Source organism: Cryobacterium sp. PAMC25264 (genome assembly GCF_019443325.1).
Lineage (GTDB): Bacteria > Actinomycetota > Actinomycetes > Actinomycetales > Microbacteriaceae > Cryobacterium.
In genome coordinates, this window is sequence record NZ_CP080383.1 from 515,953 (window position 1) to 572,569 (window position 56,617).

Annotated in this window: 56 protein-coding genes, 1 tRNA gene and 3 pseudogenes (2 of these 60 running past the window's edge); 32 read left to right on the top strand and 28 right to left on the bottom strand. The window is 66.6% G+C overall.

Translation table 11 applies throughout. The features are described from left to right. The 9 genes and pseudogenes from KY500_RS19700 to KY500_RS02360 form a co-directional block, all read right to left on the bottom strand. Positions 1–236 carry the beginning of a hypothetical protein gene (locus KY500_RS19700; protein WP_370626922.1) on the bottom strand. 259 nt of this gene lie to the left of the window's left edge, so only the first 236 of its 495 coding nucleotides appear in the window; it begins with the start codon at positions 234–236; its stop codon lies beyond the left edge, outside the window. A gap of 72 nt (positions 237–308) precedes the next feature. Continuing rightward, positions 309–1,390, bottom strand: a pseudogene (locus KY500_RS02325) (L-aspartate oxidase); the annotation flags it as partial. Between the two features lie 2 nt (positions 1,391–1,392). Next, positions 1,393–2,733 (bottom strand): quinolinate synthase NadA, encoded by a 1,341-nt coding sequence (nadA, locus tag KY500_RS02330; protein ID WP_219902180.1) that lies wholly within the window; start codon positions 2,731–2,733, stop codon positions 1,393–1,395. Positions 2,734–2,777: 44 nt separating this feature from the next. Beyond that, complete coding sequence (locus KY500_RS02335; protein WP_219902181.1) at positions 2,778–3,470, bottom strand: NUDIX domain-containing protein; 693 nt, start codon at positions 3,468–3,470, stop codon at positions 2,778–2,780. 142 nt (positions 3,471–3,612) lie between these two features. Further along, on the bottom strand, positions 3,613–4,371 hold the full coding sequence (locus KY500_RS02340; RefSeq protein ID WP_219902182.1) for a polyprenol monophosphomannose synthase: 759 nt from the start codon (positions 4,369–4,371) through the stop codon (positions 3,613–3,615). Positions 4,372–4,375: 4 nt separating this feature from the next. After that, a complete protein-coding gene (locus tag KY500_RS02345) occupies positions 4,376–4,645 on the bottom strand; it encodes a hypothetical protein (RefSeq protein ID WP_219902183.1) in 270 nt (89 codons plus the stop codon). After that, positions 4,612–5,901 carry a glycosyltransferase family 39 protein gene (locus tag KY500_RS02350; protein ID WP_219902184.1) on the bottom strand — a complete coding sequence of 430 codons (1,290 nt, stop codon included), beginning with the start codon at positions 5,899–5,901 and terminating at the stop codon, positions 4,612–4,614. Before KY500_RS02350 ends, KY500_RS02345 begins: the two co-directional genes overlap by 34 nt. A gap of 103 nt (positions 5,902–6,004) precedes the next feature. Beyond that, the gene (locus KY500_RS02355; RefSeq protein WP_219902185.1) at positions 6,005–7,384 is read right to left on the bottom strand and encodes a HAMP domain-containing sensor histidine kinase; all 1,380 of its coding nucleotides are present in this window, start codon (positions 7,382–7,384) and stop codon (positions 6,005–6,007) included. 13 nt (positions 7,385–7,397) lie between these two features. Further along, positions 7,398–8,072: a response regulator transcription factor gene (locus KY500_RS02360; RefSeq protein ID WP_219902186.1), complete on the bottom strand. Its 675-nt coding sequence runs from the start codon at positions 8,070–8,072 to the stop codon at positions 7,398–7,400. 192 nt (positions 8,073–8,264) lie between these two features. Here KY500_RS02360 and KY500_RS02365 point away from each other — a divergent pair. Continuing rightward, positions 8,265–8,998: pseudogene (locus KY500_RS02365) on the top strand (carbon-nitrogen hydrolase family protein). 287 nt (positions 8,999–9,285) lie between these two features. Here KY500_RS02365 and KY500_RS02370 read toward each other — a convergent pair. From KY500_RS02370 to KY500_RS02380, 3 genes are all read right to left on the bottom strand, one after another. Continuing rightward, positions 9,286–11,373, bottom strand: a complete 2,088-nt coding sequence (locus KY500_RS02370; protein WP_219902187.1) for a DUF222 domain-containing protein — start codon at positions 11,371–11,373, stop codon at positions 9,286–9,288. 116 nt (positions 11,374–11,489) lie between these two features. After that, complete coding sequence (locus KY500_RS02375; RefSeq protein ID WP_255579732.1) at positions 11,490–11,876, bottom strand: ATP-dependent DNA ligase; 387 nt, start codon at positions 11,874–11,876, stop codon at positions 11,490–11,492. 149 nt (positions 11,877–12,025) lie between these two features. Beyond that, positions 12,026–12,712, bottom strand: coding sequence for a TetR/AcrR family transcriptional regulator (locus KY500_RS02380; RefSeq protein ID WP_219902188.1), 687 nt, complete (start codon positions 12,710–12,712; stop codon positions 12,026–12,028). 145 nt (positions 12,713–12,857) lie between these two features. Between KY500_RS02380 and KY500_RS02385 the strand changes: the two genes are divergently transcribed. Continuing rightward, complete coding sequence (locus KY500_RS02385; RefSeq protein ID WP_219902189.1) at positions 12,858–13,601, top strand: SDR family oxidoreductase; 744 nt, start codon at positions 12,858–12,860, stop codon at positions 13,599–13,601. Here the strand turns inward: KY500_RS02385 and KY500_RS02390 are convergent. After that, the gene (locus tag KY500_RS02390) at positions 13,536–14,582 is read right to left on the bottom strand and encodes an alpha/beta fold hydrolase (protein WP_219902190.1); all 1,047 of its coding nucleotides are present in this window, start codon (positions 14,580–14,582) and stop codon (positions 13,536–13,538) included. The genes KY500_RS02385 and KY500_RS02390 overlap by 66 nt on opposite strands. A gap of 185 nt (positions 14,583–14,767) precedes the next feature. Here KY500_RS02390 and KY500_RS02395 point away from each other — a divergent pair, with 185 nt between their 5' ends. Continuing rightward, on the top strand, positions 14,768–15,841 hold the full coding sequence (locus KY500_RS02395) for an alkene reductase (protein ID WP_219902191.1): 1,074 nt from the start codon (positions 14,768–14,770) through the stop codon (positions 15,839–15,841). An 8-nt stretch (positions 15,842–15,849) separates the two neighbouring features. Here the strand turns inward: KY500_RS02395 and KY500_RS02400 are convergent, their stop codons facing one another. Then, on the bottom strand, positions 15,850–16,986 hold the full coding sequence (locus KY500_RS02400; RefSeq protein WP_219902192.1) for an aminotransferase class I/II-fold pyridoxal phosphate-dependent enzyme: 1,137 nt from the start codon (positions 16,984–16,986) through the stop codon (positions 15,850–15,852). A gap of 115 nt (positions 16,987–17,101) precedes the next feature. Here KY500_RS02400 and KY500_RS02405 point away from each other — a divergent pair, with 115 nt between their 5' ends. From KY500_RS02405 to KY500_RS02435, 7 genes are all read left to right on the top strand, one after another. Then, positions 17,102–17,707, top strand: a complete 606-nt coding sequence (locus KY500_RS02405) for a hypothetical protein (RefSeq protein WP_219902193.1) — start codon at positions 17,102–17,104, stop codon at positions 17,705–17,707. Between the two features lie 194 nt (positions 17,708–17,901). After that, positions 17,902–18,615 carry a hypothetical protein gene (locus KY500_RS02410; protein WP_219902194.1) on the top strand — a complete coding sequence of 238 codons (714 nt, stop codon included), beginning with the start codon at positions 17,902–17,904 and terminating at the stop codon, positions 18,613–18,615. A gap of 142 nt (positions 18,616–18,757) precedes the next feature. Further along, on the top strand, positions 18,758–20,455 hold the full coding sequence (locus KY500_RS02415; protein ID WP_219902195.1) for a S1C family serine protease: 1,698 nt from the start codon (positions 18,758–18,760) through the stop codon (positions 20,453–20,455). A gap of 141 nt (positions 20,456–20,596) precedes the next feature. Further along, a complete protein-coding gene (locus KY500_RS02420; RefSeq protein ID WP_255579734.1) occupies positions 20,597–21,658 on the top strand; it encodes a glycosyltransferase family 2 protein in 1,062 nt (353 codons plus the stop codon). Further along, the gene (locus KY500_RS02425; protein WP_219902196.1) at positions 21,655–22,467 is read left to right on the top strand and encodes a CDP-alcohol phosphatidyltransferase family protein; all 813 of its coding nucleotides are present in this window, start codon (positions 21,655–21,657) and stop codon (positions 22,465–22,467) included. Before KY500_RS02420 ends, KY500_RS02425 begins: the two co-directional genes overlap by 4 nt. A gap of 14 nt (positions 22,468–22,481) precedes the next feature. Further along, positions 22,482–23,369 carry a glycosyltransferase family 2 protein gene (locus KY500_RS02430; protein WP_219902197.1) on the top strand — a complete coding sequence of 296 codons (888 nt, stop codon included), beginning with the start codon at positions 22,482–22,484 and terminating at the stop codon, positions 23,367–23,369. An 81-nt stretch (positions 23,370–23,450) separates the two neighbouring features. Next, a complete protein-coding gene (locus KY500_RS02435; protein ID WP_219902198.1) occupies positions 23,451–24,731 on the top strand; it encodes a CDP-glycerol glycerophosphotransferase family protein in 1,281 nt (426 codons plus the stop codon). A 129-nt stretch (positions 24,732–24,860) separates the two neighbouring features. Here the strand turns inward: KY500_RS02435 and KY500_RS02440 are convergent, their stop codons facing one another. The 4 genes from KY500_RS02440 to KY500_RS02455 all read right to left on the bottom strand — a co-directional run bounded on the left by KY500_RS02440 (position 24,861) and on the right by KY500_RS02455 (position 28,191). Next, on the bottom strand, positions 24,861–25,757 hold the full coding sequence (locus tag KY500_RS02440; protein WP_370626865.1) for a hypothetical protein: 897 nt from the start codon (positions 25,755–25,757) through the stop codon (positions 24,861–24,863). A gap of 124 nt (positions 25,758–25,881) precedes the next feature. Beyond that, a complete protein-coding gene (locus tag KY500_RS02445) occupies positions 25,882–26,628 on the bottom strand; it encodes an ABC transporter ATP-binding protein (RefSeq protein WP_066593940.1) in 747 nt (248 codons plus the stop codon). Next, the gene (locus KY500_RS02450) at positions 26,628–27,428 is read right to left on the bottom strand and encodes an ABC transporter permease (protein WP_236900838.1); all 801 of its coding nucleotides are present in this window, start codon (positions 27,426–27,428) and stop codon (positions 26,628–26,630) included. The genes KY500_RS02445 and KY500_RS02450 overlap by 1 nt, the downstream gene beginning before the upstream one ends. 70 nt (positions 27,429–27,498) lie before the next feature. After that, entirely contained in the window at positions 27,499–28,191 is a 693-nt protein-coding gene (locus KY500_RS02455; RefSeq protein WP_066593948.1) for an NTP transferase domain-containing protein, read from the bottom strand. Positions 28,192–28,684: 493 nt separating this feature from the next. Between KY500_RS02455 and KY500_RS19705 the strand changes: the two genes are divergently transcribed. From KY500_RS19705 to KY500_RS02470, 3 genes are read left to right on the top strand one after another with little or no spacing between them, the layout of a single operon-like run. After that, complete coding sequence (locus KY500_RS19705; protein ID WP_370626867.1) at positions 28,685–30,928, top strand: ATP-binding cassette domain-containing protein; 2,244 nt, start codon at positions 28,685–28,687, stop codon at positions 30,926–30,928. After that, a complete protein-coding gene (locus tag KY500_RS02465) occupies positions 30,904–32,478 on the top strand; it encodes a hypothetical protein (RefSeq protein ID WP_255579737.1) in 1,575 nt (524 codons plus the stop codon). Before KY500_RS19705 ends, KY500_RS02465 begins: the two co-directional genes overlap by 25 nt. Positions 32,479–32,496: 18 nt before the next feature. After that, entirely contained in the window at positions 32,497–32,793 is a 297-nt protein-coding gene (locus tag KY500_RS02470; RefSeq protein WP_120337710.1) for a DUF3039 domain-containing protein, read from the top strand. Positions 32,794–32,815: 22 nt separating this feature from the next. Here KY500_RS02470 and KY500_RS02475 read toward each other — a convergent pair whose 3' ends face one another. Together KY500_RS02475 and KY500_RS02480 are read right to left on the bottom strand one after the other, a co-directional pair. Then, positions 32,816–34,153: a nicotinate phosphoribosyltransferase gene (locus KY500_RS02475; protein WP_219902199.1), complete on the bottom strand. Its 1,338-nt coding sequence runs from the start codon at positions 34,151–34,153 to the stop codon at positions 32,816–32,818. Positions 34,154–34,490: 337 nt separating this feature from the next. Beyond that, the gene (locus tag KY500_RS02480) at positions 34,491–35,723 is read right to left on the bottom strand and encodes a beta-ketoacyl synthase (RefSeq protein WP_219902200.1); all 1,233 of its coding nucleotides are present in this window, start codon (positions 35,721–35,723) and stop codon (positions 34,491–34,493) included. Between the two features lie 178 nt (positions 35,724–35,901). Here KY500_RS02480 and murI point away from each other — a divergent pair, with 178 nt between their 5' ends. The 4 genes from murI (at position 35,902) to KY500_RS02500 (ending at position 39,128) form a co-directional block, all read left to right on the top strand. After that, positions 35,902–36,774, top strand: coding sequence for a glutamate racemase (gene murI, locus KY500_RS02485; protein ID WP_219902201.1), 873 nt, complete (start codon positions 35,902–35,904; stop codon positions 36,772–36,774). Further along, positions 36,771–37,505 carry a ribonuclease PH gene (gene rph / locus KY500_RS02490; RefSeq protein ID WP_304505690.1) on the top strand — a complete coding sequence of 245 codons (735 nt, stop codon included), beginning with the start codon at positions 36,771–36,773 and terminating at the stop codon, positions 37,503–37,505. The genes murI and rph overlap by 4 nt, the downstream gene beginning before the upstream one ends. Further along, entirely contained in the window at positions 37,502–38,092 is a 591-nt protein-coding gene (rdgB, locus tag KY500_RS02495; RefSeq protein WP_219903248.1) for an RdgB/HAM1 family non-canonical purine NTP pyrophosphatase, read from the top strand. Before rph ends, rdgB begins: the two co-directional genes overlap by 4 nt. A 115-nt stretch (positions 38,093–38,207) precedes the next feature. Further along, positions 38,208–39,128, top strand: a complete 921-nt coding sequence (locus tag KY500_RS02500) for a cation diffusion facilitator family transporter (protein WP_219902202.1) — start codon at positions 38,208–38,210, stop codon at positions 39,126–39,128. A gap of 15 nt (positions 39,129–39,143) precedes the next feature. Here the strand turns inward: KY500_RS02500 and KY500_RS02505 are convergent, their stop codons facing one another. From KY500_RS02505 to KY500_RS02520, 4 genes are all read right to left on the bottom strand, one after another. After that, positions 39,144–39,872 carry a DedA family protein gene (locus KY500_RS02505; RefSeq protein ID WP_370626923.1) on the bottom strand — a complete coding sequence of 243 codons (729 nt, stop codon included), beginning with the start codon at positions 39,870–39,872 and terminating at the stop codon, positions 39,144–39,146. A gap of 111 nt (positions 39,873–39,983) precedes the next feature. After that, entirely contained in the window at positions 39,984–40,661 is a 678-nt protein-coding gene (locus KY500_RS02510) for a DedA family protein (RefSeq protein WP_219902204.1), read from the bottom strand. 3 nt (positions 40,662–40,664) lie between these two features. Next, a complete protein-coding gene (locus KY500_RS02515) occupies positions 40,665–41,327 on the bottom strand; it encodes a heme oxygenase (biliverdin-producing) (protein ID WP_219902205.1) in 663 nt (220 codons plus the stop codon). A 130-nt stretch (positions 41,328–41,457) separates the two neighbouring features. Then, positions 41,458–41,539, bottom strand: a tRNA-Leu gene (locus KY500_RS02520). A gap of 100 nt (positions 41,540–41,639) precedes the next feature. Here KY500_RS02520 and KY500_RS02525 point away from each other — a divergent pair. The 6 genes and pseudogenes from KY500_RS02525 to KY500_RS02550 form a co-directional block, all read left to right on the top strand. Next, positions 41,640–42,524: pseudogene (locus KY500_RS02525) on the top strand (CpaF family protein); the annotation flags it as partial. 604 nt (positions 42,525–43,128) lie between these two features. Next, positions 43,129–43,866 carry a hypothetical protein gene (locus tag KY500_RS02530; RefSeq protein ID WP_219902207.1) on the top strand — a complete coding sequence of 246 codons (738 nt, stop codon included), beginning with the start codon at positions 43,129–43,131 and terminating at the stop codon, positions 43,864–43,866. Between the two features lie 146 nt (positions 43,867–44,012). Continuing rightward, a complete protein-coding gene (locus KY500_RS02535) occupies positions 44,013–44,564 on the top strand; it encodes a hypothetical protein (protein ID WP_219902208.1) in 552 nt (183 codons plus the stop codon). Beyond that, positions 44,561–44,989 carry a hypothetical protein gene (locus KY500_RS02540; protein ID WP_219902209.1) on the top strand — a complete coding sequence of 143 codons (429 nt, stop codon included), beginning with the start codon at positions 44,561–44,563 and terminating at the stop codon, positions 44,987–44,989. Before KY500_RS02535 ends, KY500_RS02540 begins: the two co-directional genes overlap by 4 nt. A gap of 3 nt (positions 44,990–44,992) precedes the next feature. Next, complete coding sequence (locus tag KY500_RS02545; RefSeq protein WP_219902210.1) at positions 44,993–45,364, top strand: hypothetical protein; 372 nt, start codon at positions 44,993–44,995, stop codon at positions 45,362–45,364. Between the two features lie 640 nt (positions 45,365–46,004). After that, positions 46,005–46,688, top strand: coding sequence for a recombinase family protein (locus KY500_RS02550; RefSeq protein ID WP_219902211.1), 684 nt, complete (start codon positions 46,005–46,007; stop codon positions 46,686–46,688). Between the two features lie 609 nt (positions 46,689–47,297). On the opposite strand, the gene KY500_RS02555 is transcribed toward KY500_RS02550, so the two are convergent. Together KY500_RS02555 and KY500_RS02560 are read right to left on the bottom strand one after the other, a co-directional pair. Continuing rightward, positions 47,298–47,996, bottom strand: a complete 699-nt coding sequence (locus KY500_RS02555; RefSeq protein WP_219902212.1) for a DUF4145 domain-containing protein — start codon at positions 47,994–47,996, stop codon at positions 47,298–47,300. 16 nt (positions 47,997–48,012) lie between these two features. Then, the gene (locus tag KY500_RS02560; protein WP_219902213.1) at positions 48,013–48,567 is read right to left on the bottom strand and encodes a hypothetical protein; all 555 of its coding nucleotides are present in this window, start codon (positions 48,565–48,567) and stop codon (positions 48,013–48,015) included. A 66-nt stretch (positions 48,568–48,633) separates the two neighbouring features. On the opposite strand from KY500_RS02560, the gene KY500_RS19710 reads away from it, so the two are divergent. Further along, positions 48,634–48,756 (top strand): zf-TFIIB domain-containing protein, encoded by a 123-nt coding sequence (locus KY500_RS19710; protein WP_219902214.1) that lies wholly within the window; start codon positions 48,634–48,636, stop codon positions 48,754–48,756. Positions 48,757–48,766: 10 nt separating this feature from the next. On the opposite strand, the gene KY500_RS02570 is transcribed toward KY500_RS19710, so the two are convergent. Together KY500_RS02570 and KY500_RS02575 are read right to left on the bottom strand one after the other, a co-directional pair. Continuing rightward, positions 48,767–50,437, bottom strand: coding sequence for a serine/threonine-protein kinase (locus KY500_RS02570; RefSeq protein WP_219902215.1), 1,671 nt, complete (start codon positions 50,435–50,437; stop codon positions 48,767–48,769). Positions 50,438–50,549: 112 nt separating this feature from the next. After that, on the bottom strand, positions 50,550–52,097 hold the full coding sequence (locus KY500_RS02575) for a recombinase family protein (protein WP_219902216.1): 1,548 nt from the start codon (positions 52,095–52,097) through the stop codon (positions 50,550–50,552). A 30-nt stretch (positions 52,098–52,127) separates the two neighbouring features. Between KY500_RS02575 and KY500_RS02580 the strand changes: the two genes are divergently transcribed. The 8 genes from KY500_RS02580 to phoA all read left to right on the top strand — a co-directional run. Further along, positions 52,128–52,469, top strand: coding sequence for a CpaF/VirB11 family protein (locus tag KY500_RS02580; RefSeq protein WP_219902217.1), 342 nt, complete (start codon positions 52,128–52,130; stop codon positions 52,467–52,469). Further along, positions 52,466–53,326, top strand: coding sequence for a type II secretion system F family protein (locus tag KY500_RS02585; protein WP_219902218.1), 861 nt, complete (start codon positions 52,466–52,468; stop codon positions 53,324–53,326). The genes KY500_RS02580 and KY500_RS02585 overlap by 4 nt, the downstream gene beginning before the upstream one ends. After that, positions 53,314–54,258: a type II secretion system F family protein gene (locus KY500_RS02590; RefSeq protein WP_255579740.1), complete on the top strand. Its 945-nt coding sequence runs from the start codon at positions 53,314–53,316 to the stop codon at positions 54,256–54,258. Before KY500_RS02585 ends, KY500_RS02590 begins: the two co-directional genes overlap by 13 nt. A gap of 58 nt (positions 54,259–54,316) precedes the next feature. Next, positions 54,317–54,502 carry a hypothetical protein gene (locus tag KY500_RS02595; RefSeq protein WP_066593976.1) on the top strand — a complete coding sequence of 62 codons (186 nt, stop codon included), beginning with the start codon at positions 54,317–54,319 and terminating at the stop codon, positions 54,500–54,502. Between the two features lie 8 nt (positions 54,503–54,510). Next, positions 54,511–54,942 (top strand): TadE/TadG family type IV pilus assembly protein, encoded by a 432-nt coding sequence (locus KY500_RS02600; RefSeq protein WP_219902219.1) that lies wholly within the window; start codon positions 54,511–54,513, stop codon positions 54,940–54,942. A 10-nt stretch (positions 54,943–54,952) separates the two neighbouring features. Beyond that, complete coding sequence (locus tag KY500_RS02605; protein WP_219902220.1) at positions 54,953–55,387, top strand: hypothetical protein; 435 nt, start codon at positions 54,953–54,955, stop codon at positions 55,385–55,387. A gap of 5 nt (positions 55,388–55,392) precedes the next feature. After that, positions 55,393–55,851, top strand: a complete 459-nt coding sequence (locus tag KY500_RS02610; protein ID WP_219902221.1) for a pilus assembly protein TadG-related protein — start codon at positions 55,393–55,395, stop codon at positions 55,849–55,851. A 154-nt stretch (positions 55,852–56,005) separates the two neighbouring features. Continuing rightward, positions 56,006–56,617 carry the 5' portion of an alkaline phosphatase gene (gene phoA / locus KY500_RS02615; RefSeq protein ID WP_255579742.1) on the top strand. 1,323 nt of this gene lie beyond the right edge of the window, so the window shows 612 of its 1,935 coding nt (coding positions 1–612); it begins with the start codon at positions 56,006–56,008; its stop codon lies beyond the right edge, outside the window.

Consider the following 56,617-nt stretch of genomic DNA (forward strand, 5'->3'; position numbering starts at 1 on the left):
GCGCCGGCGAGGTCGGCGCCGGAGCGGTGCACACCGGCAGCCTCCCAGAGCAGGTTCTGCAGCGTGACGCGGTCGACGAAGCCAGGGCTGAGAGCAGTGGCGGATACGTCGGCCGCGTCCGTTGTGCCGTCGAGCCCGGCGCCCGGGACGTCCGAGTCGGCGTCGGTCTCGGTCGCGAAGTACGGCGCGGGCTGCTCGGCCTCGCTCAGCGACCGCACGGCGCGGTCGGCGAACACGGCGGCTTCCAGTAGCGAGTTCGACGCCAACCGGTTGGCGCCGTGCGCTCCGGTGCGGGCGGCCTCGCCCACGGCGTAGAGGCCGGGCAGCGAGGTGCGCCCCAGCCGTCGGTGGCGACTCCGCCCATCCAGTAGTGCGCTGCAGGGGCCACGGGAATCGGTTCAACGGCCCAGTCCAGCCCGTTCGCGCGGCAGGCCGCCGTGATGGTGGGAAACCGGCTCTCGAGAAGGTCCCGGCCGAGACCTGTGGCGTCGAGCAGCACCGGAGCACCGCCCTGCGCCTTCATTTGGGCGGCGATGCTGCGGGCCACGATGTCGCGGGGCGCCAGCTCGGCATCCGGGTGGATGGCGGTCATGAAGCGCTCACCTGTGCTGCTGAGCAGCACGGCGCCCTCGCCGCGCACGGCCTCGGAGATCAGCGGCGTGCCGGGCACCGCGAGGGCGGTGGGGTGGAACTGGTAGAACTCCACGTCGGCGATGGCCGCACCGGCACGCCAGGCGGCGGCGACGCCGTCACCGGTGGCGATGACGGGGTTGGTGGTGTGCCGGTACAGGGCGCCGGCGCCGCCGGTGGCCAGGATCACGGTGTCGGCGGTCACGGTGTGCCGGGTGTCGTCGGGGCCGAGCAGCACAGCGCCGGTGACCCGGCCGTCGTCGACCGTGAGGTCCACGAGCATGGTGTGCTCGTGGATGGTGATCTGGTCGCCGCCCAGCGCATGGGCTCGGTTGGCGCGCTCCTGCACGGTGGCCACCAGGGCGGCCTCGATGGCGAAGCCCGTGGCGTCGCCGCCGGCGTGCAGCACGCGGGACCTGGAGTGTGCGGCCTCGAGGCCGCGGGTGATGCCGGACTCGTCGCGGTCGAAGTCGACCCCGAACCGGATCAGGTCGCGCACCCGGGCCGGGCCTTCTTGGCAGAGCACCCGAACCGCGGAGGGGTCGCACAGGCCGGCACCGGCACGCAGGGTGTCGAGGATGTGCGCGTCCACCGAGTCGTCGGGGAACAGCGCGGCGGCGATGCCGCCCTGCGCGTAGCGGGTGTTGCTGTCCGAGAGGGCGGCCTTGGTGACCAGGGTCACCCGGTGGCCGGCGTCGGTGGCCCGTACCGCGGCGAGGAGGCCGGCCAGCCCGCTGCCGACGACGAGCACGCGGGTCATGGTCAGGCTCCGGTGCCGATGGGCGCCACCGGTGCAACGGGACCGGCAGCCGGCGGCTTGGCCGCGAGCATCCGTTCGAGTGCCACCCTGGCGCGATCGGCCACGTCGTCGGCCACCGTGATGCGGTTGAGCACCTCGGCGGGCACACCGTCGCCGCCCACGAGCGCCTCGAGCACCCAGGCGAGGTAGCCCGAGTGGATGCGGTACATGGTAGAGCAGGGGCAGACCACGGGGTCGAGGCAGAAGATGGTGTGCTGCGGGTACTGGGCGGCGAGGCGCTGCACCAGGTTGATCTCGGTGCCGATCGCGAAGGTCGAGCCGGCGGGAGCCGCGGCGATGGCCTTGGCAATGTAGTCGGTGGAGCCGTATTCGTCCGCGGCGTCGACGACCGCCATCGGGCACTCGGGGTGCACGATCACGCGCACGCCGGGGTGTTCGGCGCGGGCCGCGTCGATCTGTTCCACGGTGAAGCGGCGGTGCACGCTGCAGAAGCCGTGCCAGAGAATGACCCGGGAGTCCTCGAGCTCGGCCTCGGTGTTGCCGCCGAGGGGCTTGCGCGGGTTCCACATCGGCATCTGCTCGAGGGGCACGCCCATGGCCTTCGCGGTGTTGCGGCCCAGGTGCTGATCGGGGAAGAACAGCACCCGCTGGCCGCGTTCGAAGGCCCACTCGAGCACGGTCTCGGCGTTCGAGGAGGTGCAGACGATGCCGCCGTGCTCACCGCAGAAACCCTTGAGCGCAGCGGAGGAGTTCATGTAGGTGACCGGGATCACGGGGACCCGTCCCGAGGCATCCGGTTCGGTGCCGTACAGCTCCTCGAGCTGCTCCCAGCACTCGGTGACGGAGTCGATGTCGGCCATATCGGCCATCGAACAGCCCGCGGCGAGGTTGGGCAGGATCACGGCCTGCTCCGGCGTCGACAGCAGGTCGGCGGTCTCGGCCATGAAGTGCACGCCGCAGAAGACGATGGCCTCGGCGTCGGGCCGGCTCTGGGTGGCCACGGCGAGCTGGAAGGAGTCGCCCACGAAGTCGGCGTGCTGCAGCACCTCCTCGCGCTGGTAGAAGTGGCCGAGCACCACGACGCGCTCGCCGAGGGTGGCCTTCGCGGCGCGGATCCAGTCGCCGAGTTCACCGTTGGACGCGGTGCGGTAGCGCGCGGGCAGCTCGCCCTGGCGCGGGGACCCGGTGGGGATGACGTCGCCCATCGAGGAGCCCGGTCCGTAGCCGGGTGTGCCGGCGTCGAAGTACCAGGGGTCCACGGCGAGGTCGGGGGTGCAGGTGCTTCCCTCTGCCTTGCCGGTGCTGATCAGGCGGATGGTGCGGTCGACCGATGCGATGGTCATGTCGTGCTCCTCGGGGAGTGCGGGATAGGTCGGAGGTACAAGGTTCAGCCCACCAGCGGGCCGAGCGGGCCCTGTTCGGCGAGCGTCTGTGAGTCGTTGTAACGGTAGAGTCGCGGCGGGCGGTGCGGCACCCCGGCCAGGCGCAGTCCCGTGTCGACGACGGTGCCCGACGACTCGATCATGCGACGGAAGTTGGCCGGGTCGAGCGCGCGGCGGAGCACCGCTTCGTGGACATCGCGAAGCTGGGCCAGGGTGAAGGTCTCGCCGAGGAAGGCGTGCGCGATGCGGGAGTACTCCACCTTGGTGCGCAGGCGCCACAGGGCGTACTCGACGATGTGATTGTGGTCGAAGGCCAGGTCTGGCAGTCGGTCGGCGGGGAACCACTGCACGTTGTCATCGACGGCAGCCGCGTCGGCCTCGCCGGACTGCACGAGCGCCCAGTAAACCACCGAGACCACCCGGTTGCCGGGGGAACGGCCGAGGTCGCCGAAGGTGTACAGCTGCTCCAGGTACTTGGGGGTGAGCCCGGTGGTCTCCCGCAGGGTGCGGGCGGCGGCAGCGGCGAGTTCCTCGTCGGTGGGCAGCCAGCCGCCGGGCAGCGCCCAGAGGTTGAGGTGCGGCTCACGGGTGCGGCGCACCAGGGGGAGCCAGAGGGTCATGAAGCCGGATTCGGCGTCCGGCCGGAGGGCGAAGATGACCGTCGACACCGCAAGCACGGGCGGGTGGGGCTCGGTCATCTGGACATCCATCGACTAAAGGTTAGTGTGACTCTAACTGACGTCCATCATATAGTCACGATGACCGGAAGTGAAATTCCACGCACCCCCACCCGCGAACTGTGAGAAAAGCCCCAAAAACACGCCCGAAGACGTGCTTACCTCACAGTTCGCGAGTGGTGGTGGCCGGGGCGGGGGCCGGGTTCGCGTGCCGGGCACCGCGGCCGGTCAGTCCCCAGATCGTGACCCGGCCCATGGCCTCGATCACAATGCTGCCGCTCATCTTGGAGTTGCCGAGGGTGCGTTCGATGAACGTGATGGGCACCTCCACCACCGTGAGCCGGGCACGCACGGCGTGCAGGAGCATGTCGATCTGGAAGCAATAGCCGAGGCTGTCGACGCTTTCCAGCTGCATCCGTTCGAGCGCATCGGCGCTGTAGACGCGGTAGCCGCCGGTGACGTCGTGCTGGGGCAGGCGCAGCATGAAACGGGAGTAGAGCGAACCGCCGCGGGAGAGCATCCGGCGGTGCCACGGCCAGTTCTTGACCTCGCCGCCGGGAATCCAGCGGGAGCCCATCACGACATCCGCCGTGCGCGCTGCGGCCAGTAGGGCAGGCAGCTGCTCGGGCTGGTGCGAGCCATCGGCATCCAGCTGCACGAGATAGTCGAAGCCGCGAGCGCGAGCCCAGTCGAAGGCCTCGAGGTAGGCCGCGCCCAAGCCGTTCTTCTTGCTGCGGTGCAGCACGTGCAGCCGGTCGTCGGCGGCCGCGAGCTCGTCGGCCAGGGCGCCGGTGCCGTCCGGGGAGGCGTCGTCCACGATCAGCACATCGGCGTCGGGCACGCTGCTGCGCACCCGGCCGACGATACTGCCGAGGTTGTCGCGTTCGTTGTACGTGGGAATGATGACCACAGTGGATGGCATGTAACTACCTTGTCAGTTCGGTAACGATGGTGCGGTTGACGGTGAGGGAGGAATGCACGGTGAAGCCCAGTTGCTGCAGCACGCCGATGTCGGTGCCGGCGACGGTTTCCCGGCTGCCGACGTTGTGCAGCACCCAGACCCGGTCGGTGCCGGCGAGCCTGGAAGTGGCTTCGGCGAGGGGGATCGTGGTGTCCCAGAGCCAGTCGACGTCCTGATAGGAACGGTTGAGCATCACGTCGCTCAACCCGACGAAGCCGGCGGGGTAGAGGTGCATGGCCAGCCGTGGCCGCTGGGACGGCTTGGTGCTTTCGTCGAACACCACGGCGTCACCGGGTCGGGCTTCGGTGCGCAGGATGTCGGACACGTGCCGCCAATCGCTGCCCCGTCTTTCGCGAAGTCGGTGCGCTGCGCGAGGTAGCCGGGCGTGGCGAGGGCGCCGACCAGGAGCACAGCGATCACCTGGGTCCACCGTGGCCGCAGCGCCGCGACACCGACGGCCACGGCCAGGGCCGCCGCCGGAGCGCAGATCGACAGGTAGCGCAGCGAGTACATCGGAGTGATCAGCTGGGTGCCGGCGAGCAGCACCGCGCTCGGCACGAGCACCCAGGCCAACACCACGAGGAGCTCGGCCCGCGGTGCCCGGCCCCGGGTGCGGAATCGCGGCACGAAGGTGGCCACGACGCCGATCGCGATAAGCCCCCAGGCGAGCCCGGCCAGGGCCGGGGTTCCGAACCACTGGTGCACGGCAGCGTCGAGCACGCTGACGGCCGGACGCCGGGCGAGGAAAGAGATCTGTTCGCGCTCGCCGACTCCCCAGTAGAAGACGGGCGAGGCCAGCAGCAGCCCGGCCACGGCCGCGCCGGCCCAGGCCAGTAGTGCGCCGCGCCGGCGCCGGGAGAACAGGGCCACGACGAGCGCGTGCACCGGGATCAGAAGGGCCGTGTAGAGGAACATGTAGGCGCTCAGGGTGACCATCAGCGCATAGGCCGCCCAGAGTGCCAAGCGCAGCAGCGGGGTGGTCGGACGCGCGCGCACGATAGGCACAAGGAGTACGACGGTCCACACCGCCAGCATCGTCGCTATAGCAGTGGAGCGTGCCTCCGCACCCATGTACGTCACCCGGGGGAGCACCGCGAAGACCAGACCGGCGATCACGGCCACCCGCGTGTTGACAAGCATCCGTGCCAGCAACGCGGTGCCGGCCGTTGCGAGACCGATGGCGAGGGCGCTGGGCAGCCGGGTGGCGAGCTCCGAGGCGCCGAAGACATCGATCCAGCCGTGCAGGAAGAGGTAGTAGCTGCCGTGTACGGCGTCGATGTTGCCCAGCATGCGAAAAAACGAGGGGAGGGGACGTTCGGCCGACATGACGCTGGCCGCCTCGTCACCCCAATACGACGGAACCCAGGACCCCGCCACCGACACGAGCAAACCGAACAGCCCCAGCAGCACGGCTGCGGGTGCGAAGCCGCGTGACGACGTCAACGCGGGCCGGGTCGGCTCGACGAGCGGGGAAGCGAGAACTGTCGTCACATTCAGACCGTAGAACCCGAGGGTTAACGTTTACTCTCAGCAGGTGGAGGGGTGGCCTGCGAAGTCTCACAGACTTGACCTGGGCGGGCGGGTTGGCAGCTGATCAGCGGATGTGCCGCGGCAGCCGGATTTCGACGGCCAGCCCGGCGCCGGTGTTGCGGAGTTGCACGGTGCCGTTGGCGCGTTCCACAATCGCGTGCACGATCGCCAGGCCCAACCCCGAGCCGCCCGAATGGCTGGATCGGGAGCTGTCGGGCCGGGAGAACCTGTCGAAGGCGAGTGGGATGAACTCGTCGGGCAGCCCTGGCCCCGTGTCGACAACCGTGATGAGGGCGCCGACGCCCGACCGGCTGAGCGAGACGGTGACGCTGCCGTGGCCGGACATGGCGGTGACCGCATTGGAGATCAAATTGTCGAGGAGTTGGCCCATATTGGTGCTCGAGATGCCGTAGTACCCGACGGGGTCGTCACCGTCGATGCGGTAGACGACCTCGAGTTCGTGGCCCTCCCTTACGATCCGGGCGCGGTCGACCGACGCCGTGACCTCGCCGACAAGGCCGGGCCAGTCCGTTTCCGGCGGTGTCTGCTCGCTCTCGAGCTTGCTCAACTCGAGCAGATTGGTCGCCAGGCGGCTGAGCCGGCCAGCGGTGGCCGACGCATCCCGGATGTCGCGCTCGAGAGCCGGGGCGTCACCGGAATCCAGATGGGCCAGTTCGAGTTGCGCCTGGAGCACCGCGAGCGGGGTGCGCAGCTCGTGGCTCGCATCCGACACGATCTGTTTCTCACGGTCCACACCCCGCCGGAGCCGTTCGATGAAGTCGTTGAGGGTGCGCGCCAGCCTGCTCACCTCGTCCTTGCCGGCCGGAACGCGCAACCGGGCCGACGATCCCGTGGCGCTCAAGCTCTCCGCCTCTTCGCGCAGCCGGGTCACCGGGCGCAGTGCCGCGCCGGTGAGCAGCCAGGAGGCCAACCCGAATCCGATGGTGAGAATCAGGGTGCCCAGGGTCAGCACCCCGGTGAGCTCGTCGAGCAGCAGCGTGGGCGCCTGCTGGCTGCGGGCGGCGATGACCAGCCAGTCGCCCGAGGGCACGGTGACCGTGGTCGCCGAGACCAGATAGGTGGCCGCTGGCGTGTTGACCGTCTGCGGGTCAGGACCCAAGTCGGACAGGGCGGTGATCTGCCGGTCGAGGCTGCGCGGTAGCGACGACTTGCGCACGACCCCGTCGGGATCGATGATCGCCAGCAACTGGCCCTCGCTGGGGCTTTCGATGGCTTCGGTGGGATTGGCGGCGAGTTCGCCGATCAACGGCTCCGCGTCGTTGCGCAGCATGGTCTCGTTCGTCGCGGTGAGGATGGACTGCACCTCGAGGCGGAAAAAGAACGCGGCGGTACTGAACAGGACGGTGGCCACAAGCAGGCTGCCCACGGTGATGCGGGCCCGGATCGACAGGGCGGGCAGCCAGATGCGGCGCAGCCGGTTCACCGGGCGCCCCGCCTCACTCGGCGAGCTCCACCGCATACCCCGCGCCGCGCACGGTGACGATGCGCACCCCGGCGGCCTCGGTGTCGATCTTGCGGCGGAGGTAGCTGATGTATTGGTCGACGATGTTCGGGTCGATGTGGCTCGTGCCGTTCCAGATCTCTTCGAGGATCGTGGTGCGGTCGACGGTGGTGCCGGCGCGGCTGCAGAGCAGGCGCAGCAGCGCGACCTCCTTGGGGCTCATCGAGACCGCCCGCCCGGCCACGGTGACCCGCAGGTCGCGCGAATCCAGCACCAGGTTGCCGATCTCCAGGGTGAGCGGGGCGCCCATCGAGCGCCTCCGCATCAGAGCGCGAACCCGGGCCGAAAGCTCAGCGAAAGCGAACGGCTTGGTGAGGTAGTCGTCGGCGCCGCTGTCGAGTCCGAAGACCCGGTCGTCCACGGTGTCCCGTGCGGTCAGCAGCAGTACGGGCATGGTGCTGCCCGATTCACGGATGCGTCGGCAGATCTCGAAACCCGACATCTGGGGCAGCATCACGTCGATGGCGGCGAGGCTGAAGCCGTCTCCGGAGATGGCGATGAGTGCGTCGACGCCGTTGGACACCCGCGTGGTGTCGTAGCCCTCGGCCTGGAGCCCACGCTCGATCAGTGCGCCCATCTGGTCATCGTCTTCTACGACCAAGATCTTCATGCCGTCACCCTTCGCTCGGTCAGGTTCTCATGCTGGCACGTTGCGGCACGGTTCGCTCGCGACCTGCCGCCTCTGAAGCTGGGAAGCCGCCGCTAGGCTGACGGCATGGTGGATGCGCTGTCGACGGACGAAATCGGAGTGGCCGTGGCGCAATTCGCGCCGGGCTCCGACCAGGGGGCCAACCTGGCGGCGATGCGCTCCCTCGCCCAGATCGCAGTCAACCGGGGTGCCCGGATCGTGGTCTTCCCGGAGTACTCGTCGTTCTTCGAGCCCCGGCTGGGCGATGCATCCGTCGTCGCCGCCGAATCCCTGACCGGCCCGTTCGTTGGGGAGCTCGGACGGCTCGCCGTCGAGCTCGGCGTGCATGTGGTGGCGGAATGCTGGAAACCACCGCTGACGCAGACCGGGTGCACAACACCCTCGTGGCGATCGACCCGGCCGGGAAGCTCGTGGCGAGCTACCGGAAGCTGCACCTCTACGACGCCTTCGGCTCCCGAGAGTCAGATCGGGTGCTCGCCGGGGTTATCGAGGAGCCGGAGACCTTCCAGGTGGCCGGCATCACCGTGGGGCTGCAGACCTGTTATGACGTGAGATTCCCCGAGGTCACCCGGCGCCTCGTCGACGCCGGAGCCGACCTGGTGCTCGTGCCGGCCGAGTGGGTGCGTGGGCCGCTCAAGGAGCAGCACTGGCGCACCCTCGTGACCGCGCGGGCGCTGGAGAACACGATCTACCTGGCCGCCGCCGACCACGCCCCGCCCAGCGGTGTGGGCGCGAGCATGGTGGTCGACCCGATGGGTGTCGAGCTTGTCACGATTGGTGAGACGACGGATGTGGCGGTCGCGTGGATCTCCCCATCCCGTCTAGCCGAGGTGCGCCGGCTCAACCCGGCTCTGGCCCTTCGCCGCTTCACAGTCGCCCCTCGCTGACCCGCGAGTCCGCGGCGCCCCGTCCCGCGGCGCCCGTCGGTCGAGCCCGTCGAGACCCCGCACCCCTGTCCGCGGTCCGCGCCCACTTCGCCGGTCGAGCCCGTCGAGACCTCCGTCACCCTGTCTGCGGTCCCGTCCATCGCGCCGCTCGAGCCCGTCGAGACCTCCGTCACCGTGTCTGCGGTCCGCGCCCATCGCGCCGCTCGAGCCCGTCGAGCCCTCCGTCACCCTGTCTGCGGTCCGCGTCCATCGCGCTGGTCGAGCCTGTCGAGACCCCGTGTCGGCTGTCAGCGTCGGTGTCGGTCGGGTGTTTTGCTGGGCATGTCGATGAGGGTTTGTCCGGGGTCGATGGTGGCGGGTGGGCGGAGCCAGTAGCGGCCCTGGTTTTCGAAGATTTGCCAGCCTTGGTTGTGCAGGAGGCGGTGGTGCGGGTTGCAGAGCAGGATGCCGTGGCGGATGTCGGTGGTGCCGTGGTCGCGGAGCCAGTGGTCGATGTGGTGGGTTTCGGTGAAGGCGGGTGGTTTGTCGCAGTCGCCCCAGCGGCAGCCGCCGTCGCGGGCGGCGAGGGCGATGCGTTGGGCGGGGGTGAAGAGGCGCTCGTCTCGGCCGAGGTTGAGGGGTTGGTTGTCGGTGGTGAAGGTGATGGGCAGGGTGCCGCTGTCGCAGATGAGCCGGTCGAGGGTGGGTTGGGACAGGGGTGCGGGGTTGCCCTCGAGGTAGCCGTGCGCGGTGAGGTCTGGGGCCGGCGCGAGGATCTCGTCCAGATCCCGCAGGAGGAGAAGTCCCGACCCCGGCGGGATCACCCGGTCAGGACGGGCCGGGCCGTCGACGTGGGACGTCGGGCCCGGCGGGATAAGCGGGTCGGGCCGCGCTGGGCCGTTGAGGTGGGGTGCCGGGGTCGGTGATGGTGCGGTAGAGAAGGTCCACGTGGGTGTTGAGGTGCCGGAGGGGGTATCCGTCCCGGTGAAGGCTGAACTCCCCGCGGGGGCAGTGGTTCCGCTGTCGGAAGGGGTGCCGGTGCGGCCGGGGTTCTCGGTGGCGGCAGGATTCGCGGTGCTGGCGGGGTTCCCGGTAGTGGCAGGAGTGCCGGTGCCGGGGGTAGGCGGCGTCGGGGTGGGTGCCGTGCCGGGGGTGGTCTGGTGGGTGATGATGCGGATAGAGGGTTGGCGGCCGCCGAGGATGCGGTGGGGGTTGATCTCGGTGCCGGCTTTGAGGAGAGCGAGGAAACTGTCCGCGGCGATCTGTTCGGTGCTGCGCGGGTCATCGCGCACACTCTGGGCCCACTTCGCGCGGGCCGGGTCAACGAAGCGCACCCCGCCGCGGCGGGGACTGGTGAGGCTGTCGTAGGTGGAGAGGATGAACGCGCCCTGCTCGGGCGGGAACACCCCGTGCAGGTGCACCTGGCCGGACGGGTTCGTCCACACGCGCAAGGAGCGATCGTCCCACGCTTTGTGTTCTCGCACGATGATGCCCGCCGCGTCGAGGGAGTCCCGGGTGCGGCGGGCCCGCTTGAGCAACTGGTCCACGTTCAGGGTGCGGGCATCCTGGAGCAACTCGTCCACGGCGGTCGCGAGCACCGGCCCCGTCACGACGGTGTCGATGTCACCAAGCCCGGTCCGGATCGCGTGCGCGGCAGCCACGGACAGGGCGCCGCAGGTCACGGCCTCGGAGATCTTGTGGTGCCACGGCAACAACGCCGAATCAATCACCGCGCCACCCACGCCGCTGACCCCATCGATCCCGCCCACCCCATCCCGGCCATCAACGCCGTCGAGGCCGGTGAGTTCCGTGTCGCCGCCTGAGCCGTCCGCGACATCAGCACCATCCGTGTTGTCGAGCCCGTCACAGAGCCGGCGGGCGGCCTCGTCTTCGGCGGCAGCCTGCGCGGCGGCGGCGGCTTCGTTGTCGGCGAGCATCCGGCCCACGTCCACCAACCGGCGCGCTTCGGCCTTGGTCGACCCGGTCAGCTTCTGGATCAAACCATCCGGATCCACATACCCCTGCTGCCGCGCCAACCCGGACTGACCCAACTCCGGCCGAGACCGGTGCGCGATGGTCTTCGCCACCCACACCTGCCGGGTGCCCACCGTCTCCACAAGCCGCGCAATATCGCGCTGGCACGCGAGAGCACCCGCATCGGACAGGGCGTCGTAATCGGCACTACACGAACCCCAACGGGCGACCGCGGCGACCACATCGGCCAACGATCCCGCCGGGCCCGCCCGGCGGACCTCGGCCAGAACCGGCACCACAGAAACCGCCGGCACCACAGCGCGTTCCGCCACCCCAACCCGCGCCGGCGGCACCGTGACGGACCCCGGACGGGCCGGCTCCGGGACGGTATCGGGGGCGAAGATTGCTGCGAGGCTGGACATGCAGTGAGAGTAGCCCGATCTCGCAGCTTTGTGTGCCCCAAAAACAAGGTTGTGGAGAACTTTTTAGGCTATCCGGAACGCTCCTCGAGCAGCATCGCGAAGTGGGCCAGCAGAAGTTATTCCGGAGCGGCTACCGAGGACTTCGGCAGCGCCGTCGCAGGCTTCACCGCGAAGGACACGTCGATTCCCCCGGAACGCCCGGAGGCCACGCACCGTTCCTCGCTGGTGGCGACGAGCCCCTGGGAGCTGTTCGCCGAACGGGTGAGTTGCGCGATCCAATCGGGGTTGATGCTCGGGGTGTGTCCGCCGGTGAACTTGAAGTACAACGGGATCGCCGGATTCATCCACGCCGAACTGCGCCCGTCGCCCACTTCAATGGCGTTTCGCCAGGAGAACAGGAAACTCTCGCCTCGGCGCAGCTTCTGCACGATCACGATCTGCAGGTGCGTCAGGATTCGGTCGTCGAATTCCACAACGACCCGGTCATAAGACAGCGTGCCCATGAGTTTTCACTCTCACTTCCAGTTGGCTACGCGTGGAGCCGGAAACGGGTGCAAGTGAGGGTGGAGCACTAACAGAAGAACCGGAGTAATCTTCAACTCTCCTCGGTGTTCTGGGAAAGAGCAAGCGGTTCCGGCAACTCAGTGTGCGGTCAGGATCGCCCGGCGGGAAGGGTGAGTCCTCGCACCAGGAGCTCTATCTCCGCCCTCAGTGTGCCGGGGAGATCGGCCGCGATCTCACGACCGAGTCCGGTGCGAATGATCTCCATGTGCAGGGCCGAGAAGATGCTTCGCGCGGCCAGCGTCACGTCTACTTCGGGGCGAAGCCGGAGTTCCGCGTCAGGCTGTGCGAGGTGGCCGAGAACGGTGGCGATCGATGCCTCCAGGAGTTCGATCAGGCGCAGCGCTTCCGCGCGGAAGGCGCCATCCGGATCACCGAAGAGAATCTCGCGCTGGTAGACGGCGAGGTTCTCCCGGTGCTGGAGGCCCGAATCGAGAAGGGGGCCGAGCAGTCGCATGATCTGGTCGGAAATGTCGCCGTCGGCTTCGGCGGTCGACACGCCCCGGGCTATGCCGTCGCGCAGTGTTGTGTTGTAGACCATGGTGAGCAGTTCCGGCTTCGACGTGGCGTAGCGGAAGAGGGTTCCGATGGCGACGTCGGCCTCATCGGCGACGTCCTGTGTGGTCACGGCCGAATAGCCGCGCTCGGCGAACAGCTTCGCCGCTGCGGCGTGGATGCGCGCCCTCTTGTCGTGCTTGCTGCGCTCACGGCGACCCGCCGGTCGGGGCTGAATGGGCGAGGAAGTCCGGTCGGTGCTGACTTTCGGCGTGGTGGTCATCCGGATCATTATCCCGCCTGCGTACCTGCTACCTGGGTCCCTCTGCTCGTGCAGCGAAACCGGACCGGATTTCCACCATAGCGGAGTACGCTCAGTTTTGAGTGAACTATTAGTTCACGTTGAATTCGTTCGAAGGACGGAAATCATGGGTCGGGTAGAAAACAAGGTTGTTCTCATCAGCGGTGGCGCGAGGGGCATGGGCGCCGCGCACGCGCGGTTGCTGTTATCGGAGGGCGCGAAAGTGGTGCTCGGCGACCTGCTGGATGACGAGGGAGCTGCGCTGGCCGCCGAGCTGGGTGAGTCTGCGAGCTACACACATCTCGACGTGACCAAGTCGGAAGACTGGGCGACCGCCGTGGCTCACGCCGTGGACAAGTTCGGGGGACTGGACGTCCTGGTGAACAACGCCGGCATCGCCAACGGCGCTCCGATCACGGAGTTCCCGGTGAACGTGTGGAACAAGACCCTGGAGATCAACCTCACCGGCACCTTCCTGGGCATCCAGGCCGCGGTGCCCGAGTTGGCCAAGAGCGCCAGGGGGCCGTCGATCATCAACGTGTCCTCGGTCGAGGGCCTGCGCGGCAGCGCCGGACTGCACGCCTACGTGGCCTCCAAGTTCGGGGTGCGTGGACTGACCAAATCCGTGGCTCTGGATGTGGCAGCCATGGGAATCCGGGTGAATTCGATCCACCCGGGCTTCATCGTCACACCGATGACGCAGAACCTCTATCACCACATGCTGCAGATTCCGCTCGGACGCAGCGCCCAGCCCTCCGAGGTGTCGCAATTGGTGCTGTACCTGGCCAGCGACGATTCCAGCTACTCAACGGGCTCGGAGTTCGTGGTCGACGGCGGCCTCACCGCCGGCATACCGGTCAACAAGAGCTGAGTCCTGCCCTGCTCGCGGCAGCACCGCGAGCAGGGTGTCGAACGGGCGCTCCACGTGGGCGAAATGCCCGGTGCCGTCGAGCACCGTCACGTCGAGATCGGTGATGACCGCGGCCATCCTGTCGTCGTCGAGAGCACTGACGAAGACATCCCGGTCGCCGTGAACAGAGCGCACCGGGCAGGTGATGCCCGCCCACGCGCCGGCGGCGTCGTACCGGCCGGCCCGGTCAGCGGCCAACGCGAACGAGCGAGGCCGGGCCTCGGCACCGAGCGCCGCGACGACGCTCACATCGATCTCGGACACCCGGCTGAACAGTGGGGTGACGAGCTGGCGCAGCAGGCCCAGCCGGTGCAAGGTGCGTACGAGTCCCGTGCCCGCCTGGCCGAGGCCGCTCAGCACCCGCATGACGCCGAGCAGCATGGTGAAGCCGGGCAGCACCGAGAATCGGGTGAGCGGATGCTGCACGCTCTCAATCACACTGAAAGTGGTCGCCGACACCAGGCCGACGAAGCGCGTGCGCCGGGGCTCGCTGCACGCGAGTTCCAGCGCCACGACGCCGCCGAGGGAGTGCCCGAGGACCTGCCAGTGCTGGTAGCCCAGGGCCAGGGCGATCTCGGCCACGGCGGCCGCGAGGGACTCGATCGTCTCGGCGGATTCATCGGCGGCCAACGGGGTGTCACCCCAGCCGGGCAGGTCGGGAATGATGAGGTCGGTCAGTGGGGCAGCCCCTGCCCGGTCGGCCGCGGCGATCAACGGGGTCCAGGTGCTCCACGATCCAGCCGCACCGTGAAGCAAGATCGTGGCACCGCGCCCACCGGTCGCGGGCCCGGTGCGCCGGCCGTGCCGCACGGTGACCGCACCGAGCGCAGTGTCGATCCGGCTGGTGATGAGGCCGAGCCGCAGCTCATCCGTCGTCAACGGGAACGGGGCGTAACGCGGGTCGGAGCCGGGTGCGCTCGCGGCTCCGGGGGTGGTGGTCATGTCAGGGGTTCGTCGCCGACGAGCCTCCGGATTGGCCGTACCGGAGGCTGGGCACCAGCTGTGCACGTCGCCGAGGCGGAATAGCCCGCGCTCTTGCGCTGTTGAGTCCTCGGGACGCATGAGCGGCCGCGCCAAATTAGTGGCGGGTCGTGGCGTTCGCACCGAACAGATATAAGGAGCACTACGTGAGTCTTTTCACCCCGCTGAAACTTGGCGCCCTCGAGCTGCCCAACCGACTGGTGATGGCACCGCTGACCCGGATGCGTTCCGGCGTCGACGGCATCCCCGGCGAACTGAACATCGAGCACTACAGCCAGCGGGCGACTCTCGGGCTCATTGTCACCGAGGGCGTGTACCCCGACAAGGCGGGCCAGGGCTTCCCGGGCCAGCCGGGCCTCGTCACTGACGAGCAGGTCGCCGGCTGGACCAAGGTCGCCGACGCCGTGCACGCCGCGGGCGGACGCATCGTGGCGCAGGTCATGCACGCCGGCCGGGTCACCCACGAGGAGACCAACGGCGGCCTCCAGGTCGTCGCCCCCAGCGCCATCGCCATCAACGGCGAGAGCCACACCTACAAGGGCAAGCTGGCTTACCCGCAGCCGCGCGCGCTCACGCTCGACGACCTCCCGGGCATCATCGACGGCTTCGTGCAGGCATCACGCAACGCCATCGAGGCCGGCCTCGACGGCGTCGAGATCCACTCCGCCAACGGCTACCTGCTGCACGAGTTCCTCTCTCCGGCATCCAACCAGCGCGACGACATCTACGGCGGCTCGCCCGAGAACCGGGCCCGCTTCGTCATCGAGGTCACCACGGCCGTGGCCGCAGCCATCGGAGCCGACCGCGTGGGCATCCGCATCTCACCCGAGCACAACATCCAGGATGCGCTCGAGACCGACCCGGCCGATTTGCTGGCCACCTATGGCGCGCTGGTCGACGGACTGGCCCCGCTCGGACTGGCCTACCTGAGCGTGCTGCACCGCGACCCGGCCGGCGAGCTCGTTCCCGCCCTGCGCGCGCGATTCGGCGGACCCCTGCTGGTCAACACGGGTTTCGGTGAGGTCACCACCCGCGCCGAGGCCGTGGCGCTGCTCGATGACGGTCTGGGTGACGGCGTAGTCGTCGGCCGCGCCGCGATCGCCAATCCCGACCTCGTGCGCCGCTGGCTCGAGAACCTGCCGCTGAACGAGCCCAACCCGCTCACGTTCTACGGTCCGGATGCCGTGGGTTACACCGACTACCCGGCCTACGCGAACTAAACCTCGCGTCAGGCACAGAACACCCCCGAGGCGTACTCGGCCTTGTGTTCCGGCAGGCAGAACGCCGTGATCGGGATACCGACGACCCCGGCCAGGTCGGGCAGCGACCGGCAGAACTCCACGGCGTCCGGGTGGCCGAGAGCGGCGGCATCCGCCACGATGAAGTACGAGCCCCGCGGTGCGGTGAGGGTGAACCCCGCCGCCGTGAGCCCGCCGCCGAGAACATCCCGCTTGGCCTGCAGGTCGTCGGCGATGCCGGTGTAGTACGAGTCGGGCAGATCGAGTCCCACGGCCATCGCGGGCTGGAATGGGGCACCGTTGACATAGGTGAGGAACTGCTTGACCGCGAGGATCGCCGTGACGATCGCGGCCGGCGCGCTGAGCCAGCCGATCTTCCAGCCCGTGGTGCTGAAGGTCTTGCCGCCGGAGGAGATGGTGACGGTGCGTTCGCGCGCGCCGGGCAGGGTGGCCACGGGCAGGTGTGCGACGCCGAAGGTGAGGTGCTCGTACACCTCGTCAGTCACGATCAGGGCGTCGTGCTTGTGCGCCAGGGCCACGATCTGTTCGAGGGTCTCCCGGCTGAAGACCGTGCCGGTGGGGTTGTGCGGGTTGTTGATCAGGATGATCCGGGTGCGGTCTGTCACGGCGGCCGCGAGCTCGTCGAGGTCGGGCTGGAAGTCGGGGGAGCGCAGCCGCACAGTGCGGTGCACGCCGCCGGCCAGGGCGATCAGCCCGCCGTAGGCGTCGTAGAACGGCTCGAAGGTGACCACCTCGTCGCCGGGTTCGAGCAGCGCCAGCAGTGTCGCCGAGAGCGCTTCGGTGGCGCCGGCGGCCACGAGAACCTCGGTGGCCGGGTCGACGGTGAGCCCGTAGAACCGTTGTTGGTGCCGGGCGATGGCTTCGAGCAGCACCGGCATGCCGCGCCCCGGCGGGTACTGGTTGACGCCGTTGGCGATGGCTTCGCGAGCGGCCTCGAGAACGATGGCCGGGCCGTCCTCGTCGGGGAAGCCCTGCCCGAGGTTGATGGCGCCGGTGCGCATGGCGAGCGCGGTCATCTCGGCGAAGATGCTGGCGGAGATGGTGCCGTCGGCACCGAGGAGGCCGGCACCCTGGGCGGTGCGACGCCAGGCGCCGGTGATCGTCATGTGGTGACCTGCATACCCCCAAATTTACGACATCCCGCACCTCCTCTTTGCGTGCTGCCCTTCTTGCTCGCCGCGCAGGCGATTGACCTGTGGATAACTTGCACACGGAAGGGGCGTGCTGTTCTACGGTGGCGGCATGGGGATCGTGGGCGGTAGACGACGAACAGTCGGGCGGATGGTGATGGCGGCCTGCGTGGGCAGCCTGCTGTTGGGTGCAGCGGGCTGTACGGCTCCGTCCACGCCCACTCCAACGTCGAACCCGCCCACGGTCGCCCCAATCTTCGCCTCCGACGAGGAGGCCCTCGCGGCGGCTGTAAAGGCCTACACGAATTACGTCGAAACGGCAGATTTGATCATCACCGAAGGGGGAATCGATCCAGAACGTATTGTGCAATACACATCTGGCGATTTAGCGGAGACTGAGATGCAGTCCTATCGGTCTCTCCAGCAGCAGGGACTGCACGGTACCGGGATTAGCGCGTACAGCAACTTTGCCATTCAGACCTTCACCCCCGATGCACCTCACGGTGAAGGGATACTGACCGCATACGTTTGTTCGGACGTTTCGGGCACGGACATTGTCGACGCGGAAGGCCGTTCCACGCTTGCGGATGAACGTCACTCAAGAACGCCATTCTTGATTGTTTTCGATCTCAATTCTGAGGGCAACCGGCTGCTCGTGTCGGCCGCCAATGTCTGGGATGGCGCGGGTGTCTGCTGATGAATGGGGCACTCCGGACAGCGGCGCTCGTTGCAGCCTGCGTTGGTCTTTTGATCGCTGGTGCCCCCTTTAGCGCTGGTGCCGCGGTCCGAATGGAAGCCTGCAGCAGGCTTGATGTGCGCCAGGACACCTGCTCACAGGTGGGTGCTTCGGCGGGCAACGGCGGTGTGGATGTCAGGGCGGGACGTGATGAGGTGACGCCGGGTCGGCAGGGATCCGGCTCTGGCTCGGGTTCGGGTTCTGGCGGCGAACGCGGCGGAGGTGGCGGCAGCGGTCTGCCCAACGGGGTCAAGTTCGTTCCCGGCGGTGTCGCCGTGGACCAGGGTGACGCGGCCACCGCTCCGCTCGTTCCTCCTCGGCGGGGAACGGTGACGGCGCCTGCGGTCCCGGCCTGTCAGCCGCAGACGCCGTGCGACCCCGACCTGATCGTGCGGGTGAGCGACCTTGTCAGCATCCCCGCCGAACGCCCCACCCAGGGGATGGAACCCAACGGCTGGCTCGTTGTGGGAGTCCCGACCAACTTCTTCGCCACGGCTTCGTCCCACGTACACTCTGGCCCGCTGCTTGGGTCCCCGGCAGAGGTGAGGTTCACGCCCGTGGAGTTCCGCTGGGACTACGGCGATGGAACGTCGCGCACCTCGGCGACAGGCGGTGGGAGCTGGGCCAGCCTCGGTCTTGTCGAGTTCTCAGAAACCCCGACAAGCCATGTCTTCGACAACACCGGAACGCTCTCGATCGGATTGACGGTGTCGTACGCCGCCGAATTCCGCTTCGCTGGCGGCGACTGGCGCCCGGTTCTCGGCCTCGTGGCCGTTCCGAGCGGGCCGATGAGTGCAATTGCGGACCGTGCGGGCACAGTGCTGGTCGCCGACAACTGTTCCGCAAATCCCCGGGGTCCCGGCTGCTGAGCGTCCCCGTCGGGCCCCGCCCGGATCCTGCATGAATCAGCGCCGGGCAAGGTCACGGCTTCATCATTGACTGCTCCCAGCCTGCGCATATCAAACGCTCAGCTTCAAGCGAGAAGCTATCTTCGCTTGGAAGGAGCACATCATGACTGACAGCACTCAGAACTCGGGCAACACCCCCGACCAGCCGCACGACGGCACGCCCATCGAGGTGAACTCGAGCGGTGAGGCCGTGACCGGGCACCCCAACGTCCCTGCAGACAACTCGGCTCCGGAAGCCACGGCACCGCTGCCGCCGGCACCGGCTGCCGACCCCGCTGCCCACAACACCGCCGCCGCCGGCACTGCCGACAACTCCGCTCACAGCCCAGCCGCCGCGAGCTCAGCCGCTCACCCCGCTGCCGCGCACCAGGCCCACCAGCCCCACCAGGCCCAGCAGACGCAGCCGACCCAGCCTTACGGTCAGCCCGCCGCCTACCCGGCCTACCCCACGGATGCCTTCGGCCGCCCTATTCCGGGCCCCGACGGATCCACCCCGATTTACGCGCCCACCCCCGCTCAGCAGCAGGCCTACGCCAACGGCGCCGGCTACCCAGCGCAGCCCGTCAGCGGCGCCAAGCCGCCAAAGGACCCGAACCGTCGCAAGGGCAGCATGGCCCTGGTGGCCGCTTTGGCCATCGGCGCGCTGGTCGGCGGCGCATCCGGTGCGGGAGCCTCGGCCTACTTCTACTCCACGCAGAACAACGGCACCCCGGCCAGCCAGGCTCAGGGTCCGAGCACAGTCGTGGTCAACAACACCGACAGCGTCAACGAGATCACCGCTGTGGCCGCCAAGGCCTCACCCAGCGTCGTCACCATCGAGGTCGCCGCGGGCGATTCCGGCGGAACCGGCTCCGGAGTGATCCTGAGCAAGGACGGCTACGTCCTCACCAACACCCACGTGGTCACCCTCGACGGTGCAGCCGCCGATGCGAAGATCCAGGTCAAGTCCAGCGACGGCAAGCTCTACTCCGCCACGCTGATCGGCACCGACCCGGTGTCCGACCTCGCCGTCATCAAGCTCGACAACGCCAAGGATCTCACTCCCATCACCTGGGCCGACTCCAGCGACCTCAACGTCGGCGACACTGCTATTGCGATCGGCGCGCCGCTCGGCCTGTCCGGCACCGTGACCAACGGCATCGTCAGCGCCCTGAACCGCAGTATCACTGTGGCATCCTCTGCCGCCCCCACGACGCCCGACCAGACCACGCCGAAGGGTGGCGACGGCAATTACTTCAACTACGATCTGCCGGGCAATACCCCCGACACCCAGGGCAGCCAGGGCGCCCAGAGCAGTATTTCGCTCTCGGTGATCCAGACGGATGCCGCCATCAACCCCGGCAACTCCGGCGGTGCGCTCCTAAACAGCAAGGGCGAGCTCATCGGTATCAACGTCGCCATCGCCAACGCCGGCGGCAGTTCCTCGTCGAGCGCGGCCGGTAGCATCGGGGTCGGCTTCTCGATCCCGGCCAACCTGGCCAAGCGTGTCTCCACCGAGATCATCGACAGTGGCTCCGCGTCACACGGCCTGCTCGGCGCCAGCGTCACCAGCGCGACCAGCACCGACAGTGCCACCGTCGGCGCCTTGATCAGCGAGGTCTCCTCCGGGGGAGCCGCCCAGAAGGCCGGGCTGAAGGCCGGTGACGTCGTCACCAACTTCAACGGCGTGCCGATCACCGACGCCACCGACCTCACCGCCCAGGTGCGTACCCTCGCTGCCGGCGACACCGCCGACCTCACCTACGTGCGCGACGGCCAGTCGGTCACCGTGTCCGTCACGGTCGGCGAGCTCACCAGCTAGCCCTCCGCTGCTCCTTCCCACTGCGCCGCCGGTTGTCAGACCGGCGGCGCAGTGTCGTTTAACACCGGGGGAGCGCCCGGCGGGAACCGGGTGAAAAGGCTCGGCTGCTAGGCTCAGGCGATTGTCCGAATGAGTGGAAAGATGGCCAGCCCAGTGCAGGAGAGCGCAGACACAGAGCTGATCGGTGTCTCGTACATCATGCCGGTGCTCAACGAGGCCAGCCATGTGCGGGCCGCGGTGCACAGCCTGCTGGAGCAGGACTACGACGGCCCGTTCGAGGTGACCCTGGCCCTCGGCCCGAGCATCGACGGCACCACCGAGCTGGTAGAAGAGATGGCCGCGGTCGATCCGCGCATCCGCGTCGTCGCCAACGAGGTCGGGTCGACGCCCGCGGGCCTCAACATCGCCATCCGGGCCTCCCGCTACCCCGTCGTGATCCGCGTCGACGCGCACTCGGTGCTGCCCCGCGATTACGCCCGCATCGCCGTGGAGACCCTGCAGCGCACCGGCGCCGACAACGTCGGCGGAATCATGGATGCGCAGGGCACCGCCCCGTTCCAGCAGGCCGTTGCCCGCGCCTACGGCAGCAAGATCGGCCTGGGCGGCACACCGCTGCACGTGGGTGGCGCCGAGGGCGAGGCCGAGACCGTGTACCTCGGCTGCTTCCGCCGCGACAGCCTGTTACGCGTGGGCATGTTCGATGAGGGCATCAAGCGCGGCCAGGACTGGGAACTCAACCGGCGTCTGCGCGACAGCGGGGGTTCGGTGTGGTTCACGCCGCGGCTCAAGGTGATCTACCGGCCGCGCCCGAGCTTGTCCCGGCTGGCCCGCCAGATGACCTCCACCGGGCTGTGGCGCGGCGAACTCGCCCGTCGGTACCCGGCGGCCAACGGCCTGCGGTACTTCGCACCGCCGGTCATGGTGCTCGGCGTCACGGTGGGCACTCTGCTCGGTCTGGTCGGTCTGGTGCAAACCCTGCTCGGCGCCCCGAGCTGGCTGCTGCTGGGTTTCCTCGCCCCGGCGGCCTACCTGCTGATTGTCCTGGTAGCCACCTTGACGGCAACGCGGCCCGACGGGTTACGTGTCTCGCTCTGGTTTCTCGTAGTCTTGCCCTGCATTCACTTCTGCTGGGGTGTTGGTTTCCTCCTCGGGTACCTCAAGCTCACCACTAACATCTCGGCACACACGGGAAGACATCAATGACGTCAGGTTCGCCCAACACGGCTCGGCCCTCTTCGATCGCCGAGCTTCGTGCCGTCGCGCAACCTCCCGAGGTGCGGATGCGCGCCAACGCCGAGCACTGGACGGCCTCGCTGTACCTGCGCGACCTGTCGCCGTACCTGACCTGGATGCTCTTGAAGACCCGGATCTCGGCCAACGGCGTCACCGGCCTGATGATCCTCGTCGGCTGGTCCACGGCCGGTGCCCTGCTGATCCCCGGGATCTGGGGTGCCCTGCTGGCCCTGATCCTCGGCCAGCTGCAGATGCTGGTGGACTGCTGCGACGGCGAGGTCGCCCGGTGGCGCAGGACCTCCTCTCCGGCCGGTGTCTTCCTCGACAAGGTCGGGCACTACTCGACCGAAGCCTTGATCCCCATCGCCCTGGGCATCCGCGCGGCCGCCTATCCGTTCGAGGCCCCCGCCGACTTTCTGTTCACCACCCTCGGCCTGGCGCTGGCGCTGCTGATCGTGCTCAACAAGGCCCTCAACGACATGGTGCACGTGGCCAGGGCCAACGCCGGCCTGCCCAAACTGGCCGACAACAAGGGCGAGAAGGTTCCGCAGGCCGGCTTGATCGCCACCCTGCGCCGCCTCGCCCGGTTCCTGCCCTTCCACCGCCTGTACCACTCGGTGGAGCTGACCATGGTGATCTTCGTCGCCGCGGTGATCGGCCTCATCGTCGGCCAGCCAGCCACCGACCGGGTCTTCCTGGCCGTGCTTGTGCCGCTGGCCTTCCTCGCGCTCATCGGCCACTTCCTGGCGATCATGGCCTCGAAGCGCGTGCGCTCCTGAGCCCGGACAGCCCGATGCCCGCAGCATCCGCCTCGACGCCGCCCACGATCGGCGTCGTCGTACTCACCCAGGGCCGCCGTCCCGACGACCTCGACCGCGGCATCCGCAGCCTGCTCGCCCAACAGGACGTACGGCTCGACATCGTCTGCGTCGGCAACGGCTGGCAGCCCACGGGCCTGCCCGACGGTGTTGCCGCACTCGCGCTGCCCGAGAACCTCGGCATCCCCGCCGGCCGCAACCGCGGGGTCGAGCATGTCACCGGGGACTACCTGTTCTTCCTGGACGACGACGCCAGCCTGCCCGACCCACGCTTCCTCATCGAGGCCGTCGGCATCCTGCGCGCCGACCCGAGCATCGGGCTGCTGCAGCCGCAGGTCGTCGACCCCGCCGGCCTCACCGCCCCGCGCCGCTGGATCCCGCGCATCCGCAAGGGCGAAGCCACGCACTCCAGCGCCGTCTTCTCGGTGTGGGAGGGTGCCGTGCTGCTGCCGCGCCGCGTGTTCGACGCCACCGGCGGCTGGGCCGAACCGTTCTTCTATGCCCACGAAGGTATCGAACTCGCCTGGCGGGTCTGGGACCAGGGCCTGCGTACCTGGTACGCGGGCAACCTGGTGGCCAATCATCCGGTGATCCTGCCCACCAGGCACGCCGACTTCTACCGGCTCAACGCCCGTAACCGGGTCTGGATCGCCCGGCGCAACCTTCCCGCAGTTCTGATGCCGTTCTATGTGGGCTCCTGGACGGTCATCCAGGTGCTGCGCGGCGCCCGCAACCGGCCCGCCCTGGCCGCCTGGTTCCGGGGCTGGCGAGAAGGCTGGGCCACCGCTCCGGGTGAGCGACGCCCCCTGCACGCCCGTACCATCTGGCGGATGACCCGCGCCGGCCGGCCGCCCGTCATCTGAGCGCCTAACGATTGGCTACCGTTGCGTCCCACGACAGCACCCGCACGGCGTTGCCCCGATCTCGGTAGGTAGGCTGGAACAGTGGTAAGCAGCAAAGACATCCGACTCGCAGCAAAGCTGGTCAAGGATGTGCTCGCCTCTCGCAAGGCCCAGCGCTTACTGACCGAGCGCCTCTCGGCGCGTGGCCCGCTGCCGGCCCATCGCTACAAGATCGCCGTGTACTTCGCGGATGGGCCGGTGAACCTCTACCAGATGCGCCAGTGGTACAAGCCTCTGGCCAAGCTGGCCGAGACCTGGCCTGTTGTGGTGCTCAGCCGCACCGCCGGCGGCACCCTCAAGCTTCTCGAGGAGAGCCCCGTGCCGGTGGCCTACGTGCGCAAGATCGTCGACCTCGAGCGGTTGATCGCCGAGCAGGACATCCGCATCGTCCTCTATGTCAACCAGAACTCCCGCAACTTCCAGATGATGCGCTACGGGCGCCGCTGGCACGTTTTCATCAATCACGGTGAGAGCGACAAGATGTACATGACGACCAACCAGTTCAAGGCCTATGACTACTCGTTCGTAGCCGGACGGGCGGCCGTGGCCAGGCTGGGCAAGGTGCTCTGGGACTACGACTTCGACAAGCGGGCGATCACGATCGGCCGGCCGCAGGCCGACCACTACTCGGGCCAATTGCCGTACACCCCCGACGAACGCACCGTCGTGCTCTACGCCCCCACCTGGGAAGGCGACCGGGCGGCCGCAGCCTACGGGTCCGTCGCCACCCACGGAGTGTCCCTGGTCACCGCGCTGCTCCAGAGCCCGCGGCACCGGGTGATCTACCGGCCGCACCCGCGTAGCGGCGTGGTCGACCACGCGTACGGCCAGGCCAACAAGCAGATCATGGCCGCCATCACCGCGGCGAACGAGCGCGACGCCGGCGCCCAGCACATCATCGACACCGGCGCAGACCTGGGCTGGCAGCTGTCGGCCGCCGATGTGGCGATCGTCGACATCTCAGCGATGGTCTACGACCGGCTCGCCTCGGGCCGACCGCTCATGGTCACCCGCCCGCAGAACCCCCTGGCTGCCATCGACACCAGCGGCTACCTGTCCGATTGCGAGTGGCTCGCCACTGGCGACACCGCCGGCATCGTGGAGACCCTCGACGAGCTCATGAGCGACGACACGGCCGAGGTGCGCCTGCACGCCTGGGTCGAGCAGTACTTCGGCGATCCCACCCCCGGAGCGGCCACGGCCCGTTTCCACGGCGCGATCGGGCATCTGCTGGAGGAATGGGACCGGTTCGCCGCGTTGCACGCCGACGACGACGCAGGCCTGGTCGAGTTCGAGGACGTCAGCGAGATCGACGAGGTCTAAGCGGCCGCAGGCGCACGTCGGTCGAGCCTGTCGAGACCCTCGTGACCTACGTGTGTGTGTGTTGCGCCTCACACGTCGGTCGAGCCTGTCGAGACCAGGTGAGCCGATCTCGACGGCGCGACCCGCGGTCTACTCTCCTGCCGGTGCGACCACTTCCGGTTCGACGGCACCACTGGCCGGCCGACGACGCAGCGGCCGGGGTAGGGCCCGCAGCGCGCCGTGGCCCAGCTGGGTCAGCCGATTGGCCGGAACGACCGCCCCGTCGCGCAAGGTGATGGTGTGGGCCCGCGGGTCGAGCTCAGGCCGAAACTGGGCGGGAGCCTGGCCGAATGCGAGCCGGGACGACCCGACAACACGCTTGCCCAGGATGTGGTTGCCCATGCCGCCGATCACGGCGCCGATGCCGAATGGCACTGCCTTGCCGATCAGGCTCGCTCCGCCCTTCGCGGCGAACTGCCGGATGAACGACCGCTTGAGCTTGTCGGTCAGCGGCCCCATGATGGCGCGGGGCAGGCTGGTGGTCACGAGTTCGCCCCAGTACGCGGTGCGGGCGACGCCGCCGCCGGTCACCTGGCCGGCGAGCTGGCGCACCAGGTCGGAACCCTCGTGTCCGAGCATCATGGTCATCACCAGGGCGCGGGCGCGTTCGGGATCGTCGACCGTGATGCCGTGTACCTCACTCACGGATTGCGAGAACAACGCCGTCGCTTCGAGGAACCCGGCCGTTTCCACGCCGGAGAGAGCAATGGTGATCCCGGTGCCCACGCCGGGGATCACCGCGGTAGCGCCCACGGCTGCGCCGCCGCTCGTGACAGCGGCCAGATAACGGCGCTCCAGGATCCGTACGATCTGGTCGGGGGTGGCCTCCGGGTGACGGTGGCGGATGCTGCGGATGTGCGCGAGTACGGCGGGGCGGTGGATCGCCATGACCCGGTCGAACCCTGTGGCCACGCTGGGCGGCAGCTGGCCGCCTCGTGGCATGCCGCCGGTGGGTGAGAGCAACGGTGTGGGCTTCTTCTTAGCCATGGTGCAATCCTCCTGGGGTGCGCAAACCACGAGTTTACGGGCCGAAACTGGGCATCCCCGAGGGAATTCCCAGCAGAACGGTGACGACCGGGCGTGACGAATCGGGGTCGGGTGACGTCACGAATCAGGCCGGTTTGACGCCGTATTCGGCGTTGTACCGGTCGAGGACCTCGTCGATGGGACCGTCCAGCACCAGCGCACCCTTGTCCAGGTAGAGTCCCCGGGCGCAGAACCGGCGCAGGTCACGTTCGTTGTGCGAAACGAAGAAGAGGGTGCGGCCGCCGGCCAAGAGCTCTTCGATGCGCCGGTAGCACTTCTCCCGGAAGGCCTTGTCGCCCACGGCGAGCACCTCGTCGACCAGGATGATCGGCTCTTCGAGCCGGGAGATCACCGCGAACGCGATGCGCACCTTCATACCGCTGGAGAGGTGCTTGTACGGGGTGTCGACGAAGTCGGCGATCTCCGCGAAGGTGATGATCTCGTCGAAGCGTTCGTCGATCTGCTTGCGCGTCATGCCGTGCAGACCAGCGGTGAGGTACACATTGTCGCGAACGGTGAGGTCGTCGACGAAGCCGCCGGTGATCTCGATCAGCGGCGCGACACCCTCGATGACGTCAACGGTGCCCTCATCGGGCAGCACAACACCGGTGACCAGTTTGAGCAGGGTGGACTTGCCCTGGCCGTTCCGCCCCACCACGCCGATGGCCTCGCCACGCTGCACCGTGAACGACACGTGCTGCAACGCCCAGAACTCGCCAGGGCGGCTGCGGCGGCGGCTGCCGGCGAACAGGTCCTTGAAGTTACGACGGCTGCGCCGGTTGCGGCGGAACCGGATGCCCACGTCGTCGAGGGAGATGACCGTCTCGCTCATCAGATCTCCTTCAGCACGGCGCGCTCGGTGCGGGTGAAGACCAGGAGACCGATCAAGAGGAAGGCCACCGACATGGCGGCGCCGACGCCCACGATGAACCAGTCCAGTTCGCCCGGGAAGAACGCGGCACGGTACAGGCTGAAGATGCCGCTAAGCGGGTTGAACGCCGCCCAGAAGTGCAGTTCTTTCGGCAGGTCACTGGTGGCGTAGATGATGGGCGAGGCGTAGAACAGGAAGCGCAGGATCAGCTTGACGGCACGCTCCAGGTCGCGGAAGAACACGACCAGGGGAGCCACGATGAGGCCGATACCGGCCGTGAGGATGGCCTGGATCAAAATGGCCAGCGGAAAGAAGACGGCATCCGCGTTGATCGTGGCGCCGGAGAAGATGGCGAAGAGCACGAGCACGGGGATGGCGGCGAGGAACTCGATGCCCTTGGACAGTACAAGCCGGTTCACCCAGATCGTGCGGGGGATCCGCGTCGAGCGGATGAGCTTGGCTTCACGCAGGAACGCGCGGGTGCAGTCCGAGATGGCGCCGTTGAACCACATCCACGGCAGTAGGGCCGCGAGGAGGAAGACGATGTACGGGTCTTCGCCGACGGAACGCTTGAACACGACCGTGAAGACGAACCAGTAGATGCCCGCCATGACCAGCGGATCGAGGATCGACCAGAAGTAACCGAGCACCGAGGTCGAGTAGCGCACCCGCAGGTCGCGCTGGGTCAGCAGCCACAGCGAATGACGGTAACGCGCAAACGGGGTGCGCTGTTCAGGACGCACCTGAGCGTAACTACTCACGCGCTCTATCGTATGGGAGCCGGTTGGGGTGCCGCGCCACCGGCGACGGCCCCCCACCGATCGATAAGGGTCAGACGAACAGGTTCGCGCGCTCGAGGTCCTCGGCGAAGTCGACCTCGACCGCGTAGAAGTCCGAGATGTCCACGGGCTCGACGAGCATGCGGTTCTTCTCGATCGCGAGCTCGATGCCGCGCTCGAAGTAGTCCTGGTCTTCGACCTTGCTCAGGTGGTGGATGAGCATCGCCTTGTCGGCGGCCGACACGTAGTTGATTCCAACGGCCTCGCCGAGACCGTTCTTGACGGTCTTCGACAGCTCCTTGATGTAGCCCTCGGCGCTGGTCGTGTACTTGACTTCTTCGTCGGACACCTTGGACGTGTTCACGGTCACGAACGACTGGTCGCGCTTCATCATCGAAGCGGCGCGGTCGAGGATGGCCGGGTCGAACACGACATCGCCGTTCATCCACAGCACGCCGCCCGTGGCGGAGGCGCGCAGGGCGCGGAGCAGGCTCTTGGACGTGTTGGTCACGTCGTACTGCTCGTTGTAGACGAAGGATGCCTGCGGGAACGCCTCGATGATGTGCTCGAGCTTGTAACCGACGACGATCGTGACCTTGGTCTTCTTGCCGAAGGCATGCTCGATGTTGTCGAACTGCTGCTGCATGATCGTGCGGCCGTCGTTGAGTTCGGTCAGGGGTTTGGGAAGCGAGCGGCCGAGTCGGCTGCCCATTCCTGCTGCAAGTATTACTACCTGGGTGGTCACGAATATCTCCTCAGAAAGATCTGGGTGGCCCCGCTTGTGGCACTGAATTCAGTCGAATTTGCCTGCGGTTCACCCTTAAGTTCACGTATAGACACTTCGTTATGCCACCTTCAGACTAGCTGAACACCCCGTTCCGGGGGAAGGGACGTTCGCATGCGTGTCCGGATCGTGACGATTCGCGCCGTCTCGGCGACCCCGCACGCAAGCGGCGCGGTGGGGAAAAACTTTGGTGAGAATCCGCCGCCCACGACGGTGAGCCTCTGCGAGGTCGGATGGTCCTTGGTAGGTTAGCGAGGTGACTCCTGTGCCTCCGAACTCCGAGCCAGACGAGCAGACTCCGGTCTTGCGCGTTCCCGATACGGAGCCGGAACGCGAGGGTATCGCCGTCGAAAGCGGCACCCCAGCGGACCGCCCCCCTCAGCCTGCTTCTGCTACGAGCGCCGCGCCGAAAATCGCGCCGAAGAGCGCAGCGAAGCCACCCCGTAAGGCCCCTGTGCGTAAGCCGAGCACGCCCGATTCTGCGACCGCGGCGGCCGGTTCGTCAACGTCCGAATCTGCGTCCGACGAGGCGGCCCCGGCCAAGCCGGTGCGCAGCACCACCCGCGCGCCGCGCAAGCCGGCCGCTCCGCGCGCCGGCACGGCCGCGCGCAGCTCTGCCACCGCGAAGGCCTCGACGGATGCCGCCCAGCCCAAGACCCCTGCCGCTGCGACGAGTGACTCCGCAACCACAGACTCCGCAACGGGCGTATCTCCCGCCGCCACGCCGGCCACCGCGGCCGAGCGCGTCACCGTGACCCGTACCCCGGCCGCGCGCACATCGCCGGTCGCCAAGGCCACCCGGCTGCCGGCAACCACCACGTCCACCGCCGATACCGCCGAGGCTGTTGCGGCCGCGGCCCAAACTACCGACGGCGACCCGGCGACGGCCTCCAGCGCCACGGCGGGTGGGTCCGCCGCCACTAAGCCCAAAACCACCCCGGCTCGCACCACCTCCGCCCGCACGGCGGCGTCGAAGGCCGCTGCCGCCAAGGCCGCGGCAGCGAAGACCGAGTCGGCGACCAAGGCAGGGGCTGCCCGCACCGCAGCGACCAAGGCCGCCGCTGCGAAGTCAGCTGCAGCGCGTGCAGCGGCCACCTCCGCCCGCACGGCTGCGGCCGCTGCCGCACGTGCCGCCGCCCTTGCCGCTGCCAGTACCGACGCCGAATCCGCCGACCCTGCCGTCTCCGGTCGGGTGCCGACCGTGGCGGGCCAGGCCTCGACGGCCGCCGCACCGGTCACCGACGTGCCAGGCACCGACGTGCCAGGCACCGACGTGCCAGGCGCCGACGTGCCAGATACCAACGTGCCTGCCGCTGTCGTTCCCGCCGCTGAGGCATCCGCGCCTGTCGTCACTGAACCCGCCGCATCGAAGGCGCCCGCCGCTGGTCAGGCCGCGCACGACGTGGCTGTGACGGACGACCCGCCGGTCGACGACCTGGCCCAGGCCGACCCGCCCACGGTTGTGCGTTCAGACGTGACGGACCCGGCAACCGACGGCCACGACGACGCGACTCGAATCTTCACCGTCACGGCCGAGCCGGCCGACGAAGAGACCATGGAAGCCGCACACCAGCCCATCGCAGCTACGGCTCCAGCCGCGCGACGTCCGTTCTGGCGACTGCCGCGGTTCGGCGGCAGGGATGCCGCGGAGACATCGGGCGCCGGCGTGGCCGCGGCCTCTGCAACTGCAACTGCAGTCAACGCCTCCACCGCAGCTTCCGTGGCGGACAGCACCGCCGTCGAAGCCGCTACCGACACCTCGGCGGCTGCCGATCCTGCACCGGCGACCGGCGCCACCCCGGTGAGCCTGGTCGACGCCGTCACCACGCCTGCTGAGAAGCCTGTAGCGAAGCCTGCGACGACCACCCCGCGCATCGCGCCGGTGCTCCGCAAGCCCCTGCCGCCGCGCACGGGTGCCACGATCGTCAGCGACTCCGCCCCGGTGGAGATCGCTGTCAATGGCCTCAACAAGCGCTTCGGCCAGAACGTGGCCGTGGCGGGAGTCGACCTCGAGGTTCGGTCGGGCTCGTTCTACGGCATCGTCGGCCCCAACGGGGCGGGCAAGACCACGACCCTGTCGATGATCACCGGACTGCTCCGGCCCGACTCGGGCTCCATCCACGTGCATGGCATCGACGTGTGGGCCGACCCCGTCGCCGCCAAGCGCGCCATCGGCGTGCTGCCCGACCGCTTGCGCCTCTTCGACCGCCTCACCGGCGCCCAGCTGCTGTACTACGCCGGCGTGCTCCGCGGGCTGGAGAGCGAGACGGTGCGCACCCGGTCCGCCGACCTGGCTGCCGCTTTCGGTCTCGAGGGCGCTCTCAACCGGCTGGTGGCCGACTACTCGGCCGGCATGACCAAGAAGATCGCCCTGGCCTGCGCGATGATCCACTCGCCGCGCGTGCTGGTGCTCGACGAGCCGTTCGAGTCGGTCGACCCGGTTTCCGCCGTCAACGTCACCGAGATCCTGCAGCGTTACGTCGCCGCAGGGGGCACGGTCATCCTCTCCAGCCACGGCATGGACCTCATCCAGCGGGTCTGTGACCATGTGGCCATCATCGTGCAGGGCTCGGTCCTCGCGTCGGGAACGATCGACGAGGTGCGCGGAAACGTGTCGCTCGAGGAACGCTTCGTCGACCTGGCCGGCGGACGAAAGGTTGCGGAGGGCCTGGAGTGGTTGCACAATTTCTCGGACTGAAACTGAGGCTCCTCGCCAATCTCTTCCGGCGTAGCCCGTGGCAGGTCGTGGGGGTCGTGCTCGGCCTGATCTACGGGTTGCTCGTGGCCGCAGCCCTGGTGGCCATGCTCATCGCGTTCCGTTTTGTCGACGATGTGGGCACCATCCGTGACGGGCTCATTGTGGTGGGCTCGATCGTCGTGCTCGGCTTCATCCTCGTGCCGCTGGTCTTCGGTGTCGACGACAGCATGGACCCGCGCAAGTTCTCCACCCTGGGCATTCCGACCAAAGACCTGTCCCTGGGGCTGGCCGTCTCGTCGCTGGTCGGTGTGCCGGCGGCCACCTTGACGCTGGTGCTTCTGGGCACCGTTGTCACCTGGTCACGCGGTGTGGGGGAGACCCTGTTCGCGATCATCGCGGCGGCACTGCTGCTGGGTACCTGCATGCTCGCGTCGCGGGTAAGCACCTCCATCGCCGCCTTCCTGCTCTCCACCCGCCGCTCGCGGGAGTTCACCGGCATCGTCGGCATCCTGCTGATCGTCATGATCACGCCCGTCGTGGTGCTGCTGGTCAATGTGGACTGGAGCCAGTACGGCCTCGACCTGCTCGGCGGGTTCGCGGCCATCCTCGGCTGGACTCCGCTGGGCGCCGCCTGGGCCGTGCCGGGCGACGCAGCCGCCGGGGACTGGGGCACGTCATTCCTCCGCTTGCTGATCGCCGCAGGCACCCTGTACCTGATCTGGCTGGCCTGGCAGGGTCTGGTGGCCCGGATGCTCGTGAGCCCCGGCCGGGAGGCTCAGGCGCGCGCCTACGGCGGCCTGGGCTGGTTCGACCGCATGCCGCACAACCCGGTTGGAGCCATCGCCGCCCGCAGCATCACCTACTGGGGACGCGACCCGCGCTACTGGGTGTCGCTGATCATGATTCCGATCGTGCCGGTGCTGGTGATCCTGCCGCTCGCGGTGGCCGGGATGCCCATCGAGTACCTGGCCCTGGTGCCGGTGCCGCTCATGTGCGTCTTCCTCGGTTGGACGTTGCACAACGACGTCGCCTACGATCACACCGCGATCTGGCTGCACGTGGTTTCCGGACCCCGAGGATTCGCCGACCGGGTCGGCCGGCTGGTGCCCGCCTTCTTCGTCGGTATCCCGTTGATCGGGCTCGGCTCGGCCATCAGCGTCAGCGTGTACGGTGACTGGGCGGTCCTGCCCGGTGTGCTCGGCGTGAGCACCTGCATCCTTCTGGCTGGCCTGGGCTTCTCCAGCTTCACCTCGGCCCGGTTCCCGTACCCCGCCACCAAGCCCGGCGACAGCCCGTTCGCGCAGCCACAGTCCTCGGACACGGCAGCGGCGGTCATCCAGTCATTCACCTTCGTGGGATCGATCATCGTCGCGTTGCCGGCCATCGTCTGCGCGGTGCTGGGAATCTTCGTCGACCCGCTCTGGAACCTGCCCGCTCTCTACTGGGGCCTCGGTATCGGCTTCGTGGTGCTCGTCGGCGGCATCTGGCTCGGCTCGCGCACCTTCGAACGTCGTGGACCGGAGATGCTCTCCTCCGCTTTGCGCGCATAGCTGCATACACTTGATGGCATGACACACGACATTCGAGCGAGCATCGCTGAGCCCGGCCGGGGCCCCGGAACCGGTGGCGGAACGTCCACCCTCGACCGTGAACTCGAGGAACTGCTGGGCCAGGAACAGATCGAACCGGGCGACCACGAACGTTTCTCGCACTACGTGCCCAAGGACAAGATCCTCGAGTCCGCCATGACCGGGAAGCCGGTCAAGGCGCTGTGCGGCAAGAAATGGCTGCCGGGGCGCGACCCGGAGAAGTTCCCGGTGTGCCCGACCTGCAAGTCCATCTACGAAAAGATGAAGCAGGACTGACCCTCCGCCGGTCAGCTGGTGATCAGGCGAAGACCGTCGGGATCACTGCGTCGCCGCGGCCCAGCCGGAATGCGTCCACGGGCAGTTCCCGCATCGCTGCGGCGTTCTGCTCGCGGGCCAGCCGGGTGCCGGACGGGCCCAGGTACCGTTCGTCCACCACGCCGGCCTGCATGAGCGGTACCAGAAGCGGCCGCTCCGTAGCGCTACCGGGCCGAGCGGAGGCATCCGTCGCCGAGGCGACAGCGAGGCCGTCGTCGTCCACCTGCACCACCTCTTCCTGGGCGATGCCGGCCGCGTCCAGGCGGCGCAAGGCATTCTTGCGGCCGCCGACCGAGGCCTTCGACGCGGACGTCTTGGCCACCGACACCCACTGGTCGGTGTCGTCCTTGTGCGCCACCAGCTTGTAGACCATGCCGGCCGCCGGGGCGCCGGATCCGGTCACGAGCGAGGTTCCCACCCCGAACGCGTCGACGGGGGACGCCGATAGGGCGGCGATCGAGTACTCGTCGAGGTCGCTGGTCACGGTGATTCGGGTGTTCACGGCGCCCAGAGAGTCCAGCTGCGCGCGAGCGGCGGCCGCGACGGTGGGCAGGTCGCCGGAGTCGATCCGGATCGAGCCGAGGCCGGTGCCCGCCACGGCCACGGCGAGCTCGATACCCCGCTCGATGTTGTACGTGTCCACCAGCAGGGTGGTCGACGTGCCGAAGGCGTCCACCTGGGCGCGGAAGGCATCCTCCTCACTGTCGTGCAGCAGGGTGAAGGAGTGCGCTGCCGTGCCCATGGTGGGGATGCCCCAGCTGCGGCCGGCCTCGAGGTTACTGGTGGCGGCGAACCCGGCGATGTACGCGGCGCGGGCGGCGGCCACAGCGGAGTATTCGCCGGTGCGACGCGAACCCATCTCGGCCAGCGGGCGACCCAGGCTCACCGACACCATCCGGGCTGCGGCACTGGCGACGGCGCTGTCGTAGTTGAGCACGCTGAGGATGAGCGTCTCGAGCACCACGCACTCGGCGAAGGTGCCGTCGACCTGGATCAGCGGGGAGCCGGGGAAGTACGCGTCGCCCTCGCGGTAGCCCCAGATGTTGCCGCTGAAGGAGTAGTCTGCCAGCCAGTCGAGGGTGGGCGGGCGCACCACGTCATTGGCGCGTAGCCAGTCGAGCTCGGCGTCGCCGAAGCGGAAGTCCCGGATCAGATCGAGCAGCCGGCCGGTGCCGGCCACGATGCCGTAGCGCCGGCCCGTGGGCAGCCGTCGGGCGAAGGCCTCGAACATGCACTCCCGGTTGGCGGTGCCGCTCTGGATGGCGGCATCCACCATGGTGAGTTCGTAGCGGTCGGTTCGTAGTGCAGAAGACTCGGTCACGCGGGCAAGCCTAGCCGCCCGGCCTGTCCGGCCGCGGGTCTGCCGGGCTGGCGGCGGGACGCCCGTGAGCCGCCCCGCCGCCAGCAGCCTCGGTGACTTGCCGGAAAGTGCCGCTTCCCGCCCTCCGAAAGGGCATCTTCCGGCAAGTCGGCGAAGAAAAACTCACTGACTTGCCGGAAAGCGCCCCTTCCCCGCCTCCGAAAGGGCGCTAAGCGGCAAGTCGCGGGGGCAGCATCCGGTGCGATACGACGAACGGCCCCGTCACGAAAGCTGAAGGGGCCGTCAGAGGCGAGTCAGGCCGCCCTGAACGGGCGGCTGCAGGGCGACTCGGAGAGGCTTACAGGGCGCCGAAGGCGACGATGCAGTTCTGGCCGCCGAAGCCGAACGCGTTCACCAGGGCGTGCTTGATGGGCTGGATGCGCGCGGTGAGCGGCGTGTAGTCCAGGCCGCACTCCGGATCGGGGGTGCGCAGGTTGATGGTGGGCGGCACGATGCCGTTCTTGATCGACAGGGCGCCGATCAGTGCGGACAGCGCCCCAGCCGCACCGATCATGTGCCCGGTCATCGACTTGGGCGCCGTGATCGAGATCTTGTCGGCGAAGTGCCGCAACGACTGGCGGATGGCGAGCGTCTCGGCCTTGTCGTTCGCCTGGGTGGACGTGCCGTGGGCCACGATCATGTCGATGTCGGCCGGGTTGAGTTTGCTTCGGTCCAGAGCCCGGGTGATCGCCTGGCTGGCGTACTGGCCGGACGGGTCGGGGGCCACGATGCTGAAGCCGTCGCTGGTGAGGGCGCCGCCGAGCACCTCGGCGTAGACCCGGGCGCCGCGGGCCTTGGCGTGCGAGAGCAGCTCCATGACGAACACCACGGCCCCTTCGCCGAAGACGAGACCGTTGCGGTTGGCATCGAAGGGGCGGCTGGCCTCGGTGGGCTCCTCGTTGTGGGTGGAGGCCGCGTGCATGGCGTTGAGGCCCGCGAACATCACCGGGGTGATGGCCGCCTCGACACCGCCGGCGATGACGACGTCGGCGTCGCCCATCACGAGCATGGTGCGGGCCTCGAGCAGCGCGTAGGCGCCGCTGGCGCAGGCCAGGGCGCTCGCGTTCACCGGGCCGTGCACGCCCAGGTCGATGGCGATCTCACAGGCGGCCATGTTCATCAGGGACGACGGCACGAAGCGGGGAGAGATACGTCGGGCGCTGCCGGCGTTGACGTGCTCGGTCGCATCCTGGATCTCGGCGTAGCCGGAGACCGCACTGTTGACGATGACAGCCGTGTGGATACCCTCCATCGACGGACCGAAGCCGGCGTCGGCGACGGCTTCGCGGGCGGCGGCGATGGCCATCTGCGAGGCGCGGGAGGCGCGCTTGGCCTGCTTGACCGACATGCGGGTGACGGGGTCGAACCCCTTGACCTCGCCGGCGATCTGGGTGGGCAGGTCCGTGGCGTCGAACTGCGTGATGCGCGCCACTCCGCTGCGGCCGCTGGTGAGGCCGTCCCAGGTCTCGGTCCACGAATTACCGAGCGGTGTGAGGGCCCCGAGTCCGGTGATTACGACGCGATCAGTCATGACGATCATCTCCTCAGACGGCACGAGGGACGTCTTACGGTGCGGCTCTGCCTGGTTGGCCTGGCCCATACGCCGAGTGTAGTTACGGGTATATGCAGTCCCACGTACGTTGGGGCGTTCTGGGCATATGGCGGTGTCACGCAGGGTGAAATGCCGAACCCGGATAGGCTTGATTGTTGTGACGGATGCACCGATTGGGATTTTCGACTCCGGCGTCGGCGGGCTCACCGTCGCCCGGGCCATCAAGGACCAACTGCCCAACGAGTCCATTCTGTATATCGGTGACACGGCGCACTCGCCGTACGGGCCCAAGAAGATCGCCGACGTGCGAGAGTACGCGCTCGAGGTGCTCGACGATCTGGTTGCCCAAGATGTGAAGTTGCTGGTAATCGCCTGCAACACCGCTTCGGCCGCCGTGTTGCGGGACGCCCGGGAGCGTTACAGCGTCCCCGTGATCGAGGTGATCCAGCCCGCGGTGCGCCGGGCGGTCGGCACCACCCGGAACAAACGGGTAGGCGTGGTCGGCACTGCCGGAACCGTGAACTCACGCGCGTACAACGACGCGTTCGCCGCGGCCACCGACATCCAGCTGTTCTCGCAGGCCTGCCCGCGCTTCGTCGAGTTCGTCGAATCCGGGGTGACCACCGGAGCTGAGGTGTTGCGGGTCGCCGAGGAGTACCTCGCCCCGCTCAAGGCCGCCGACGTGGACACGCTCGTGCTCGGCTGCACCCACTACCCGTTCCTGCGCGGCGTGATCTCTTACGTGATGGGCGACGCGGTGACCCTGGTCTCCAGCCACACCGAGACCGCGAACGACGTCTACCGCACCCTGGTGGGCCAGCACCTCGAACGGGTCGAAACCGCACCGCCCAGCTACCGCTACGAAGCCACCGGCGACAGCGCCGACGACTTCTTGCGCCTCGCCCACCGCCTGCTCGGCCCGGAGATCTCCCGGGTCGACCTGGTTGCCACGGGCACCATCAGCCTCAGCGAGGTGGCCAGACTGGCCGCATCGTCCACCACCCCGCGTCTTTTCAAGGAGAAACCGTGACCGACATCCTGCGTGCCGACGGCCGTACCAACGACCAGCTGCGTCCCGTGACCATCGAACGCGGCTGGAGCGATCAGGCCGAAGGTTCGGCCCTCATTTCGTTCGGCCGCACCAAGGTGCTGGCTACGGCTTCGTTCACCAACGGCGTGCCTCGCTGGATGGCCGGCAAGGGCAAGGGGTGGGTCACCGCCGAGTATTCGATGCTGCCGCGCTCCACGAACTCCCGGATGGACCGCGAATCGGTCAAGGGCCGCATCGGCGGGCGCACCCACGAGATCAGCCGTCTGATCGGCCGCAGCCTTCGCGCCGTGGTGGACATGAAGGCTCTCGGCGAGAACACCATCGTGATCGACTGCGACGTGCTGCAGGCGGATGGCGGCACCCGCACCGCCGCCATCACCGGCGCCTACGTGGCCCTGGCCGACGCCCTCGAGTGGGGCCGGGAGAAGAAGTTCATCGCCCAGAAGGCCCAGCCGCTCACCGACAGCGTGGCCGCCGTCTCGGTGGGCATCATCGCCGGGGTGCCGATGCTCGACCTGGCGTACACCGAAGACGTACGTGCCGACACCGACATGAACGTCGTCGTCACCGGCCGGGGCAAGTTCATCGAGGTGCAGGGCACCGCCGAGGGCGCCCCATTCGACCGTAGCGAGCTGGACTCCCTGTTGGACCTCGCCCTCGGCGGAGCCATCACGCTCACCGACCTGCAGAAGACCACGCTGGGCCGCTGATGCGCGTCGTTCTCGCCACCCACAACGCCCACAAGGTCGAGGAGCTGCGCCGGATCCTCGCACCCATGCTCCCGGGCTTGGAAGTTCTGGCCTATGACGGGCCGGAGCCGGTCGAGAATGGTGCCACGTTCACCGAGAACGCGCTGATCAAGGCGCGCGCCGCTGCCGCGCACACCGGGTTGCCGGCCATCGCCGACGACTCGGGCATCTGCGTGGACGTGCTGGGCGGCGCCCCCGGGATCTTCTCCGCGCGCTGGGCAGGCCCCGCCCGGGACTCGGAGGAAAACCTGCGCCTACTCCTCTGGCAGATCAGCGACATGGCCGACGAACACCGTGCAGGGCACTTCACCTGCGTGGCCGCGCTGGCCCTGCCGAACGGCGACGAGCGGGCCGTCACGGGGGAGTGGCCGGGGCGCATCCTGCACGCCGCGGCCGGCGCAGGCGGGTTCGGTTACGATCCGATCTTCCAGCCCGATGGCCACGACGTCTCGGCGGCCGAACTGCCCGCCGAGGTGAAGAATGCCCAGAGCCACCGAGCCATCGCGTTCGCCGCGCTCGGCCCCGTGTTGACGGAGCTTTTGGGCTGATCAGAACGGTAGTCGGCGTGAGGGTGATTGTGGCAGGGTGCCAGCTGAGAACGGCACTCATTCCCAACTAGCGGCGGGGCTCGCTTTCGCCCCGGCAGGCTCGTACCGTGGAGGCATGGGCCACGATCACGCATCCTCGTCAACGCGCAATCGGTCGCGCCTGTCGATCGTGATCGGTATCGTCGGCGTGGTGCTCGTGGCCGAGGTCATCGGCGCCTGGATCACCGGCTCCCTGGCCCTGCTGGCCGATGCCGGCCACATGTTCTCCGACCTCGCCGGCCTCATCATCGCTCTCACGGCCACGGTCGTCGCGGCCCGCCCGGCGACCGACCGGCAGACATTCGGCTACCAGCGCGCCGAGGTGTTCGGGGCCATGCTGAACGGTCTGATCCTGCTCGTGGTGGCGGGGTTCGTCGTCGTCGGCGCGGTCAGCCGGCTGATGCAGGGCGACCCGCCCGAGGTGTTGGCGATGCCGATGCTCGTTGTAGCCGTGATCGGCCTGATCGCCAATGTGGTGGGTATCCTGCTGCTGCGTCCGGCGGCGGCCGGCTCCATCAACATGCGCGGAGCCTATCTCGAGGTGTTGGGGGATGCGTTGGGCTCGGTGGCCGTGATCGTCGCGGCCGTGCTGATTCTCACCACGGGATTCGCGCAGGCCGACTCCATCGCCTCGCTCGTGATCGCCGCAATGATCGTGCCGCGGGCCCTCGGCCTGCTGCGCGACGTGGTGCGGGTGTTCAGCGAGTCGACGCCTGCCGACACGGACGTGCAGGAGATCCGGCAGCACCTGAAGGACACCCCGGGGGTCGTAGCTGTGCACGACGTGCACGTCTGGGCCATCACGTCGGGCTCGCACGTCTTCAGCGCGCACGTGGTCGTCGAGCCGGAGTTGCTGGCGTCAGGCCGGGCGGGAGAGCTGCTGAGCGAACTGTCCGAATGCCTGTCGCATCATTTCGACGTAGAGCACTCCACGTTCCAACTCGAACCTGCCGACCACGCGGCGGATGCCGGTCACACGCTGCACTCGCACCGCTGACCCGCGCGTTAGGCCCTAGGCCTCGTGCTTGCCGTCGTTGTTGGTCTCGAAGTTCTCAGGGTCGAGTACGAGCTTCTCACCGTCGACGACGCCGGCGCGTGCCTCGCGGCGGGCCTTCACCATCGACTGCACATAGTGGTAGATGGTGGGCAGCAGGGTGAGCACCACGGCGCCGAGCAGGATCAGGTCGATGTAGGCGCGTACGAAGTCCGCCAGCGGCGGGATGTAGCCCAGGAAGTAGCCGAAGAAGGTGAGTCCGGCTCCCCAGATCATGGCACCGATGAAGTTGTACAGGCTGTACTTGCGGTAGTCCATGTGTCCCACGCCGGCTGCGACCGGCGCGAAGGTGCGCACGATCGGCACGAAGCGGGCGGCGATCACTGCGAAGCCGCCGAAGCGTACGAAGAAGGCGTTGGTGCGTTGCACGTTCTTAACGCTGAAGAGCCCGGATTCCTTGCGTTCGAACACCCGCGGGCCGAGGCGGTGGCCGATCAGATAGCCCACCTCGCCGCCGAGGAAGGCGGCGGCTCCGATGGCCAGGGCGACCCACCAGATGTCGATCTTGATGATGTCGAAGAAGACGAACAGGCCGGTGATCACCAGCAGAGTGTCACCGGGCAGTAGGAATCCGATCAGGAGGCCCGTCTCGGCGAAGACGATCGCGCACACGCCCAGCAGAGCCCAGGGCCCGAATCCGTTGATAAGGATCTCCGGGTCGAGCCACGGGATGAGTGCGGTGTTAATCACGAAGAAAACTCCAGTCGTCGGCGGCTAGATCGGCCAGTCGGCGGTGATCGCATGCGTCGCTACAGGTTATCGCGTAAACCGGGCCGGAAACCCTGATCAAGGGGTGGGCTAACCCCCCAAAGTGTTGTGAGGACCGGTGCTGGTCAGCGCCTCAAGTCGGGTCTGGGCGCGGTCGGCCAGCCAGGTGCGCAGACCGAAGACGATCGACGCCGTGATGAAGAACGCGGCGATCACGTATGCCGCGCTCTTGACGCCGGGGATAGCGGCGGCGTAATAACCGGTCAGGGTGATGCCCACGCCCCAGGCCAGGGCTCCGACCACGTTGCTCGAGAGGAACTTGTAGTAGTTCATCCGACCGACGCCCGCCACGACGGGAACGAACACCCGCGCCCAGGGCATGAACCGGGCCACGACCACGGCCCACCAGCCGTACTTGAGGTAGAACGACTCGGTCTTCACGATGGCCAGCTGGGTGCGTCGTCCGCCGCGCCGGTCCAGGTATCCCCGGCCGTAGCGGCGGCCGAGCAGGAATCCCACCTGGTCGCCGAGGAAGGCGGCAATGCCGATGCCGACCGCGAGGACGACAATGTTGAGGTTCGAACTCGACGCGGCGACCAGCCCGGACCCGAAGAGCAGGGAGTCGCCCGTGATGAACGGGATGAAGACTCCCAGGAACAAAGCGGTGCCCGCGAACACGAGCGCCCAAACCAGCAGGTAGAACAACACAACTCCGGTGCTCGCGAGGAAATCGCTGAGCTGGCCGTCAAGTGCCGCCGTGCGCAACATCGGCTAGTTCGCCAGCCCGTCGAAGACCGCACCGTTGTAGGTGAATGCCGCATCGACCTCGGCGACGAGGGTGTCCACGTCGGCGGGTGCCAGCGAGAGTGCATTGAGCCGGTCCCGGTACGCACGCTTGTACTGCACGATGTTGTTGATCGCGTCGAACCTGTAGAAGCCGAGCTGTTCGGGCTCCGCACCGTAGTGCCGGGCCACGAGCGAGGCGATCGCCTGGCCGCCGGAGAGGTCGCCGAGGTAGCGCGTGTAATGGTGCGCCAGGCACCGCACGCTGTCGGCGTTGGTGAGCGACTGCAGGTGTTCGATGTACGCGGCGGTGGCGGGGAGGGGCGGATACTCGTGGCGCCAGTCCCTTACGCCGAGCGCAGCGAGGTCGCTCTCGATGGCGGGCAGCCGCTCAAGGTTGGGATCGAAGAGGTCGAGATGGTCGATCTGGGACACCCTGTCGACGAGTTGTTCGAGAGCCTCGTAAACCCAGGCGTACTGACCGAGGTAGCGCGTGTAGTCCTCGAGGGAGAGGTGGCCGCTCATCAACTCGGTGATGAAGGACCGGGTCTCCGTGTCGCGGTGCTGGCCACTGGAACTTGCCCGAAGGTACTCGGACAGGCTCGGCTGCTGGTCCAGGGTGTGCGGGGTGGTGCCGTGGGTCGCGGTCATGGGAACCGATCTGCTGGGGGACGGGTAAGGCAATCCTAACCTAAGCAGAATCCAGCGGCCAGAATTGAGAGAAGTTCTCTGTGGCAGCGGAGCCGGTCAGCTCCTGTGTGCTGACGCCGACGCCCGTCGGTGCGGGAGAAGGGACTTGAACCCTCACGCCTTCCGGCACAGGTACCTAAAACCTGCGTGTATACCAATTTCACCACTCCCGCGGGTGCGGCTCCAGTCTAGAGTGCCCGCTGTTTGGGTGCTGAAACCGGCCCCTGTGGATAACTCCCACGCGCCGACCGGCTTGTGCAGCAGGATGCCTACATGAGCGAGGCCGTGCGCATCATCACCGAGCAGGTGCGGCTGCGTGTGCGCCGGGACGGCGTCGACCTGGCCGGCGACGGCACCCTGACCGACCAGTACGTGCGCGACGAGGTGCGCCGGTACAGCGAACGTGCCCTCGGCGGGTCCGCGCCGCTGCTCGCCGACGAGTTCCAGGCCGCCCGCGAGGTGGTCGCCGCCCTCACCGGGTTTGGGGCGCTGCAGCCGTTCCTGGACGACCCCGACATCGAGGAGATCTGGATCAACGCGCCTAGCCGGGTGTTCGTGGCGCGCGACGGCGTGCCGGAGCTGACGACCATGGTGCTCACCGAACGCGAGGTGCGCGATCTCGTCGAACGGATGCTGCAGGCGTCCGGCCGCCGTGTCGACCTGTCCTCCCCATTCGTCGACGCGTCCCTGCCCGACGGGTCGAGGCTGCACGTGGTGATCCCGGACATCACCCAGCGGTTCTGGTCGGTGAACATTCGCAAGTTCACCCGGCGGATCCGGGATCTCACCCAGCTCGTGGCGCTCGGGGCCCTCACCCAGCCGGCCGCCGAATTTCTGCGGGTGTGCGTGCGGGGCGGGCAGAACATCCTGGTCTGCGGGGCGACGCAAACCGGCAAGACCACACTGCTCAACGCGCTGCTCTCGGCGGCCCCGCGAACCGAGCGGATCATCACCGTGGAGGAGACCTTTGAGCTGAGCGTGGCCGGCCGGGACGTCGTGGCGATGCAGTGCCGGCAGCCCAGTCTGGAGGGCACCGGAGAGATCACCCTGCGCCGCCTGATCAAGGAGTCGCTGCGGATGCGACCCGACCGGCTCGTGGTGGGCGAGGTGCGGGAGGCCGAGAGCCTCGACCTGCTCATCGCACTGAACAGCGGGCTAGCTAACAACGCATAGGGCTATTCATGATTCCACAAACTGCCGAAGGTCTAACTATGAGCAATCACCGCAAACAGGCCACCACCGCCGAGACTTTCGTAATGACCCCGGCGATGAAACGGCGGGTGGATCAGAGCTGGGAGGCGTTCGGGCTTGATCCGGACTACGCCATCGCAATTGCAGGACAGGCCAGTCAGCTTCTCGCACGCCGGGGCGAGCTGCCCCATAGTTACCCCCGGGGCAAGCCTTCGGACCGGACTTAGCCCGTGGGGCGCTTTGAGAATGGGTAACCTGTGAAGGCGGCACCTCGCACGGGTGCCGATGACCTCTGGGCAACTGTCCTAAGTCGGTAGAGCGAATTTCCACGATTGAGCTGTCCAGCTCTCGTGTAGCTCCCGACCAAGAAATACCCCCCAGCGACTTTCGAACGGACGCTGAGGGGTGGAGATCCTTCGATGAACAGTCTACCGAGTCCACACATCAGCCGTGGGGTTACTCTTACACGCGTCGGCGTTACCAGAACGATCCACACAGATTCGCACTCCGATTTCATGAAAATCGTAGAGGGAAAAATGCCTCCCGGGTTGACGTATGTAATCCATCCATCGTGGATGACGACCGTCAACCAACAGCCGACTTCCCCCACGGCACAGCCTTTCATCTGGAGGTGTTCACTCCACCTGTAGGCGCATCACCGAAGCACCTGACAGGGGTACCACTGAAGCACCTGACAGGCGCATCACCGAAGCACCTGACAGGGGTATCACCAGAGCTAGCTGTACCCCTGGACGGAGAGCATGGCAGGCCTAAGGCTCCAAAGAGCATCAAAAACAGAGCTATTCCTGACCAATATAAGTACCGGTCTAAAAAGAAGCGCCCGGGAGCAAAAACTTTCAACGGTGAAGTGTACGGATACATCTGTCAGCTGGGGGCGGATCTTGTCAATGACTCCTTTCATCTCCAAGGGTCACCGCTGATGCCGACTCACGACGAACTGGCCACCTACCTTCTCAAGATTCTTGAATCACAATTCGACATCAGCAGCCTCTATGACTTCTCGGGAACCAAGACCCCTTCGACACTCACAGACAGTGATGCCGCAGGCATGGCCGACCGAGCTGCAGCTTTCACCCTTAGGGAGTGGGACCCCTACTACTACACGAAGAAGTCCATGGCCGGGAGCATCGGAGGGTCTCGCAGCAAGCCCCGACCCCGGCTCACTGTGGCCGACCTCCGCCGCGTAGACGGCATGACCAAGGCTGAGGCCGCCAAGAAGCTCAAGACCTCCACAGCGACCATTGGGCGGCTCCGGGCTAAGCAACGGGACCGGCCATCGTTCAACTAGCTGGCGGGACGGCTCGCAGCGTGTCCCACCTTCTCTGTGTGCCCTCGACGTACGAGCACATGTTCCCTGCGCGTAGCTACCTGCAGCAGCTTCGGGGACCAGCCGACGCTAACTGCCGATAGTTAACTTTGGAGGCATTGATTCCTATGACAAGTACGACCGAGACCAGCTCGCGCTGTTCACTGTGTCTGCACGACGACCGGGAGCAGATCGAAGCCCAGCTCATGGCCGGAACAGGTGTCCGCGAGCTGGCGGCACAGCACGGGGTTTCCAGTTCTGCAATCAGCCGCCACAGTCAGCGGCACCTTCAATCGGCTCGATTCGATGCAGCCCGGGACTCCGCCGCAGCCCCCGCCGACTTGCTCGCTCGGTTGGTAAATCTCGCGGACGACGCACGTGCATCGCGGCTCCGAGCGGCGACACCTAACGCACAGGCTCGTGCAAGTGACACCGAATCAAGAATCCTGTTCGGCCTCTTGGGGCAGCTCGGGGTGAAGGACACGACGACAGTCGCCGCCCTGCAGCAAGCAGAGCGACTGACGCACGCCGTGGCCAAGTATTCGATTGCCAACCCAGTGGCAGCACAGGCTCTGATCCGAGAAATCCGCCATCAGGGGATGGACGACTTTGGAGACCAGCTCACCCAGATCGTCAACAACAAGAATTCACGCAGCACCATCGAAAGGACACCATCATGACCCCCTCGAAGACCTTCCCAGTAGTACCCGGGGATCAGATCCACTTTCTGGAAAGTGGATTGACGTTTGCGACATCTGACAACGCCGCAACCGGTCAGGTTGCCCGTCGCGGCATGACGATCACCATCACGGACGACTTGATCAGAGCATCGCTGGACCGTAACGGCGACTCGTGGCTCCAGCGTGTCGGTGACCCCAGCGAGACCCGGTTCGCAAAAGGGCCATGGCCTGAGAACCTGTCGCTTTTCATCCCCGGCACACTCGAATGGGAGCTGGCACGGGAGGCCCGACGCGTGGCCGCACACGCCATTCCCGACCAGCGTGATCGCGCTGCAGCGCTCCGCGTACTGAACGAGGAGTTTGGTCCCGGTCCTTCCGGCCAAACGAGTACCCGCTACGGCTCCGACCCACGAGAGCAGGACTGAGACATGTCGGGAGACCACCGCTCCAGAACCGAGAAGTACCGCCAGCTCTTGAGCTTGTGGCTGGCCGCTGAGCACGGCATCCGAGTGACCCCCGCGCCATACGTAACCAAGCCCAGCGAACTCCTCAAAGAGGATCACGAGAGTGGCCATCTGAGGGGCCTGGATAACTTCTTGCTCCACGTCCGCACAGCCGTCAACTTCTTGCCAGGTGAAGCCGTCGATGAAGCCAAGCGAGATGCGGCGTTCGGAGCCAATCCCAAGCCCCTCAGCGCGAGCATCCAATTTCGTCGCGGTAGGGATCTTGAAGACCAGCTGGTTTTCATGAATCTGGCAACACTGGCCGAGATCATCAAGCGCCTGGAGAGGGTCTCGTGACCCGCGCAGTAGCAGCGGCCATGTTGGCGAGACAACGGAAGGCACTTGCCGCCTTCCGCAGTCGAGTAGGTAGGTCATCAACGACATCCGGGATCGCACCAGAGCCTCAGTCCCTGCCGATCCACAAGAAACCAGAGTTCAAGTCATGACGAGTCCACAGCAAGTGGACCTGTTCGAAACTTGCTTCAACCTCAGGTGGGTACTCGAAGAGATCGACGCTGGCAAAATCAGTGCCACGCCAGTTCAGAGGGCAGCGCTCGCCGCAGCGGAGCAGTCCGCTTCAGAGATCTACGACCGGCAGCGGTGATCGACCCGCGTCCCCGCGAGTGGTGCCCGGTCCTCATAGCCGGTTATCGGGTACCACTCGCAGGGGCTCGGGCTGAGCCTCTCGACTCCGGCTCGAACCTGTTTATTCTCCTTTTCAGGTTCGAGCTGGAGCAAGCTACTACCCGGAGGTGTGTACATGGACAAGGAACCCGTCATTCAGGCGTTGGACGACCTTCTCGCTCAAATAGATACTGGCGACGTGGAGGCAACTGCACTGCAGCGTGCGTATCTTCAAGGGGCAGCGGACACCGTCCGGAATAGCTGAACATCAGTTTTTTATTGACAAAGGGAACCCTTTGTATAAACTAGGGCCATGAGCACTCCTCTCGCCCTCGCCTACATCCGGGTTTCGACCGCTGGCCAGGTTGAAGAGGGTGCATCTCTAGCTGCGCAGGAGGCCACCCTCCGAGAAGAGGCCACTCGACGTGGCTGGACGGTCGAGATCGTCACTGAAGAGGGCAAGAGCGCGAAGAATCTGAACCGGCCAGCCCTACAGGATGCACTCCGGCGGCTCGACAAGGGTGAGGCTCAGATTCTTATCTCTGTGCGACTCGACAGAATCAGCCGGTCTGTCGCGGACTTCGCCGGGTTGGTCGAACGTGCTCGGCGGAAGAGCTGGGGCTTAGTGCTCCTCAGCCCGAACATCGACCTCACAGACCCCGCTGGAGAGTTCACAGCGAACGTGCTCGCATCCGCTGCCCAGTATGAACGCCGTCTTATATCCGTCCGGACCCGTGAGGGCATGGCACAGCGGAAGTCTGAGGGCGTGACCTTCGGTCGAGAGGTCAAACAAGAATTCCTCCCCACCTATCGGCGCGTACTCGATATGCACAAGGCAGGAACGAGCATGAACCGGATTGCCCTCGCACTCACAGCGGAGGGTGTCCCAACTGCACGCGGTGGCAAGTGGTCAGCGGCCACCATCAAGCGGATTCTGGAATCTGAGACAGCAAAGGCAATGCAGGGGACTAGAGCAATCCCTAAGGCCTCCGCCTAGAGGGTTCTCCTCTGCCTGCCCACCGACGACCACAAGCGTCAGCCGCCATGGTTCACTCTTTCCGATACTGACGACAGGGGTACGCGGATCGCGTGCACTCCCAGGAGGCAAGCAGAGACTGGCCGTGACCAGCGAACCCGGCCTGTACTCCGTCAACCTGCGGAGCCGCCAAAGGCCACAGCTCTAAATGCTCCTGTGCGGCTCACAGCAAGAAGAGCACCCTCCCACACACGCAGAGACTCCAGCGGTGTCAGATAGGCGCACAGGGCCACACAGGGGCAGTGGATGACCCGCCGGTGCTTCTCATCCAAAGTCATTTTGGGACTAGCGCGGCAGGGCGACAGCGGTGAACCCCCGCCCTGACAGCGAGCGCGTACCTGTGCGGTTGACAGGCGTAAGTCCTTCCCCCTGCAAAGATTGTCGACTCCTCCACAGGGGCACCCCCATTCCAAAATTTTTAAACAAGAATTTGGGGCCTTTTCCACCTCCGTAGCCAATCCCGGAGAAGCGCCAACAAGAATTTGGAACGATCCCACTCACGCGCCATGCAACTGTTCGAGGAGCCCGCTGGAGAGGTGGCCGACTAGCTGACGGGCTTGTTCAGCCGGTCTAACACCCCTGGGGTACCAACGATAGGAATCGCTTGCTGGCCTCCGGCTTCGTTACCAACTCGTCTACCAGCTCATTGATCGACTCGAAGATGAGGTCTACGAGCTCGGTCTGAGTCTCATCCAAGATCAATAGAACAGAGTCGTCCGTGGTCTCGCTTCCGTGAAGCGCTTGATTGCCCACATGTCGAATTACGGTCAGCATCTCGCCCAAAGAGCTAGACACCTTGCCGTGGACAGCATCGATACGAGCCGCCAAGTTAGCGTTCTTCGGCGGAGTGTCATCAAGCGTCTTGAGGAGGCGTTCGAGGGTGGCCCTAGCAAGAGCGGCACCAGCACGCCGAGACACTGCCATTACTTCTCGGGCTTCGTTGTAAAGGTCAGCAACCCCAGCTGGCATATCACTTGCCGGGGAGGAAATGCCCGAAGCCCGAGGATAGATGAGAACCTCGTCTCGCCAGATCGAATAGTTCTCGCATGCGCTGCACTGAGCAGACGACCAGAACCCAGCCGGAAGTTGTCGCTTAACGCCGTTTACGATCCGCGCTCGCTTCTCATCGAAGACCTCGACTGGTCCGGTAAAGGTGTCCCAACTGAGCTTTTCCCGGGTATGTTTCGCATACGTGTTGCAGCGGGGACAATCGAACGCCGCACGGCCCCATTGAGGTGTTCTCTCCGCTGCGGGTATTTGTGAGGCCATGCCCGAACTCTAACGCTCAGGCAGTGGGACCCTCCGATTCAGCCGGCTCTTCGTGGGGCGACTGTGTTGCGACGCTCACGCCTAGGTTTTGGGCTCTGTATCGTATTACGTCAGATTTGAAACTGCTCAGAGCATCCTTCGCGCTTAGCTCCATGCGGTACCAACGAGCAGCCGTTTGAGTGAAGCAGATGACTTCTACGGAGAAGTCATCTTTGCCAGCGGCGGCGTTGATCACGGAGCGAGCCATAGTTTCCAGCGGAGCATCCCGTGCGGAAAGCAATAGCCCAAGCTCGAACACCGCCTGAGACGCTTCTGATTGTTTCAAAGCGAGATTCACGATGGACTTGACCGCTTCGGTTTTTGGTGTCGTATTGGAGTTCGCTGCTTGCAGTCGCGCCAATGCGACATCAGGCGCTGCGGCAGTTATCCGTAGGAGGCTCCGCGAGACGGCGCTTCTGTTGCCCTCACGCTGGAGATGCCGCCGCTCAAGCGAGTCTTTGAGCCACGGCGCGAACACTGACCCCAAGAGCGCTATCCCCGCACCAATAACGACTGCCCAGCTACTGTCCATCTGGTCATCATCACGGGCTGCGGGTGCCACATCGCGGTGCCGCGCCGCCGGGGCTAGAGTCTTCGCATGGACGACCTCCAGGAAATCAGCACTCCGAACTGTCCGAATTGCCTTACTTTGCTGGAGCCTGTGAGTCGGGGTAGGTCGACATGGTGGCAATGTGCCCAATGCGGTCTAAGGCGGCTTTGAGAATGCTCACCTAGCTCGTTCTCCACAGCTCGCCACCGGGCATCAAGCCCGGGAGCCAAGAGCGCAATAGGGGATTGTAGTCCTCGAAGTTTTCTGCCCTAAGTGCCCATTGCGTCGGACCTTCGCCAGCTGACCGGAAGCCCGAAATGACAGGTTCGTTGAGGGGACCCTGAGGTGTGGACTTCAGTATGTTGTGCACAAGGTCAGCAGCCATCCAACGGTTATAGTTCCGCCCGAGAGTGCTGAGACTTGTGATCACGAGCTGTCTGACAATCGGACTCTGGGCCACCTTGTCCGACCAATACATTACGAAGGCAGGCCCGTCAACGCCAGAGTAACCCAGGTGGCCATGTGCCAGTACAACCTCGCAGAAGGCTCGGAGGACATATTCGAACGCGTCGGCATCCACGGCCCACATGACCTGTATGGCCTCCCACGTGAATGCGGAAACAACGCTCAAAACGTGGTCCCCATATAGCGACTCTGTGGGATCCAACAGGCGAAGCCATCCTAGGATTTCTGAAGCATCCTGGTTCGACAGGGAGCCAGCTTTGAGCCCCCGAACGAAACGTTCGGCGTTGTCTGTCGCCGTTTCTGGGCCCGCCGGTGGTTTGCCTAGCTCTACCTCGACCGCGGCCAGAAAATCGCTCGCACTGCCATATCGATGTTCCGGTACGTACTGCGTCGCTCGTTGAATGATTCCCCGTAACGGATTGTTGGCAAGGACAGGATCGGTCGGCCAAACCCCGGTGGTTACGAACTGCGCGAGTTTTCCTAAGGAGTAGATATCGGTCAGGTACGTCGCGTCCTTGAAAGAGTTTGTCTGCTCGGGTGACCTGAAACCAGGAGTACCCATTCCGAACACAGAGGTCGTTTGGAAAGCATTCGCCCACTCTCCTGCGACAGAAAGACCGAAATCGGAAACTTTCCAGGTGCCGTCCACACGTAACACGTTTCCGGGAGTCAGGTCACGGTGAATACTATTGCGGGTGTGCAAGTGCTGGATCCCGGCTGATACCTCTCTCAGCACCTCCAGCACGGAGGCGGCATCCAACCCCACGCCTCCAGGCACGAACTGTTGTAGATTGCGGTCAGCGATTGGCATGGCGTACCAATCTCCGTTGTTGGCATCATTGCCTGAATCGAGAATCCGAAGAACGTTGGGGTGGCGTAGTCCCGAGATGATGGTGATCTCGCGCTCAAATCTGCGCGCTGCGTCTTTGTCCGCAGTGGAGAGCAGCATCTTGACTGCGACTCGTGGCGGATCTCCGAACCTAGCGAAAGTGTCCGTTGCAAAATACACGGCACCAAACCCGCCCGTGCCGACAGGATTATTGTCAAGCAGGTAGCGGCGGCCTAGCAGAACGGTCGTTTCTGCGGCCGGTGCGGCAGGATAAGTCAGTCTTGGTGCGGGGGAAGAGGGCCGAATCTGCTGTAGGGAGGTGACCGTCCAACCGTCCCGGAGGAGTACCACCATGGTCGCCTGCAATTCTGGCGACCCAACCTCCGGCAGCACCTGCTCGTAAACGCGAGCTACTCGTTCTAGATGCGCCTCATCTGCCCAGTCAACCGACCGCTCGTAGTCCGCCCATCGAGTACGGCGTTCGCCGTGCTCGATAAGAATAAATGGACCTCGCGCAAATCCTTCGTCAGTCCAAAACGCATCTATGTCCCGAAGCACAAAGTTGACACTCAGCTCACGAAAGTGTCTGCGGACTCTGGGACTGAACTCCTGTGGCATGTGGTTCCAAACTCTGTGGTCGGCGTGCCAAATCTAGAGCGCCCAGGGCTTGCTACCTACTCGAATTTTCCTCATGCTCAGGCAAAGCTCCCTCGGGGTCATTGAGGCTCAGCACAACTTTGTGCTTAATCATGATCCTCTGGACCTTCCGACCTGGGTTGATCTTGATCTCCAGAAGCGACTTGACCAACTCCCGCCTCTGATCCAGTCCGAGGGAGTCGAACTTCTCACTGAGTTGTGTGCGTGCCGCGACTGCATCCTTGATACTCACCCGGCCATTCTTGAATAGGCCCTCCCGGAGATCCACAGTCATAGCGGCATGGGCCGATTCCTCAGCGGCTACGCGCAGTTGTGCAGTGAGGACTTCATCTTGTTTGGAAAGCTCCTTTAGGTCTTTGGCCGCCTGAGCTGCCGTGAGTGCTCCCAGGCGGATCAGTGTCATAAATTCTTGTCTGGAGGCTCTGACAGCCGCCTGTGCCTTGTGTAGTGGGGCCGTGTCTGTTCCCTTCCCAGCAGATGAAATCTCACCAGTGCTGAATAGGAACGCGCTGATGACTTCATGTCTCACCATGGGGTCGAGCTGGCCAACTGCGATAGCGGTATGTCGCCTCTCATCGGTGGAAACTCTGAGCTTGGCCGCACACCGGTAGTGCGGGGTTACCACGCCACGCACCTTCACGGTGTGGGACCTCATGGGGCCACCACACACCCCGCAGGTAATGAGTCCGGAGCACAGATACTTTTGCTTCCTACCCGGGGCTGTAAGCCTCCCTGATTGGCTGAGCAACGCCGTAGTATCCGCGAGTGTCTCCCGGGTCACCAGCGGCTCCCACGTGCCTGTGATGCCCTCCTGTACTACCCCGTCTCTGACGACCAAACCGGCGTTGCGGGGCCGCAGAAGGAGCTGCCGAACAGTTTGATAGGTCCACTCGTTGCCCCGGGTTGTCTTTATCCCGGCAACGTTCCACCGCTTCGCGATTGAGTACAGCGTGGTATCACGCTTAGGCACCTCGTCGGGGTCATCCTTTCGCATAATGGTGTCGTACGCCCCCTCGATTAGGGCTTTCTCCTCAGGGATGACCACGCCGTCACGGGCAGACGTGTATCCGAATGGCCGCGTACCCCACAGAGCATTACCTTGTGAGATCTCGTCGGCGTATCGCGCCCTCAGGCGTTCTTTCTTGATGTCAGATTCCATCTGAGCCATGACTCCCTGAAAAGAGGCCATGGCCGCATCCATGTAGTCGGCGGGATCCATTGTCGAACCGTTGGCGAACATCCACGTGACCGCATTCTGTTTGCAGAGCAGCTTGAATGCTTCGGTCTCTAATGAGCTTCGGGCAAACCTATCTTGGCGGTCTGTCAGTACAACGTCGATCTTGCCTAGCCCGATGTCGGAGCGGATCCGGTTCCAGTCGGATCTCCTCGTCCCAGACCAGCCACTGATGCCGTCATCCGTGTAGACATCGACAACAGCTAGACCCTCTGTATTGGCGAGCGCTCGAAGCCTCTTTTCTTGAACTTCAACCTTGTCTACTTTGGAGTCCTTCTCGCTGATGCGTGTATAGATGGCAGCCCTCAGGGGGTCAGAAACGCTCATAGCCCTAAGCATAGGTCAGGGCTGCCCGGCATGTGCTCCATCCACGCCAACAGCGCCAGGGACGCGCTCGCCAAGCTGTCGACTCTGCCGCTGCTGGCCGGGCGCAACATCGACTCGTCGTTCGTGCTGCCCACCGTGGCCGGCTGCATCGACATCGTCGTGCACTGCGAGATGGACCGGCGCGGCCGGCGCCGGGTGACCGAGATCATCGCGCCGAGCGGCCAGCTCACCGGATCCACAATCGAAGCCAGCCCGCTGTTCCTGATGAACAACGGCGTCCTCGAGCACACCGGCGGCTTCCCCACCAAGCTCGCCAAGTTCCGTGCCGCCGGGTTGGACCCGGCTGACGTGCTGCGGAGGGGAGCGGCATGATCCTCGTGCTGGGAAGTCTCCTGGGGGCCGGGCTGGTTTTGCTCAGCGCGCCGTTCCTCTGGCCGTCCACCAGGGCCGGCCGCCGGGGCAACCGGTTGACGGATGGCTGGCGTGCGCGCCTCGCGCAGGCCGGCATGGGCGGGCTGCCGCTGTCGGTGTTCGCCACGGTCTCCTGGGTACTGGCGGTTGCGGCCGCGGCGCTCGCCGAGGCGATCCTCGGTGTGCGGGCGCTCACCGTGGTGGCCGGGGTGCTCTGGCTGATCCTGCCCAGCCTCATCGTGCTGTGGCGGGCCCGCGCCCGGCGTCGGCTCAACCGCACAGTGTGGCCTGACGTCGTGGACCATCTGGTCTCCGCCGTGCGCTCGGGTCTCGCGCTGCCCGACGCGGTGAGCAGCCTGGCGCAGTCGGGTCCGGTGCTGACCCGGGTGTCGTTCGCCGAGTTCGAGCGCGACTACCGAGCCACCGGCAACTTCGGTTACAGCGTCGACAAGCTCAAGAGCTCCCTGGCCGACCCGTTCGCAGACCGACTGCTGGAGACCCTCCGCATGGCGCGGGAGGTGGGCGGCAGCGACCTCACCGTGGTGCTGCGCAGCCTGTCCAGTTGGCTGCGGCAGGATGCGGCGGTGCGCGCCGAGGTAGAGGCCAAGCAGTCCTGGGTGGTCAACGCCGCCCGCCTCGGGGTCGCCGCCCCCTGGATCGTGCTCGTGCTCATCAGCACCCGGCCCGAGGCGGCGCAGGCGTTCAACACCGCGGCCGGCACCGTCGTGATCCTCGGCGGCCTCACGGTCTCCGTGCTGGCCTACCGGGTGATGCTCGCCCTGGGCCGGCTGCCCGAGGAACGCAGGTGGTTCCAGTGACCGCGCTGGCCTGGGGTGCGTTCTTCGGCGCGGTGCTCGGCATCGGGCTGTGGTCGTTGGTGAGCCTCACCCCGCGATTGAGCCGGCCCCGGCTCGCGAACCGGTTGGCGCCCTACCTGCTCGACGTCTCCGGGGAGGCCCGGGTGTTCGTCGGCCGTCGTTCCATCGACCCCATCCCCGTGCTGGGCACGCTGTTCTCGCCGGTGTTCGAGTCGCTCGCGCAGGCCCTCGCCAGCGCGCTGGGCGGCGCCGAGGCCGTTCAGCGCCGGCTGCGGCAATCCGGGTCTACCCGCACGGTCGAGGCGTTCCGCTCGGAGCAACTCGCTTGGGCGTTGATCGCGGCCGCGAGCACGCTGCTCGTGGTGATTGGCACGCCCCTCGGCCGCGGGTGGCCACTCATCGTGCAGGTCGCCGCGCCCGTCGCCGCAGCGGCGGCCGGTGTGGTGCTGCGCGACACGGTGCTCAAACGGGCCGCCACGGCGCGGCTGGCCCGTATCGACAGTGAACTGCCCACCATCCTCGAGTTCCTCACGCTGTCGCTTGCCGCAGGCGAGGGCATCCTTGACGCCCTCCGCCGGGTGTCCGGCAGCACCTCGGGGGAGCTGTCGCGGGAGTTCGCCGGGTTGATCAACGACGTGCACGCTGGAGTGTCCGTCACGACCGCGCTCACCGAACTGTCCCGGCGGATGCGGCTGACCTCGCTCACCCGCTTCGTGGACCAGGTCGTCGGCGCGATCGACCGGGGGTCTCCGCTGGCCGAGGTGCTGCGGGCGCAGGCGCAGGACGGCCGCGAGGAAGCCAAGCGCACCCTGCTCGAGGCCGCCGGGAAGAAGGAGGTGGCCATGATGGTGCCACTGGTCTTCCTGATCCTGCCGATGACCATTCTGTTCGCGATCTTCCCTGGCCTGTTCGTGCTGCAGGCCGGTTTCTAGTTTTTTTGCCTGAACCATCCCGTTCCGCCGTGCACCACCCCAGAGAAAGCAGGACACCGTGAGTCTCACCACCCAGCTGTACAACCGTTTCCGCGCCGGGCTGCACGATGACCGGGGCGATGTGCCCGGATGGGTCTTGATCACGTTGATGACGGCAGGCCTCGTCATGATCATCTGGGGCCTGGCCGGGCCCGCGCTCAGCGGCATCTTCGAGCAAGCCATCAACCGGGTCAGCGGCATCTGACCGTCGTCATGAGCCTGCGACGCAGCATCCGTGGCAGCGTCGTCATCAGAGTCCGGTGGGGCGACGCCGAGCGTGGCACGGCGGTGGCCGAATTTGTGATGGTGGCCGCCCTGCTCACCGGCCTCACCCTGGCGGTGCTGCAGCTGGCCTTGGCGCTGCACATCCGCAACACAGTGCTGGATGCCGCCGCCGAGGGGGCCCGGTATGCCGCCCTGGCCGACAGCGGCCTCGGCCAGGGCGCCGAGCGCAGCCGTGACCTCATCACGGCGGCCCTCGGCCCGGCCTACGCCGCCGACGTGACGGCCGACTACACGTCAGTGGCGGGGCAGCCGGGAGTGCGGGTGCGGGTCGTGGCCCCGCTGCCGCTGTTCGGGCTGTTCGGTGTGGCCGACGGGCTGGAGGTGGAGGGACATGCCGTCGTGGAGGGTTCGGTGGGCTGAACGCCGGTCGATGCTGACGGACGAGACCGGATCGGCCTCGCTGGAGTTCATCACGGTCGGGCTGATCCTGCTCGTTCCGTTGGTCTACCTGATTCTGGCCATGTCGGTGTTGCAGGGCGGGGCGTTCGCGGTGGAGGGCGCCGCCCGGCAGGCCGCCCGCGTGTACGTGCTGGCGCCCAGCACGGCTGACGCCGAGGCCCGCGCCGAGCGGGCGGTCCTGGTGGGTTTGGCCGACTACGGAATCGACGCCGACGCCGCCGAGGTGAGCATCACCTGCGCGGGCGGGGGAGCCTGCCTGAGCCGGCGCAGCGTGGTGACCGTGACCGTTCGGGTGCAGGTGGCCCTACCGTTCGTGCCCGGGGTGCTCACCCAGTCCCACGGCGGGAGCATCCCGCTGCAGGCGTCGGCGACCCAGACCGTGTCCCGGTTCTGGCACGAGGGGTGAGGCCGGTGCGGAGACCGTGGGCACGACGCATCCGTGGTGAGCACGGCGACGAGGGTTCCACGCTGCTGCTGACGATCTTCTACGGGTTCCTCGCCTTGGTGGTGGTGCTGATCGTGGTGGCCGCGACCAGCCTCTACCTTGAGCGCAAGCAGCTCTTCACCCTGGCGGATGGCGCGGCGCTCGCCGCAGCTGAATCGTTCCGGCTCGACGCGGTCGCGATCGACTCCGGGCAGTTGCATGCCGCACTGACCACCCCTGAGGTGCGGGCTGCTGCGACGGGGTACCTCGCCGCAGCCCGCCACCCCGGGCTGGAAGACCTGACGCTGACCCGCGCCGACACCGTGGACGGCCAGAGCGCCACCATCACCCTGCAAGCCTGGTGGCGCCCGCCCGTGCTCACGCTGTTCGTGCCCGACGGCCTGCCTGTCCAGGTGACCGCGGTCGCGCGGTCGGTCTTCGGCTGACCCGTGTCTGGTCGATCACCGGGCTCCCGCACGAGCGGGCTTCGTGTGCTGTTCACCGTCGGTTCAGGTCCCGTCCCCGTCGCCCGTGTTCTCTTGTAGGCGTTGCTTCCGTCCGGAAAGTAACGCTGAGACACCTAGTCCAGGGGGAAACGCCGTGTTCCGTGCGTCCAAGTCATCCAACCACCGGCCCGGGCGCAGCGCGCTCATGGCCGCCGCGACCGGCCTCATCGCCGGCGCCAGCATCCTCGCGCCGCTCGGCGCCTACGCTGCCACCGACGACCACGGTGGAGCCGCTCGCAACAACGGCGACAAGACCTCTGCGATTCGCGAGTCCATTGTCGATGGGCCGGCGAAGAACGTCATCCTGCTGATCGGCGACGGCATGGGTGACAGCGAGATCACCGTTGCCCGTAACTATGCGAAGGGTGCCGCCGGTGAGTTCGCCGGAATCGACGCGCTGCCGCTGACCGGCCAGTACACGACCTACGCCCTCAACAAAGACGGCACCCCGAACTACGCGTCGGAATCGGCGTCGACCGCCAGCGGCTGGTCGACCGGGACGAAGACCAACAACGGTGCCCTGTCAGTTGACATTTCCGGCAAGCCCCAGTCGACGCTTCTCGAACTGGCCAAGGCCAACGGCCTCCGCACCGGGAACGTGTCGACGGCGGAAATCCAGGACGCCACCCCCGGCGCGCAGATCGCCCACATTTCGGCCCGTGGCTGCTACGGGCCGGTGAAGACCACGGCGAACTGCGCCAGCGAG

Excerpts from the sequence above, each read along its gene's own strand:
- nadA (WP_219902180.1), bottom strand. The coding sequence starts at position 2,733 with ATGACCATCGCATCGGTCGACCGCACCATCCGCCTGATCAGCACCGGC.
- KY500_RS02335 (WP_219902181.1), bottom strand. The coding sequence starts at position 3,470 with ATGACCGAGCCCCACCCGCCCGTGCTTGCGGTGTCGACGGTCATCTTC.
- KY500_RS02340 (WP_219902182.1), bottom strand. The coding sequence starts at position 4,371 with ATGCCATCCACTGTGGTCATCATTCCCACGTACAACGAACGCGACAAC.
- KY500_RS02345 (WP_219902183.1), bottom strand. The coding sequence starts at position 4,645 with ATGCACCTCTACCCCGCCGGCTTCGTCGGGTTGAGCGACGTGATGCTC.
- KY500_RS02360 (WP_219902186.1), bottom strand. The coding sequence starts at position 8,072 with ATGAAGATCTTGGTCGTAGAAGACGATGACCAGATGGGCGCACTGATC.
- KY500_RS02370 (WP_219902187.1), bottom strand. The coding sequence starts at position 11,373 with ATGTCCAGCCTCGCAGCAATCTTCGCCCCCGATACCGTCCCGGAGCCG.
- KY500_RS02375 (WP_255579732.1), bottom strand. The coding sequence starts at position 11,876 with ATGGGCACGCTGTCTTATGACCGGGTCGTTGTGGAATTCGACGACCGA.
- KY500_RS02380 (WP_219902188.1), bottom strand. The coding sequence starts at position 12,712 with ATGACCACCACGCCGAAAGTCAGCACCGACCGGACTTCCTCGCCCATT.
- KY500_RS02385 (WP_219902189.1), top strand. The coding sequence starts at position 12,858 with ATGGGTCGGGTAGAAAACAAGGTTGTTCTCATCAGCGGTGGCGCGAGG.
- KY500_RS02390 (WP_219902190.1), bottom strand. The coding sequence starts at position 14,582 with ATGACCACCACCCCCGGAGCCGCGAGCGCACCCGGCTCCGACCCGCGT.
- KY500_RS02400 (WP_219902192.1), bottom strand. The coding sequence starts at position 16,986 with ATGACGATCACCGGCGCCTGGCGTCGCACCGCCCAGGGTGCCGGCCTC.
- KY500_RS02415 (WP_219902195.1), top strand. The coding sequence starts at position 18,758 with ATGACTGACAGCACTCAGAACTCGGGCAACACCCCCGACCAGCCGCAC.
- KY500_RS02420 (WP_255579734.1), top strand. The coding sequence starts at position 20,597 with ATGGCCAGCCCAGTGCAGGAGAGCGCAGACACAGAGCTGATCGGTGTC.
- KY500_RS02425 (WP_219902196.1), top strand. The coding sequence starts at position 21,655 with ATGACGTCAGGTTCGCCCAACACGGCTCGGCCCTCTTCGATCGCCGAG.
- KY500_RS02430 (WP_219902197.1), top strand. The coding sequence starts at position 22,482 with ATGCCCGCAGCATCCGCCTCGACGCCGCCCACGATCGGCGTCGTCGTA.
- KY500_RS02440 (WP_370626865.1), bottom strand. The coding sequence starts at position 25,757 with ATGGCTAAGAAGAAGCCCACACCGTTGCTCTCACCCACCGGCGGCATG.
- KY500_RS02445 (WP_066593940.1), bottom strand. The coding sequence starts at position 26,628 with ATGAGCGAGACGGTCATCTCCCTCGACGACGTGGGCATCCGGTTCCGC.
- KY500_RS02470 (WP_120337710.1), top strand. The coding sequence starts at position 32,497 with ATGACACACGACATTCGAGCGAGCATCGCTGAGCCCGGCCGGGGCCCC.
- KY500_RS02480 (WP_219902200.1), bottom strand. The coding sequence starts at position 35,723 with ATGACTGATCGCGTCGTAATCACCGGACTCGGGGCCCTCACACCGCTC.
- KY500_RS02500 (WP_219902202.1), top strand. The coding sequence starts at position 38,208 with ATGGGCCACGATCACGCATCCTCGTCAACGCGCAATCGGTCGCGCCTG.
- KY500_RS02510 (WP_219902204.1), bottom strand. The coding sequence starts at position 40,661 with ATGTTGCGCACGGCGGCACTTGACGGCCAGCTCAGCGATTTCCTCGCG.
- KY500_RS02515 (WP_219902205.1), bottom strand. The coding sequence starts at position 41,327 with ATGACCGCGACCCACGGCACCACCCCGCACACCCTGGACCAGCAGCCG.
- KY500_RS02535 (WP_219902208.1), top strand. The coding sequence starts at position 44,013 with ATGACAAGTACGACCGAGACCAGCTCGCGCTGTTCACTGTGTCTGCAC.
- KY500_RS02540 (WP_219902209.1), top strand. The coding sequence starts at position 44,561 with ATGACCCCCTCGAAGACCTTCCCAGTAGTACCCGGGGATCAGATCCAC.
- KY500_RS02545 (WP_219902210.1), top strand. The coding sequence starts at position 44,993 with ATGTCGGGAGACCACCGCTCCAGAACCGAGAAGTACCGCCAGCTCTTG.
- KY500_RS02550 (WP_219902211.1), top strand. The coding sequence starts at position 46,005 with ATGAGCACTCCTCTCGCCCTCGCCTACATCCGGGTTTCGACCGCTGGC.
- KY500_RS02555 (WP_219902212.1), bottom strand. The coding sequence starts at position 47,996 with ATGGCCTCACAAATACCCGCAGCGGAGAGAACACCTCAATGGGGCCGT.
- KY500_RS02560 (WP_219902213.1), bottom strand. The coding sequence starts at position 48,567 with ATGGACAGTAGCTGGGCAGTCGTTATTGGTGCGGGGATAGCGCTCTTG.
- KY500_RS19710 (WP_219902214.1), top strand. The coding sequence starts at position 48,634 with ATGGACGACCTCCAGGAAATCAGCACTCCGAACTGTCCGAATTGCCTT.
- KY500_RS02575 (WP_219902216.1), bottom strand. The coding sequence starts at position 52,097 with ATGAGCGTTTCTGACCCCCTGAGGGCTGCCATCTATACACGCATCAGC.
- KY500_RS02580 (WP_219902217.1), top strand. The coding sequence starts at position 52,128 with ATGTGCTCCATCCACGCCAACAGCGCCAGGGACGCGCTCGCCAAGCTG.
- KY500_RS02585 (WP_219902218.1), top strand. The coding sequence starts at position 52,466 with ATGATCCTCGTGCTGGGAAGTCTCCTGGGGGCCGGGCTGGTTTTGCTC.
- KY500_RS02600 (WP_219902219.1), top strand. The coding sequence starts at position 54,511 with ATGAGCCTGCGACGCAGCATCCGTGGCAGCGTCGTCATCAGAGTCCGG.
- KY500_RS02605 (WP_219902220.1), top strand. The coding sequence starts at position 54,953 with ATGCTGACGGACGAGACCGGATCGGCCTCGCTGGAGTTCATCACGGTC.